45 protein-coding genes, 1 pseudogene and 1 CRISPR repeat array (1 of these 47 running past the window's edge) are annotated in these 57,671 nt (G+C 41.3%); of the genes and pseudogenes, 27 read left to right on the forward strand and 19 right to left on the reverse strand.

Annotation, left to right across the window (positions count from 1 at the left end):
- From ACM0OY_RS07035 to gntT, 4 genes are all read left to right on the forward strand, one after another.
- The coding region (locus tag ACM0OY_RS07035; protein ID WP_414568147.1) for a response regulator at nucleotides 1–2,843 on the forward strand (2,843 nt) is incomplete at its 5' end.
- A 939-nt stretch (nucleotides 2,844–3,782) separates the two neighbouring features.
- Nucleotides 3,783–4,931, forward strand: coding sequence for a scyllo-inosose 3-dehydrogenase (iolM, locus tag ACM0OY_RS07040; RefSeq protein ID WP_414568148.1), 1,149 nt, complete (start codon nucleotides 3,783–3,785; stop codon nucleotides 4,929–4,931).
- 165 nt (nucleotides 4,932–5,096) lie between these two features.
- A complete protein-coding gene (locus ACM0OY_RS07045) occupies nucleotides 5,097–5,525 on the forward strand; it encodes a VOC family protein (RefSeq protein ID WP_414568149.1) in 429 nt (142 codons plus the stop codon).
- Nucleotides 5,526–5,716: 191 nt separating this feature from the next.
- Nucleotides 5,717–7,081, forward strand: a complete 1,365-nt coding sequence (gene gntT, locus ACM0OY_RS07050; protein WP_414568150.1) for a guanitoxin biosynthesis MATE family efflux transporter GntT — start codon at nucleotides 5,717–5,719, stop codon at nucleotides 7,079–7,081.
- A gap of 197 nt (nucleotides 7,082–7,278) precedes the next feature.
- Here the strand turns inward: gntT and ACM0OY_RS07055 are convergent, their stop codons facing one another.
- Entirely contained in the window at nucleotides 7,279–7,857 is a 579-nt protein-coding gene (locus tag ACM0OY_RS07055; protein WP_414568151.1) for a Uma2 family endonuclease, read from the reverse strand.
- 184 nt (nucleotides 7,858–8,041) lie between these two features.
- Here ACM0OY_RS07055 and ACM0OY_RS07060 point away from each other — a divergent pair, with 184 nt between their 5' ends.
- Both ACM0OY_RS07060 and ACM0OY_RS07065 read left to right on the forward strand, forming a co-directional pair.
- The gene (locus tag ACM0OY_RS07060) at nucleotides 8,042–10,111 is read left to right on the forward strand and encodes a prolyl oligopeptidase family serine peptidase (RefSeq protein ID WP_414568152.1); all 2,070 of its coding nucleotides are present in this window, start codon (nucleotides 8,042–8,044) and stop codon (nucleotides 10,109–10,111) included.
- Between the two features lie 127 nt (nucleotides 10,112–10,238).
- Nucleotides 10,239–10,715 (forward strand): Uma2 family endonuclease, encoded by a 477-nt coding sequence (locus tag ACM0OY_RS07065; RefSeq protein ID WP_414568153.1) that lies wholly within the window; start codon nucleotides 10,239–10,241, stop codon nucleotides 10,713–10,715.
- Nucleotides 10,716–10,802: 87 nt separating this feature from the next.
- Here ACM0OY_RS07065 and ACM0OY_RS07070 read toward each other — a convergent pair whose 3' ends face one another.
- Nucleotides 10,803–10,949, reverse strand: a complete 147-nt coding sequence (locus ACM0OY_RS07070) for a GNAT family N-acetyltransferase (RefSeq protein WP_414568154.1) — start codon at nucleotides 10,947–10,949, stop codon at nucleotides 10,803–10,805.
- A gap of 38 nt (nucleotides 10,950–10,987) precedes the next feature.
- Nucleotides 10,988–11,236 (reverse strand): annotated as a pseudogene (locus ACM0OY_RS07075) (GNAT family N-acetyltransferase); the annotation flags it as partial.
- Nucleotides 11,237–11,489: 253 nt separating this feature from the next.
- Here ACM0OY_RS07075 and ACM0OY_RS07080 point away from each other — a divergent pair.
- Nucleotides 11,490–14,312, forward strand: coding sequence for a M16 family metallopeptidase (locus ACM0OY_RS07080; RefSeq protein ID WP_414568155.1), 2,823 nt, complete (start codon nucleotides 11,490–11,492; stop codon nucleotides 14,310–14,312).
- A 513-nt stretch (nucleotides 14,313–14,825) separates the two neighbouring features.
- Here ACM0OY_RS07080 and ACM0OY_RS07085 read toward each other — a convergent pair.
- Both ACM0OY_RS07085 and ACM0OY_RS07090 read right to left on the reverse strand, forming a co-directional pair.
- Nucleotides 14,826–15,452, reverse strand: coding sequence for a DUF4231 domain-containing protein (locus tag ACM0OY_RS07085; protein ID WP_414568156.1), 627 nt, complete (start codon nucleotides 15,450–15,452; stop codon nucleotides 14,826–14,828).
- 3 nt (nucleotides 15,453–15,455) lie between these two features.
- On the reverse strand, nucleotides 15,456–16,205 hold the full coding sequence (locus ACM0OY_RS07090) for a hypothetical protein (RefSeq protein ID WP_414568157.1): 750 nt from the start codon (nucleotides 16,203–16,205) through the stop codon (nucleotides 15,456–15,458).
- Between the two features lie 1,138 nt (nucleotides 16,206–17,343).
- Here ACM0OY_RS07090 and ACM0OY_RS07095 point away from each other — a divergent pair.
- Entirely contained in the window at nucleotides 17,344–18,246 is a 903-nt protein-coding gene (locus ACM0OY_RS07095) for an ABC transporter ATP-binding protein (protein WP_414568158.1), read from the forward strand.
- 2 nt (nucleotides 18,247–18,248) lie between these two features.
- On the opposite strand, the gene ACM0OY_RS07100 is transcribed toward ACM0OY_RS07095, so the two are convergent.
- Nucleotides 18,249–18,929, reverse strand: a complete 681-nt coding sequence (locus ACM0OY_RS07100; protein WP_414568159.1) for a tetratricopeptide repeat protein — start codon at nucleotides 18,927–18,929, stop codon at nucleotides 18,249–18,251.
- Between the two features lie 777 nt (nucleotides 18,930–19,706).
- Between ACM0OY_RS07100 and ACM0OY_RS07105 the strand changes: the two genes are divergently transcribed.
- Both ACM0OY_RS07105 and ACM0OY_RS07110 read left to right on the forward strand, forming a co-directional pair.
- On the forward strand, nucleotides 19,707–20,033 hold the full coding sequence (locus tag ACM0OY_RS07105) for a YbjQ family protein (protein ID WP_096534469.1): 327 nt from the start codon (nucleotides 19,707–19,709) through the stop codon (nucleotides 20,031–20,033).
- 337 nt (nucleotides 20,034–20,370) lie between these two features.
- Nucleotides 20,371–20,994 (forward strand): hypothetical protein, encoded by a 624-nt coding sequence (locus ACM0OY_RS07110; protein WP_414568160.1) that lies wholly within the window; start codon nucleotides 20,371–20,373, stop codon nucleotides 20,992–20,994.
- A gap of 74 nt (nucleotides 20,995–21,068) precedes the next feature.
- Here the strand turns inward: ACM0OY_RS07110 and ACM0OY_RS07115 are convergent, their stop codons facing one another.
- Nucleotides 21,069–21,527, reverse strand: a complete 459-nt coding sequence (locus ACM0OY_RS07115; protein ID WP_414568161.1) for a YbhB/YbcL family Raf kinase inhibitor-like protein — start codon at nucleotides 21,525–21,527, stop codon at nucleotides 21,069–21,071.
- Here ACM0OY_RS07115 and ACM0OY_RS07120 point away from each other — a divergent pair.
- Both ACM0OY_RS07120 and ACM0OY_RS07125 read left to right on the forward strand, forming a co-directional pair.
- Complete coding sequence (locus ACM0OY_RS07120; RefSeq protein ID WP_414568162.1) at nucleotides 21,526–21,720, forward strand: hypothetical protein; 195 nt, start codon at nucleotides 21,526–21,528, stop codon at nucleotides 21,718–21,720. The two genes, ACM0OY_RS07115 and ACM0OY_RS07120, sit on opposite strands and share 2 nt — an antisense overlap.
- Nucleotides 21,721–22,085: 365 nt before the next feature.
- Nucleotides 22,086–22,415 carry a KGG domain-containing protein gene (locus ACM0OY_RS07125; RefSeq protein ID WP_414568163.1) on the forward strand — a complete coding sequence of 110 codons (330 nt, stop codon included), beginning with the start codon at nucleotides 22,086–22,088 and terminating at the stop codon, nucleotides 22,413–22,415.
- 257 nt (nucleotides 22,416–22,672) lie between these two features.
- Here the strand turns inward: ACM0OY_RS07125 and ACM0OY_RS07130 are convergent, their stop codons facing one another.
- On the reverse strand, nucleotides 22,673–22,933 hold the full coding sequence (locus tag ACM0OY_RS07130; RefSeq protein ID WP_414568164.1) for a hypothetical protein: 261 nt from the start codon (nucleotides 22,931–22,933) through the stop codon (nucleotides 22,673–22,675).
- Between the two features lie 79 nt (nucleotides 22,934–23,012).
- On the reverse strand, nucleotides 23,013–23,693 hold the full coding sequence (sufR, locus tag ACM0OY_RS07135) for an iron-sulfur cluster biosynthesis transcriptional regulator SufR (protein WP_414568259.1): 681 nt from the start codon (nucleotides 23,691–23,693) through the stop codon (nucleotides 23,013–23,015).
- 243 nt (nucleotides 23,694–23,936) lie between these two features.
- On the opposite strand from sufR, the gene sufB reads away from it, so the two are divergent.
- The 4 genes from sufB (at nucleotide 23,937) to ACM0OY_RS07155 (ending at nucleotide 28,988) form a co-directional block, all read left to right on the forward strand.
- Nucleotides 23,937–25,376 (forward strand): Fe-S cluster assembly protein SufB, encoded by a 1,440-nt coding sequence (gene sufB / locus ACM0OY_RS07140; RefSeq protein ID WP_414568165.1) that lies wholly within the window; start codon nucleotides 23,937–23,939, stop codon nucleotides 25,374–25,376.
- Between the two features lie 130 nt (nucleotides 25,377–25,506).
- Nucleotides 25,507–26,295 carry a Fe-S cluster assembly ATPase SufC gene (gene sufC, locus ACM0OY_RS07145; RefSeq protein ID WP_414568166.1) on the forward strand — a complete coding sequence of 263 codons (789 nt, stop codon included), beginning with the start codon at nucleotides 25,507–25,509 and terminating at the stop codon, nucleotides 26,293–26,295.
- Entirely contained in the window at nucleotides 26,295–27,665 is a 1,371-nt protein-coding gene (gene sufD, locus ACM0OY_RS07150; protein WP_414568167.1) for a Fe-S cluster assembly protein SufD, read from the forward strand. The genes sufC and sufD overlap by 1 nt, the downstream gene beginning before the upstream one ends.
- Nucleotides 27,666–27,725: 60 nt before the next feature.
- Nucleotides 27,726–28,988, forward strand: coding sequence for a cysteine desulfurase (locus ACM0OY_RS07155; RefSeq protein ID WP_414568168.1), 1,263 nt, complete (start codon nucleotides 27,726–27,728; stop codon nucleotides 28,986–28,988).
- A 494-nt stretch (nucleotides 28,989–29,482) separates the two neighbouring features.
- Here ACM0OY_RS07155 and map read toward each other — a convergent pair whose 3' ends face one another.
- The 4 genes from map to ACM0OY_RS07175 form a co-directional block, all read right to left on the reverse strand.
- A complete protein-coding gene (map, locus tag ACM0OY_RS07160) occupies nucleotides 29,483–30,310 on the reverse strand; it encodes a type I methionyl aminopeptidase (RefSeq protein ID WP_414568169.1) in 828 nt (275 codons plus the stop codon).
- A gap of 94 nt (nucleotides 30,311–30,404) precedes the next feature.
- Complete coding sequence (locus tag ACM0OY_RS07165) at nucleotides 30,405–31,211, reverse strand: TIGR01548 family HAD-type hydrolase (protein WP_414568170.1); 807 nt, start codon at nucleotides 31,209–31,211, stop codon at nucleotides 30,405–30,407.
- A gap of 171 nt (nucleotides 31,212–31,382) precedes the next feature.
- Nucleotides 31,383–32,009, reverse strand: coding sequence for a hypothetical protein (locus ACM0OY_RS07170; protein WP_414568171.1), 627 nt, complete (start codon nucleotides 32,007–32,009; stop codon nucleotides 31,383–31,385).
- Between the two features lie 94 nt (nucleotides 32,010–32,103).
- Entirely contained in the window at nucleotides 32,104–32,574 is a 471-nt protein-coding gene (locus tag ACM0OY_RS07175; RefSeq protein WP_414568172.1) for a DUF29 domain-containing protein, read from the reverse strand.
- Between the two features lie 206 nt (nucleotides 32,575–32,780).
- Here ACM0OY_RS07175 and ACM0OY_RS07180 point away from each other — a divergent pair, with 206 nt between their 5' ends.
- Nucleotides 32,781–33,080: a 30S ribosomal protein PSRP-3 gene (locus tag ACM0OY_RS07180; protein ID WP_045870192.1), complete on the forward strand. Its 300-nt coding sequence runs from the start codon at nucleotides 32,781–32,783 to the stop codon at nucleotides 33,078–33,080.
- 22 nt (nucleotides 33,081–33,102) lie between these two features.
- Here ACM0OY_RS07180 and ACM0OY_RS07185 read toward each other — a convergent pair whose 3' ends face one another.
- A complete protein-coding gene (locus ACM0OY_RS07185; RefSeq protein WP_414568173.1) occupies nucleotides 33,103–34,911 on the reverse strand; it encodes a protein kinase domain-containing protein in 1,809 nt (602 codons plus the stop codon).
- 501 nt (nucleotides 34,912–35,412) lie between these two features.
- Between ACM0OY_RS07185 and infC the strand changes: the two genes are divergently transcribed.
- The 3 genes from infC to ACM0OY_RS07200 all read left to right on the forward strand — a co-directional run bounded on the left by infC (nucleotide 35,413) and on the right by ACM0OY_RS07200 (nucleotide 41,806).
- Nucleotides 35,413–35,946, forward strand: coding sequence for a translation initiation factor IF-3 (gene infC, locus ACM0OY_RS07190; RefSeq protein WP_099069477.1), 534 nt, complete (start codon nucleotides 35,413–35,415; stop codon nucleotides 35,944–35,946).
- Nucleotides 35,947–36,510: 564 nt separating this feature from the next.
- Nucleotides 36,511–39,519, forward strand: a complete 3,009-nt coding sequence (locus ACM0OY_RS07195; RefSeq protein WP_414568174.1) for an MFS transporter — start codon at nucleotides 36,511–36,513, stop codon at nucleotides 39,517–39,519.
- Nucleotides 39,520–39,786: 267 nt separating this feature from the next.
- Nucleotides 39,787–41,053: a CRISPR direct-repeat array (repeat unit 37 nt; unit sequence ATTGTAATTAACTAAAATCCCTATTAGGGATTGAAAC).
- A 69-nt stretch (nucleotides 41,054–41,122) separates the two neighbouring features.
- Complete coding sequence (locus tag ACM0OY_RS07200; RefSeq protein WP_414568175.1) at nucleotides 41,123–41,806, forward strand: potassium channel family protein; 684 nt, start codon at nucleotides 41,123–41,125, stop codon at nucleotides 41,804–41,806.
- A 21-nt stretch (nucleotides 41,807–41,827) separates the two neighbouring features.
- Here the strand turns inward: ACM0OY_RS07200 and ACM0OY_RS07205 are convergent, their stop codons facing one another.
- Nucleotides 41,828–43,174 carry an ABC transporter substrate-binding protein gene (locus tag ACM0OY_RS07205; protein ID WP_414568176.1) on the reverse strand — a complete coding sequence of 449 codons (1,347 nt, stop codon included), beginning with the start codon at nucleotides 43,172–43,174 and terminating at the stop codon, nucleotides 41,828–41,830.
- A 202-nt stretch (nucleotides 43,175–43,376) separates the two neighbouring features.
- Here ACM0OY_RS07205 and ACM0OY_RS07210 point away from each other — a divergent pair, with 202 nt between their 5' ends.
- Both ACM0OY_RS07210 and ACM0OY_RS07215 read left to right on the forward strand, forming a co-directional pair.
- Entirely contained in the window at nucleotides 43,377–44,135 is a 759-nt protein-coding gene (locus ACM0OY_RS07210) for a YebC/PmpR family DNA-binding transcriptional regulator (RefSeq protein WP_414568177.1), read from the forward strand.
- A 104-nt stretch (nucleotides 44,136–44,239) separates the two neighbouring features.
- A complete protein-coding gene (locus ACM0OY_RS07215; RefSeq protein ID WP_414568178.1) occupies nucleotides 44,240–44,416 on the forward strand; it encodes a hypothetical protein in 177 nt (58 codons plus the stop codon).
- 335 nt (nucleotides 44,417–44,751) lie between these two features.
- Here the strand turns inward: ACM0OY_RS07215 and ACM0OY_RS07220 are convergent, their stop codons facing one another.
- Nucleotides 44,752–44,931: a hypothetical protein gene (locus ACM0OY_RS07220; RefSeq protein ID WP_414568179.1), complete on the reverse strand. Its 180-nt coding sequence runs from the start codon at nucleotides 44,929–44,931 to the stop codon at nucleotides 44,752–44,754.
- 429 nt (nucleotides 44,932–45,360) lie between these two features.
- Here ACM0OY_RS07220 and ACM0OY_RS07225 point away from each other — a divergent pair, with 429 nt between their 5' ends.
- A complete protein-coding gene (locus tag ACM0OY_RS07225) occupies nucleotides 45,361–46,620 on the forward strand; it encodes an FAD-dependent hydroxylase (protein ID WP_414568180.1) in 1,260 nt (419 codons plus the stop codon).
- A gap of 3 nt (nucleotides 46,621–46,623) precedes the next feature.
- Here the strand turns inward: ACM0OY_RS07225 and ACM0OY_RS07230 are convergent, their stop codons facing one another.
- A complete protein-coding gene (locus ACM0OY_RS07230) occupies nucleotides 46,624–47,244 on the reverse strand; it encodes a Uma2 family endonuclease (RefSeq protein WP_414568181.1) in 621 nt (206 codons plus the stop codon).
- A 1,004-nt stretch (nucleotides 47,245–48,248) separates the two neighbouring features.
- Between ACM0OY_RS07230 and ACM0OY_RS07235 the strand changes: the two genes are divergently transcribed.
- Nucleotides 48,249–50,444 (forward strand): transglycosylase SLT domain-containing protein, encoded by a 2,196-nt coding sequence (locus ACM0OY_RS07235; protein ID WP_414568182.1) that lies wholly within the window; start codon nucleotides 48,249–48,251, stop codon nucleotides 50,442–50,444.
- A gap of 138 nt (nucleotides 50,445–50,582) precedes the next feature.
- On the opposite strand, the gene dapF is transcribed toward ACM0OY_RS07235, so the two are convergent.
- Entirely contained in the window at nucleotides 50,583–51,422 is an 840-nt protein-coding gene (dapF, locus tag ACM0OY_RS07240) for a diaminopimelate epimerase (protein WP_414568260.1), read from the reverse strand.
- Nucleotides 51,423–52,069: 647 nt separating this feature from the next.
- On the opposite strand from dapF, the gene ACM0OY_RS07245 reads away from it, so the two are divergent.
- From ACM0OY_RS07245 to ACM0OY_RS07255, 3 genes are all read left to right on the forward strand, one after another.
- Nucleotides 52,070–52,747, forward strand: a complete 678-nt coding sequence (locus ACM0OY_RS07245) for a DUF1449 domain-containing protein (protein ID WP_414568183.1) — start codon at nucleotides 52,070–52,072, stop codon at nucleotides 52,745–52,747.
- A 27-nt stretch (nucleotides 52,748–52,774) separates the two neighbouring features.
- Entirely contained in the window at nucleotides 52,775–54,733 is a 1,959-nt protein-coding gene (locus ACM0OY_RS07250) for a flotillin family protein (RefSeq protein ID WP_414568184.1), read from the forward strand.
- 585 nt (nucleotides 54,734–55,318) lie between these two features.
- Entirely contained in the window at nucleotides 55,319–56,071 is a 753-nt protein-coding gene (locus tag ACM0OY_RS07255) for a PEP-CTERM sorting domain-containing protein (protein ID WP_414568185.1), read from the forward strand.
- A gap of 191 nt (nucleotides 56,072–56,262) precedes the next feature.
- Here the strand turns inward: ACM0OY_RS07255 and ACM0OY_RS07260 are convergent, their stop codons facing one another.
- On the reverse strand, nucleotides 56,263–57,671 hold the 3' portion of the coding sequence (locus ACM0OY_RS07260) for an SdiA-regulated domain-containing protein (RefSeq protein ID WP_414568186.1). It continues 1,048 nt past the right edge of the window; 1,409 of the gene's 2,457 nt are visible here — the last part of the coding sequence; its start codon lies beyond the right edge, outside the window; it ends in the stop codon at nucleotides 56,263–56,265.

Raw genomic sequence — 57,671 nt, forward strand, 5'->3', positions numbered from 1 at the left:
TAGCCATTAACGATTCCACCTATATTCAGATGGAAATTCCAGATGATATGGTGGGTGAACTATCGACTTTAGAAACTTCAGAATTACCCCAAGCACAGACAGATGATTTGTTTGGCTCCTTTGATGAAAATCCACAACTGCTGTTTGAGGATGTAGCCATTAACGATTCCACCTATATTCAGATGGAAATTCCAGATGATATGGTGGGCGAACTATCCGCTCTAGAAACTTCCACTTTATTCCAGACAAACTCAGAAGTTTTATATCTTGAAAATAATAATTTAGACACTGCTTTTGAATTTGCAGAAAATAGAGGTCTAGAAAGTGCGGAACTAAGTTTTACGAATGATTTATTGTTTACCGAAACTCCTTTGTTAGAAGTAAAAGCGGCAATAATTGACTCGTCATCTGTAAAAGAATTAACACAAACGATTATTCCAGAAAGTGTAGAAACAGATGAAAATCTAGAAGCGAATTTATTCAATTTAGGAGAGATATCTAAAACCGCACCAGTGTTAGAGTCAGAAAATGCTGTTGCTTTGACTGAAGAATTGACGGAAACAGAAACAGTTGAAGAAGTTGCTCCAGAAGATGAATTTGCAAACTTGGAAGCATTATTAGGAGAGGAAGTAGCACCTGTTTCTAAAGCTAAGGAGATACCAGAAGTAGATTTTGCTGCTTTGGAAGAATTGCTGGGTACAGAGAAGAATGAGGCTGCTGCATCTAGCAATGTCTACGACGGGCTACGCCAACGCCAGCCCTTGATTCAACCAGTCTCAGCGAAAACCTCCGCTCCACCACGGGTAGATGAATTTAGCGATTTGGAGAAGTTGCTGGCAGAAGCAGATCAAACAATATCACACTCAGCGCTGGCAAAATCGAATACCACTAAAACTCCACGTCCCTCTACTCGTCGTACTGCGAGATTTGAAGAAACGATGAAGGTTCCAGTTAAGCAACTGGACGATATGAGTAATTTGGTTGGGGAATTGGTGGTAAATCGCAATACTTTAGAGCAGGATCACGAACGGCTGCGGCAATCACTAGATAACTTGCTGATTCAGGTACAACAACTCTCAGATGTGGGAGCGAGGATGCAAGAGTTGTACGAGCGATCGCTTTTGGAAGCTTCTCTGTTAGCGGGACGCAAAACTAAAGACTCTGGCTTTGATTCTCAGGACTCTAATTCTGACAGAGGCTTTAGCGAGCTAGAAATGGATCGCTTTACTCCCTTCCATACACTCTCTCAGCAGATGATTGAGCGCATTGTCCGAGTGCGTGAGTCAGCTAGTGACATTGATTTTGTCACCGAAGAAACCGAACGAGTAGCAAGGCAATTCCGCCAGGTAACCACCCAGCTACAAGAAGGACTTACAAGAGCGCGAATGGTACCTTTTGCCCAAACAATCGATCGCTGGCGGCGGGGTGTGCGCGACAATGCCATCAAGTGTGGCAAACAAGTGGAGTTGGTAATTGAAGGTGGCGATACCTTAATTGACAAGATGATTTTAGATCATCTCAGCGATCCGCTAACGCACATGCTCAATAATGCGATCGCTCACGGTATTGAAACCCCAGAACAAAGACAAGCTACTGGTAAGCCACCTGTGGGAATCATTACTATCCGTGCCTTCCACCAAGGCAACCAAACTGTGATTTCTGTAGGTGATGACGGTGCAGGTATCGATCCGGCACGGGTTAAGGCTAAGGCAATCAAAATTGGCATGATTACGGAAGCCCAGGCAAAAACCATGTCTCGCCTGGAAGTCTACGACTTACTATTCCAATCTGGTTTTAGCATCAAAGACCAGGCAGATGAAATTTCTGGTCGCGGTGTGGGTATGGATGTAGTACGTTCTGCCATTAGCGAAATTCGCGGCACAGTCAACACCGATTCTGCAATTGGCAAGGGAACCACTTTCACAATTCGTTTGCCACTGACTTTGAGTATTTGTAAAGCTCTGTGTTGTGTCTCCGATAGAGCGAGAGTTGCTTTCCCGATGGACGGTGTAGAAGATACCCTCGATATCCCAGTTAAAAATATTCAGCATAACGCCAATGGACAATCATTTATTTCTTGGCGCGATACCCTGTTGCCATTCCGACCTTTGAAGGAACTTTTAACCTTCAATCGCCAGATTAGTCGCGGTAATGTGTATGGCGGCACCAGAGATGATGATATGGTTTCTGTAGTTGTGGTGCGATCGGCAAATACCCTGATTGCCCTACAAATTGACTTGGTGTTGAGCGAACAAGAAATTGTAATTAAGCAATTTGAAGGCCCAGCACCTAAACCCATCGGCGTGGCTGGTGCTACAGTTCTCGGTGATGGTCGCATTATGCCCATCGCTGACGTGCTAGAAATCATCGACATCTTCCAAGGACGAATTTCTACACAAATTGGTGGTAGTTCTTGGCAACAGAAATCAACTCCCACAGACACTCCTGCTGCGAAGATCGATCCAACTGTGCTGATTGTTGATGACTCAATCACAGTCCGAGAATTGCTCTCTCTGACCTTCAACAAAGCAGGTTATCGTGTAGAACAAGCGCGTGACGGTCAGGAAGCTTGGGATAAACTCCGCTCTGGTCTGCCTTGCGACATCGTATTTTGCGACATTGAAATGCCCCGTTGCGACGGTCTGGAGTTACTATCTCGCATTCAGAAAGACTCTAACCTCAACCACCTACCCATCGCCATGCTTACCTCACGGGGTGCAGACAAGCACAGACAAATGGCAGTTCAACTCGGTGCAAGTGGCTACTTTACCAAGCCTTATCTTGAAGAAGCGCTACTAGAAGCTGCATCACGGATGCTCAAAGGAGAGAAGCTTGTTAGCTGAAGCAACCAAAAGGCTCGGATTTTACGCAGGCAAAACTCTACACCATCGGTCAGAATTTAAGATAAAGCGCATTTTGTCAATGAGTTAAAATACTCAAAATAAATTAATGAAAATGATAATCGTGTGCGAAAAAAGGAGGCGATCGTCGCTCGCCCCCTTACTCGGTATTTGATTATCATTATCGTTAGAGGTTTAACAGCTAAAATGTGAGACAAAAAAGTATTGTAACTAGGACTTACGCATTGACAGAAAAGCCAAAATGACAGGTATAGTTTTCAAGGGTTTTAGTGAGATTTTGAATGATATTTTAGCGATCGCCAGCAATCTAAAGTGACATCTAAACTCCTGAAACAACGTATTTACGTTAATTCACAAGATAGTTCTTTTGTACAGTGCGTAAGTTCTAGTAACGAGAGGATAACTTTGTCAAAAATGAGTTTCATTTGAATGAAAATTTTCTGTAACCGAGACTAAATATCTATTCCTTAATGTATTAATGTAGTATCTGTAAAAAAGTCATTTAAGTAAGAAAAGTAGGATGTTTCGGGATTTTCATTGATTATCGTACTGGATATTGATACATTCATAATGCAGTTAATAGTGCATTTTTATGTTTTTAAGTTAAGTAACAGCAAAATTAAATCAAAACCGTCCGACATCGAAAATCTGCAAGCTCCAGAAATCGAGGAACTTGATGACTCTCAAGTGTCGGCAGTAGTCGGAGGGGCGCTTGCGTTTTAGGCAAAGAATGTTTCTCTCGCTCAGAGCCTGACACAGCTAAAAAAAACTGTTCAAAACTAGTTGTAGCAGCCATTTCACAAAAAATGGCGGAATTTTTCACGAATCCTTGCAATACCCGCAATCCGCTTGCAGGCATCGCGGGGGGTTAGAAATCACTCTGTGAAAAATCATTGATTACAAGTAATTGGAAATTATTTAATGAAAGCATTACTGGCTGAAGCTACATGGACACCTAAGAAACAAAACCTTAACAAAAACTTAGGTGTTGTAGGGAGCCTTGCTTGGAAAGATCCACAATTTAAAATTGTTGATAAAAGCTTCCCTGTTCTTAGGCATGATGAAGTTTTAGTAAGGGTTAAATATTGCGGTGTCTGTGGGTCAGATATTCACGTTTATGAGACAGATAAAGAAGGGTATATTCTATTTTCTGGCCCTACCAAGTTACCCGTTGTTTTAGGACATGAGCTTTCAGGTGAAATCGTCGAAGTTGGTAAAGAAGTTAAAGGATTTTCCCAGGGTGATATCATAACTACAGAAAGCATTTTATGGTGTGGGCACTGTACACCTTGCCGCACAGGAATGCCTAATCAGTGTGAAAATGTAGAACTGTTGGGATTAACAGTAGATGGTGGCTTTGCTGAATATATAACTCTCAAAGCAAAATATTGTTGGAAACTTAATCACTTACAGGAAAGATATTCCTTTGAAAAGGTTTGTAAAATAGGTACTTTAATAGAACCTATCGGTTGTGCTTATAACGGTATCTTTATATCGGGAAACGGTTTCTTACCTGGTGCATTTGCCATAGTCTATGGTGTAGGAGCAATTGGACTAGGTGCTGTGATGTTACTTAAAGCAGCAGGCGCAGCAATAGTAATAGCAGTTGATTCTATTGAAGAAAGACTCAATCTTGCTAAATCAATGGGAGCTGATTACGCTTACAATATAGCCTCCACAAATGATTTTTCGGAGATGGTTCAAGAAATTACAGGAGGTTGGGGAGCCGATATCCAAGTTGAAGCCGCAGGAGCAGCTAAATATACCATCCCAATGATGGAAAGAAATATTGCCAAAAGAGGAAAAATTATTTATTTAGGTAGGGCAGAGTCAGAAGCATTTATAGATTTGAATAGTCTTGTAAGTGGGGCACATACAATAGTAGGTTCTCGCGGACATTCTGGGTATGGCATATTTAATAACGTAATCACCATGATTCACAAAGGAAAACTTTGTGGAATTGAAAAACTTGTAACTTCATCTTTACCTTTTAAAGACATCTTAAATGCTTTCAAGTCTTCGCGTTCCAGAAAAGATGGAAAAATACTAATTAATATGCACTCTGTATAAGATAATCAGAAAATTGTTACTTTTCTAGCTGAGTTATTACCTGTGGTATTAATATCATTGGTGCATTTCACCCTCTAATATTGTTGGCTACTCCAGCATACTATTAGGAGTTTAAAACAAGCGATTAATTACCTTACCTTGAATTTTTGAAAGTAGCCTTTAGCAATGAACAAAACTTTATTTCATCTTACCTTTCCTGTGACAGACCTTGCTCTGGCAAAAACGTACTATGTTGATGGTTTGGGTTGTATTCCTGGTCGAGAAAACCGTCAACTTTTAATTCTTAATCTCCACGGGCATCAATTTGTTGCTTTCTTGACAAAAGAAACTCTTGTACCTCAACCTATATACCCCAGGCATTGCGGAATTGTCTTTAGCTTAAAAAGTGATTGGGAAGAAGTACTTTCAAGGGCAGAGCAACAAAACCTCACTTTTAGACAAAAACCCGAACTCCGTTTTGCTGATTCTTTTATAGAGCATGACACGTTTTTTTTAGAAGATCCTTTCTATAACTTGATAGAGTTTAAACATTATCGTCATCCAGAAGCAATCTTTGGGTATTATGATTATACGCAAATAGAAGAACGGGTTTGACAGGGGTTAAAATAATTAGTAATTTGTAATCAAGTTCCTACGTCGCAAACGTAATTCGTGATGAAAGTAGTAGGAAATTTATTTACAACTAATTCAAAATCACCAATTTTACAATTTGGTGTGGTGTTGCGCTGAAAATAACGAATGACGAATTAGCTAAATATCCAATCGCATCAGCTAACTAATTCCAAATGTTAGGAAATAATGACTTGCAAAACCGATGGATTCATCGCTATTTCAGATTAGCGATCGCCAATATGCTCTCCAATTTAATGGTGCCGTTGTCTGGAATGGTTAGTGTTTCCTTTTTAGGACACTTGCAAGACATTCGTCATTTAGCTGGCGTTGCACTGGGGACAGTTCTGTTTAATTACTTCTATCGAACATTCAATTTTTTGCGTCTCTCTGTGACTGGCACAACTGCCCAGGCGACTGGAAGGAGCGATCGCGAGGAAGTACTACTGCTAGGCTTACGGAATGTTTTAATTGCCCTCAGCTTGGGATTTGCTGTTTTGCTCCTACAATACCCACTGCGAGAGTTGGGGTTTATTGTCTTGAACAATGCTCCAGAGGTGAAAGCGGCTGGAGTGGACTACTTCAACATGCGGATTTGGGGTGTACCTGCGGTTCTGGTGAATATGGTGCTGTTCGGCTGGTTGATGGGGCGCGAACAGAGTGGGAAAGTGTTGGCCTTGTCGGCTTTTGGTAACATCCTTAACATCGTCTTAAGTTACCAGATGATTCTGCGAGCGGGTTGGGACAGCATGGGAGCAGGCTTGGCACAAGCTTTGAGCCAATTTCTCATGATGGTGCTTGGACTAATTTGGGCCAAGAGTGAAATCCAGTGGCAAGAGATCCGTGCCGTCGCGCCTCAGCTTTGGAATCAATCTGCTTGGAATGAGACTTTTGCCTTGAGTCGGGAGCTTTTTGTGCGGACACTGGCAGTTGGGTTTACCTTTTGGGCTTTTACGAATCTGTTTGCTGGGATGGGAAGAATCGCCTTTGCGGAAAATGTCTTGCTGCTTGAGTTCATGACGCTAGGAATTCAAATACTCAATGGCTTGTCTTATGCAACAGAAACCTTGACAGGCAACTTTCATGGCACAAACGAGCAGAAGCAGATGGTACCACTGCTTGGCGTTTCTGTAGGCGTAACTCTGATGTTTGCAGTTACCATGTCCCTTACCTGCATCCTGTTTCCTCAGACGGTATTTGGGCTACTCACAAATCATACGGAAATAACCACCCAGATTGATCGCTATATTCCCTGGCTAATGAGTGTACTGGCGCTGTATGCCTTCGTCGTCTCAATTGAGGCTTATTTCTTTGGTTTGGCAGAAGCATTAATACTCCGGAATGCGGCTTTTATTGCAACTGGGTTAGGGTTTATTCCCACAGCAGCCCTGGCTTGGAAGTTACAGAGTGTCCATCTGTTGTGGTTGGCGATGTCTTTGTTCATGGTGACTAGGGTTGTAGTGCAGGGAATTCAGATCCCTAGAACCTTGAAACTAGCGAGAGAAGATATTGTTCCTGCTCAAAAGACTCAAGCTTCATGAAATTTCACGAAAGCAGCTAAGGCAAATTAATTGTGCTACCCGAACGACTGCCGCTGTCAGTGTTGGGACAACTCATGTCACCCTTTAGCAACGGTCTTAGGTTTTGCTTTTAAGATATTTTATAGTACAATTGTTCTATAAAGTGAAATAGCACGTATTCGCCCCGCCTTATGACGGGGTTTTTTCTTTGAGAACGATTATCCAAAAATTGGTTGTAGATTTAAAATAAAACCAGAGAGAACACCTTCACCAGATAAACTTGTGGGAGATTGTAAAACTTCAGGTACTTGATTAGGGCGATAAATTTCTACTTGTTTATCTTTGGGATTAATTAACCAACCCAGTTGTAAGCCATTTGCTAAGTATTCCTGCATCTTAGCTTGAGTATCTTCCAGATTGTCAGTTTCAGAAACCAGTTCCACAGCAAAATCTGGACACAAGGGGAGAAATTTTTTTCTTTGTTGTGGTGTGAGAGTATTCCATCTTTCTATCCTTATCCAAGAAGCATCGAGGGAACGAGTTGCACCATTGGGAAGTTTAAAACCAGTGGAAGAATCAAAAGCTTTACCTAAATTATTTTTGCTGTTCCAAAACCAGAGTTGTCCTAATAAATCAAAATTATGATTACCCGTTTCTCCTCCTGTAGGTGGCATGATTACTAGTTCTCCATGAGCCGTTAATTCTAAGCGTAAATCTTTATTGACAGCAATAATTTGTTCAAATTCTTCATCCGTAAATTGGAGATTAGCCGGTAACTGTAAAGTTAAAAAAGTCATAATTAATTCGTCTCCACTGAATCGCAAAATTACTTAATTGGTCATTAGCAAAGAACGAGGAACTAATGACTAATGACAGTCTTCAGCAAATAATCTGCAACTTGGGTGCACATTAGCTTAGTATATACTCCAAATCTTGAGTCTATCTTTGTAATATGTTAAATAGTACTTTTAACCTGATATTATGCCGTCGTCTGAAAAATCCCTCACTTACCCATCCAGCCACAAAAGCAATCAAGTCGATAACTACCACGGTAATGTAGTTACAGATGCTTACCGTTGGTTAGAAGATCCTGATTCCCCAGAAACAAGGACTTGGATTGAGTCACAAAATCAGGTTACTTTTGGCTACTTGGGTGAAATTCCTACTAGGGAAAAAATTAAACAACGTCTGACTAAACTTTGGGATTATGAAAAATATAGTATCCCCTTTAAAGAAGGCGAACAATATTTTTATTTCAAAAATGATGGGCTGCAAAATCAAAGTGTCTTCTACACCCTAAAATCTCTTGATACTGAACCCAGAGTTTTACTGGACCCTAATAAATTATCAGAAGATGGTACTGTTGCACTTTCGGGATTATCAATTAGCGAGGATGGTAAACTTTTAGCATACGGTATTTCTACATCTGGTTCTGATTGGCAAGAGTGGAAAGTCCGCGATATTGAAACTGGAGAAGACTTACAAGACTATTTGAAATGGATTAAATTTTCTGGTGCATCTTGGACACACGATCGCCAAGGTTTTTTCTACAGTCGCTACGATGAACCGAATGAAAAAACTCGATTAGAAGATGTTAATTATTATCAAAAACTTTACTATCATCAACTAGGTAAACCCCAATCAGAAGACGTATTAATTTACCATCGTCCTGACCAAAAAGAATGGGGTTTTAGTGGTGGTGTAACTGAAGATGGGCGCTATCTCATAATTTCTGTTTGGCTGGGAACTGATTCTAAAAATTTAGTTTTCTACAAAGACTTGACTAATCCCAATGCTGAAGTTGTAGAACTAATTAACGAGTTTGAGGCAGATTACAGCTTTATCGATAATGATGGTAGCGTCTTTTATTTTCGCACAGATTTAAATGCCCCACGGGGAAGATTAATAGCCATTGATACCAACAAACCTGCACCAGAAAATTGGCAAGAAATTATTCCCCAGTCAGCAGAAACTTTGGAAAGTGTTGGTATTCTCAATAACCAATTGGTTGCTGATTATTTGAAAGATGCTCACAGCCAAATTAAAATTTTTGACCTCAAGGGTGAATTTATACGCGAGGTAGAATTACCGGGACTTGGTTCCGCAGGTGGCTTTGGTGGTAAGCGTTACGATACTGAAACTTTTTATAATTTTACTAGCTTTACCATACCAGGGACTATTTATCGCTACGATATGGTAACTGGAAAAAGCGAGGTTTTCCGCGCACCCAAGGTAGATTTTAATCCTGATGATTATGAGACAAAACAAGTCTTTTATCACAGCAAAGATGGTACTAGAGTGCCAATGTTTATCACTCACAAAAAAGGCATTAAATTGGATGGCAATAACCCTACTTATCTCTATGCTTATGGTGGTTTTAATGCCTCAATGACACCTGGTTTTTCTGTGAGCCTGTTGGTGTGGATGGAAATGGGTGGTGTCTATGCAATGCCGAATCTACGTGGTGGTGGCGAGTATGGCGAAGAATGGCATCAAGCAGGAATGAAGGAGAAAAAACAGAATGTCTTCGATGATTTTATTGCCGCAGCTGAGTGGTTAATTGCTAACAAGTATACTAAAACTGATAAGCTGGCGATCGCAGGTGGAAGTAACGGCGGTTTATTAGTGGGTGCTTGTATGACGCAGCGTCCCGATTTGTTTGGTGCAGCGTTACCAGCAGTCGGCGTCATGGATATGTTGCGATTCGATAAATTTACCATCGGCTGGGCTTGGACTGCCGAATATGGTTCCCCAGATAATCCAGAAGAATTTCCTGCGCTGTATGCTTATTCACCATTGCACAATCTCAAACCAGACACAGCTTACCCCGCAACCTTGATTACCACAGCCGACCACGACGACCGCGTTGTTCCCGCTCATAGTTTCAAATTTGCCGCCGCTTTGCAAGCAAATCACACAGGTGATGCGCCAGTGTTAATTAGAATTGAGACTAAAGCTGGACATGGAGCAGGTAAACCTACGGCTAAAATTATCGAGGAAGCCGCCGATAAATGGGCTTTTTTAGTGCGTACTTTAAATCTTGAAGTTTAGAAGCATATAATCCCAAAGGCGCAAAGTTTTTTATTGATAACTTTGCGCCTTCGCGTAAGATTTTATTTGCAATCAGAATTAATAGTTCGGTTAAAATTAAATTAATCACTCTAGATAAATATTAACTATGAGATGGGAAGAAGTTTGCGAAAACAAACAATTACAAGATTTACCCTTCAAGATTGAATTAAATAAATGGGGTCAAATCGTAATGAGTCCAGTAAAAATTAAACATTCTTTTTATCAAGGAAGAATCCAACGTTTATTAGAATCTTTATTGCATACAGGAGAAGTAATGCCAGAATGTGCTATTAATACATCAGACAGCGTGAAAGTTGCTGATGTTGTCTGGTGTTCAGATGAACGTTTTACTCAAATTGAAAATGAAATATCAGCGTCTATTGCACCAGAAATTTGTGTAGAAGTTAAATCCAGTGGTAACACTTGGGAAGAAATGCAATTTAAGAGAAATTTGTATTTAGAAGCTCAAGCTGTGGAAGTATGGTTATGTAACGAACAAGGTGAAATGAAGTTTTATAATGAGCAAGGAGAATTAGAACAATCATTGTTAGTTCCTAAGTTTCCTAAACAAATTAAACGTTAATTAAGTTTATACAGCAGAATTCAAAATATTCATCGTTGCCATTTGTCGCGCAAAATTGCGAACCATAGTTCGTCTACCCAGTTGCCTTTAAACCACAAACTTTTGATAAAGTGTCCTGCGCTTCATACCAACTCGCTCTAAAAGTTTAGCGGATGCTATGTTTGCCCGATCGCAGTTTGCACCTACAGGATGTAAATTATGTTCTGTAAATAGATATTGGAGTAACCTGGTCACAGCTTCAGTTGCATAGCCGTTATCTTGGTGCGATCGCGTCAGCTTAAAGCCAATTTCCGCCTGCTGTCATCAGCTAAAATGCAAAAGGCACAGTCCCCAATTATTTCGCCTGTATTCTTCAGTTCAATCGTCAGCTGATACCACTCCCCCCACACGCCTGGTGTTGACTGCTTCATAGATTGTATAAATTCCAACGCTTCTATTTTGGGGTAAGGCGTATCCCAACTCTGATACTTCGCCACTTCCGAATCGCCGCGATAGGACAAGAATGCTCCTATGTCGCTATCCTGAAAACGGCGTCAGACCAACTGTGGTGTCTCCAGTCGGATGGGAACTTGAGACATGATTTAGCATGAAATAATTACCAGTTTATAAACGCGATCGCTCATTCAATCAATAGGTAAAAAAATCCGTGGTTAGAGGACGATGATTTACCGAAATCCAAAATTAAAAATTAGAGGTTTTTCAACTTTGTCAAAACTTGGTATTTCTTCCTAAATTCTGTTCGATGGACTTAAATTTTTTGATTTCCCACTGCTTATGAAGTCACGCGCATACATGCTTATCGGATTTTTCCTGAGTATTCTCCTCAGTTTAGTACCGTTTTCGGGCAATTTTACCATTGCTGCAACACCAACAGCCACCGCACCCGTACCTGCGCTCTCATTTACCCAAGGAGTGCAAAAAACGGTATTGGATAATGGTTTAACCGTCCTAACCAAAGAGGTTCACACCGCTCCAGTGGTGAGCGTGCAGGTTTGGTATAAAGTCGGTTCGCGCAACGAGGTTAAGGGAGAAAATGGTATTTCCCACCAGCTAGAACATTTGATGTTCAAAGGCACAACCAACCGTCCAGTCCAGTTTGGGCGGTTATTTAGTGCCTTGGGTAGCCAGTTCAATGCCTTTACCAGTTATGACGAAACAGCGTATTTTGGCACAGTGCAGCGAGACAGACTCGAAGCATTGCTGACACTAGAAGCCGATCGCATGAAAAATGCTTTAATTAACCCTGAGCAACTCACAAGTGAAAAGCGAGTAGTAATCTCTGAATTACAAGGCTACGAAAATTCACCTGAGTATCGTTTGAATCGGGAAGTTATGCGAAATGCTTTCCCCAATCGAGCCTATGGCTTACCAGTGGGAGGTACAAAAGCTGATGTCGAGAAATTTACAGTGGAGCAGGTGCGTAATTACTACCAAAAGTACTACAGCCCAGAAAATGCCACCTTGGTGATTACCGGGGATTTTGCTACAGAACCTGTACAAAAAATTGTGCAAGAAACTTTTGGTAAGTTATCGCCACAAGCAAAACAGGACAAGATGCCTGATGAGGCAAGCAAAGCACTTGATAATTTATTTTTATTGACATCTTCTTCCGTCGCCGATGCTTCCTCAGCTACTCCTGCTAACAAAAAAGCAACCATTGTCCTCAAGCAACCTGGAAGTGCAGCACTACTACAAGCGCTGTATCCTCTGCCAGATCTCAACCATCCCGATGTCCCAGCAATTGATGTGATGGATGCTGTGCTCACAGGTGGACGTAGTTCTAGACTTTACCAGGCTTTGGTAGAGTCTGGACTCGCTAGTTCAGTTGGTGGCAGTGCTGTGGAACTCATCGAACCGGGTTGGTATGAAATTAATGCTACGGCGGCTCCTGGTCAACAGTTAAGCAAAATTGCCCAGGTACTCCAAGAATCTTTGACAAAATTGCAAGAGCAGCCAATCAGCGCAGAAGAATTAAACCGAGCCAAGACGCAACTGCAAGCCTCTTACGTATTGAGTAACCAGGATATCACTAGTCAAGCCAACCTACTGGGATATAACCAAACTGTGGCGGGGGATTATCATTTTATTGAAAAGTATCTCGCGGCGATCGCCAAAGTCACCCCAGCCCAGATACAAAAAGCAGCGAAAACTTACCTGAATCCCGCTAAACAAACCATTGGCTACTTTGAACCGACCCAACCAGATGGTCAACCAGGGACTTCCAACGCTGGGTCTGGTCGCACGGTGGAAAATTTTAGCCCCGGTAAACCCGTAGATCCGGCAGAACTGGCTAAATATCTGCCACCTGCCACATCAACTACAGATTCCAAAAAACAATCGCTACCAGAAGAGTTTACTTTGAATAATGGTTTGCGAGTTTTGCTGTTAAGCGATCGCAATGTTCCTACTATTAATCTCAGCGGCCAAATTGACGCTGGTACCGAGTTTGACGGTAATCAAAAAGCTGGATTAGCGAATCTCACTGCAACCAACTTAATGAATGGAACGCAGACTAAAGACGCTCTGACCTTAGCCAAAACCTTAGAAGACAAAGGAGCCGGTTTAGGCTTCAGTGCTAGCCGGGAAGGCGTAAATATAACTGGTGAGGGCTTATCAGCAAACCTGCCAATATTGATTCAAACTCTGGCAGATGTCTTAAAAAATGCCACTTTTCCCGCCGAACAATTAGAACTCAGTCGTCAAAGAGCGCTAACAACTCTCAAAGTCCAGCTAGATGACCCCAGCGGTCTGGGAAGACGGATATTTCAACAGGCAATTTACCCAGAAAATCATCCGTTTCATAGCTTTCCCACGGAAGAAAGTTTAAAAACCATTACTCGTGATGATTTGCTTAGCTTCTACCAGACACATTACCGACCGGATACGACAACCATCGCTTTAGTGGGAGACTTCGATCCAGTTAAGGTAAAAGCATTGCTAAATCAGCAATTTGGTAAATGGGAAGCCACAGGTAAGCCACCTATTGTTCAAGTTCCACCCGTGCCATTACCGCAAACTTCGACACAATTAAACAAGGTAATTCCCGGTAAAGCGGAGGCAGTGACCTACATCGGTTACAACGGAATTTCTAGGAAAGACAAGCGTTTCTATGCAGCATTGGTGCTGAATCAAATTTTGGGTGGTGATACCTTAGCGAGTCGCTTGGGTACAGAAGTGCGCGATCGCCAGGGATTAACCTATGGTATTTACAGTGCTTTTGCCGCCGGAATTAATCCCGGTCCCTTCTTGATTCAAATGCAGACTGCTCCCGGAGATGCCCAAAAAGCGATCGCCAGTACTGTTGCTTTACTCAAACAATTACGCGAACAAGGAGTAACTGAAGCTGAATTAAACACAGCAAAACGCTCAATTACTAATAGCTACCCTGTAGATTTAGCTAATCCTAGTAATGTATCTAGCATCATTTTAGATAATGCTGTATTAGGGCTTTCACGAGCAGAAATTCGAGAATTTCCCCAGCAAATTCAGGCAGTTACTATGGCTCAGATGCAACAAGTAATTCAGGATTTAATTAAGCCGGAAAATTTGGTGATTGTTACCACTGGACCTGGGGAAACTGTGCCCAAGGGCGGCTAAGTAACTTCAACTCGTCTATTGAGGGAAATGGGGAGAGAATTTCACCCCACCCCTCTCACACTTCCAATGCTCAAAAGTATAAGAAATTAAAGCTTGAAATAAGAACGTTTTTCACCTATTTTTTTTCTGATATGTAATGCAAGGGATGTCCTTTGGCATTAAGGTACTGAAGAATACATCCATCAGTATATTGATTAGCTATTTATCTATCTAACGGAGGAATTGAGAAAGGCAGTATCAGGACAAAATAAACAGATATTCCGATCACCTGACGAACTTTAACTCCACATTCCCTCATTTCTCTTGAGAAATAGGGAATTTTTGTTTTAAAGCTACCAAAATAGAATTTCAATCAGATATTTATCTGTCTTCAGGAGGAATAAGATAAAGTTGATAAATAATAAAAACTTAAATAGCCCGATTACCCTACCGGACTTTAGTTTTAGCTCTCCCCTTGTTTTACCTAACAGGGGGGAGTTTCTTTCAAGAAGAACTCCGAAGTGAGAATTATTACTATTTTTCTTCTTCTTCTTCTTTCTTGTCTTCCAGATTAGTTATTTTTGTATTTTGCATGAGAATATAGTTTTGTTGATTCTGCTGTTCTTCTTTGTTCTCTTGTACAACTTTAGTGGCATATACTTCCACATCTCGCTGAATAATATCTTCTACCTGACCAGCAAAAAGATTAAATGCCTGTTCGTGGCTTGTATAATGACGATAAGGGCCTGTCAACTGCGAAAATTGCCATCCTTGGGTTTTCAAAGATTCCACTGTGCGGCGATAGTGTCGCCAGCGTTCTCCATAGTGAAAAAATTCTTCAATGGCAGCACTAATAGCAACTAATTGACTAATAACAAAAGTTGAACCGATAATAAGATTTCTTGTAGTCTTAGTTTCCGGAGAAATAGTATTAATATTTAGACTGACTAACGCAGGAAGAATTATGCCACCAATAATAGTTGTTAGCCGCAAAAAATAATAGCGATCGCGTGCAAAATTCGCCTTACCTTCCATCCAAAGTACTTGGTCTAACCAGCGCGATCGCAAAAAATGCCTTTGCACATCACCTAGCTTCATCCCTGCAAATAATTTGTTAAAATCTTCCTTTAAAAATTCTTGATAACTATCTTTTTTTGCCATTATTTACTCCTTGGTGGAAAGCAAACCCTTAATTATTTCGCCTAAGTTATCAACTCCCCTCTCTATATCGATTAAGTTGATACACTGCAATTTACCAGATTTCGCTAACTCTTTAGCGCGATCGTCAGTCGCATTTCCAAGCAAAGCACCAGCGAGTATATCTGCGGTTCTACCACTACCAGCGATCGCTACAACTAACCTACCAGTATTAACGCTAGAAAACGCATCCTTAAAGGTAACTTCGCCACCGTTCAAAAGTACAGTCACCGAAGGTGCGCCACCAGCTAACACCGTTGCAACATCAGATATCCAAGGAGATTCATCGCCCCAATTACTACCAGGAACTAGCAAAAAATGGGTATGATTTGGCTCTAACGGCGTTAAATCAGCAACTTTTAATTCATTGGGTAAAGCCACTTTCCCTTCAGGTGCCACACCAACCAAAGCAAACTTAGCACCTATTTGGGTACGAGCCACACCCATTAATCGCATAACTCCTGCATCCGTACCCCCATCGACGACATAAGCGCCCAAAGTTTGGGCGATGGGGGCTAAAATTTCTACAAACAACCGTTGAATGCGGAGAAAGTCGGCTTCACTGATATTACTTGCACCCCCCACCACTACTAAAACAGGGCGTGAATCGCTAAGTCCTATTTGCTTTAGAGTATTTGGCAATTCTGCTTGCTGATTAACTCGAATAGCTAATGCTGTTTGTCCGCTGTCAAAGGTAAGTTTTAAGCGATTTTTCATTTGTCCAAAATGCTGACTGCTTAAGTTTTCCAGAGTAGTGCTTTGCAGTCATCTTCGGCAAGCGTCGTATTACGCACAGTAGTCAATTAATCGTGTTTCTATAACGTTTTTATCCGGGCGTTGTTGAGTAGAAATATGAATTTGGATCGCGCAGAGACGCAGAGTCGCAGAGAGTAAGAGTTGAGAAGAGTTGATTTTTCAAATTTTATATTCAAATTCAGCAACGCCCGTTTTCATCCCTGTTGGGGAAAATCTGGGTTTGCTTTTGTGTTTCCATCCCCTTTCGGGGCGATGCGATCATAAAGAAGTTTCGCCTGAAATTGCTGCGAATTTTGTAAACAAGTTTCCATCCCCTTTCGGGGCGATGTGATCGGAAAGTTAACTGCCATTGACACGAAAGTCAGATCACTCGAGTTTCCATCCCCTTTCGGGGCGATGTGATCGGAAAGAGTTCACTTTTGGAAACCTTACTACGAGCGGGTTTCAGACCCCCTAATCGACGCATCTCTTGATGAAGACAAAAAATCTTCAAAAATTCGTCAATTTTGTAGCCTGAAAGCCTTACTGCACAAGGCATCGACGCATGTCAACGAAGTTATGCGCTTTTCAAGGTTCGGGCGAGATGCGTCGATTAGTTTCAACACATCGCTAAACAATAAAATTTGTTGTGTGTGCTTGTCAAGTTTTTGATACAAAACAGTACCTCTTTGAACGTGATGCATAAAATCTCTTGATTTCTCTCTGCGCTCTCTGTGCCTCTGTGGTTTATAAGTTATTTATTTGACTACTTCAGACCTAGAGGACACAGAGCTAAATTTCGGTGAGTAGATTTGCTACTTCGGCGACAGCATTTGTTATTTCGGCGACAGCATTTGTTATTTTTGCGGTCGCATTTTTATTTTTGCGGTCGCATTTTTATTTCGGCGACAGCATTTGTTATTTTTGCGGTCGCATTTTTATTTTTGCGGTCGCATTTTTATTTTAGCGACAGCATTTGTTATTTTAGCGACAGCATTTGTTATTTTAGCGATCGCATTTTTATTTCGGCGACAGCATTTGTTATTTTAGCGACAGCATTTGTTATTTTAGCGATCGCCATCACATCACTGATTAAATTTATAACTGGGGCAAAATTACCATGACTGCTGCTGTCTTCTTAGAAAACGTCTACAAGTTTTACAACAAAGTACCTGTAGTCAATGACCTGTCATTCCAAATTGAAGCGGGGGAAATATTTGCTCTACTTGGCCCCAACGGTGCGGGAAAATCTACGACAATTCGGATGCTGACTACACTAACCAAACCCTCCCAAGGACGGATAGAAGTAAATGGATATGATGTGGTCAGCCAACCAATGTTGGCAAAACAGAGTATTGGCGTAGTCTTGCAGCAAGTCAGTGTAGATAACGATTTAACTGTTTGGGAAAATATGGAACTGCATGGGAGACTACATCACATTAGCAACCCGCAGCGACAACAATTAATTAATCAATGGCTAGAATATGTTGAACTCACAGAAAAACGTAATGATTTGGTCAAAACTCTGTCTGGGGGTATGAAACGACGGTTGCAAATAGCGAGGGCTTTACTGCATGAACCGCAAATGTTGTTTTTGGATGAACCAACGGTAGGACTAGACCCTCAAACCAGGCGGCGCCTTTGGGAAATTATTCGGGATTTGAATAAGCAGGGAATGACGATGCTACTAACGACCCATTATATGGATGAGGTCGAATTTTTGTGTGATGCTTTCGGCTCCACAAAGCCAGGACGCATCGGTATTATGGATGGCGGTCAGCTGATTTCTTTGGGAACGCTAAAACAACTACGTTCTACTCACGGTGAAGGTTTGGTGATGAAGCAATTAGGTTTATCTGAAGTAGGAAGTGACAGCGCCCTAGCTTGGGAATATTTGTTTTTCCCTTCGTTGGAAGAAGCAAACATCTACTTGAATGAACAGCCCGATAAAACTGGAATGATGGTGCGTCCCTCTAACCTGGAAGATATTTTTGTGGAATTAACGGGACGCCAGTTAGATTAATCTCATCCTCCTAGCTGTCGTAGCATGGTTTCTACTCTGTCCACACCATCTAAGTCATTGCGCCGCTTATACAAATCGCGGGCTTTCTGAAGCGCACTGTTCGCTTGTTTGGCTTGCCGTCGCTGTTTATACATGGAACCCATTAATTCATAAGTCTGGGCATTATTTTTATCTAAGCTAAGTGCTTGTTCGTATGCCCAGCTAGCTGCACTATAATCTCCTAGACGAGATTGAGTTACAGCTAAGCCTAAATAGGCGTTAACATTGTTACGGTTCAGCTGTATGGCACGACGGTAACCTTCTTTTGCTCCGGCGGTATCTCCCAAATTGGCTTTGATGTAACCGACAGCATAATAAAAATCACTATTGTTAGGGTTGATAGCGATCGCCCGACGATAAGCCGTTAATGCCGCTTGATAATTCCCTTGTTGAGCGTATAAGTAACCAATACCAGAATAAATTTTAGCATTCTTGGGATCTATAGCCGCTGCTTGTTGATAAACAGCGATCGCACCACCATAATCGCCTGTATCAACCAACCTCCGCCCTTCTTCTAGTAATTGCTTTAATTCTGCGTTTTTAGTTTGCGCCACTAACACCTGAGCCTGAGTCGGCGCAGGCATGGTAAAGGCAAAACATCCTAGTAACACCACACTAAACACAAATGATGTTGGCTTGTACACAGTAAATTTCCTGAAATTTTAGAGAACTTTTTTCTTGTACATTAAAACAAAAATGTGGACTTTTGAAAACTGTATTTTTTCGTATTGATTAAGATGTTGATAGTTCATTTGCTCTTTCCTTTACAATCAGGACTAGATAACAGAGCTTTTACTGAATGGTGGAGTGTTAGATCTCAACTAGCAAAGCCAATTCTTCTACAGATAAATCATTAAAACAAAAAAATTACACTTTTTTATCAGTGCTTCTACGTATTAGTTAATATATCGACATATGTCTCAATTAATGAACAATAGGTGATGCACCAATATTTCCAAAGAGTTTAACATTCATAGCTGTTTATTATTTTATTTAATAACTTGCTAAGTCTGTATCCAATTTTTCTCAGATTTTAGCCCTTGATACTAACTTTGGTAAACCAATATCCAAGGGTTAACATCCGTTTTTAGTCATTAAACGGTAAGATCAATCCAACAAACAAAATGTTCCTAAAAGTCGTGTTTGTAGTTAGACAATACTCGCTTAGTAGAGTGGCGATCGCTTTTCTTAATTCTGTGAGAGTATATTTATCAAACTTGTCTACAACACAAGCAACTTGTCTAGGTATAAATGACTTATAATCGCTAGTTTAATAATATCCACCTATTTGGAAAAAGAAAGTAGGTAGAGACGCTATTAATTAATCGCGTCTTTAGCCACTACTTGAGTACGCAAATAAGTTTAAATATCAAAGCCGATTAGTATATATAATATTAATGCATATTCATGAGGGTAATTTTATGATTATAACTACCACTGATGTGATTCAAGGAGCCGTTATCGAATCATATTTAGGTATTGTGACAGCAGAAGTCGTGTATGGTAGTAATTTTTTGCGAGATTTTTTAGCCGGAATTCGGGATATTGTTGGGGGACGCACCGGCAGTTACGAGCGTTTATTTGAGCAGGGTCAACGCAAAGCCCTAGAAGAATTAGAACAACGAGCACAACGTTTAGGAGCAAATGCTGTAATCGGTATTGAAATTGATACTGGCACAATCAATGTTGACCAGTCGGGAGTTTTAATGCTGATTACCGCTACAGGTACTGCTGTGAGAATACGTTAATTTTTGATTATTTTTAGTTTTGACAATGGTTATAAAGTTTTGGATTAAGTCTAATTACATATACCATTAAGCTAGCCGATTGGACAATTTAATAATTGTATTTTAATTTAAAATTTTTTACATGGAAATTTTCTGAATAATTATTCAAAAACTGAATCCAGGTTAAATTGTATTACAGCCTTTAAATACAGTTTCTTCTTTATAACTAAAGATAGACATATTACTTATTTCTATTGATAGATATAAAAACAGATAATTTAGTTATTTAATTTATAAGCATGAACATAAATATACCTGAACAGAAACTTTGCTAAAACAGCACTGGAGAATATAAGCTATGTCATACGTAAATCGAACAGGCAATGATGTTATTTCTACTGATCCTGTGGTAGCAGGTAGAACATCTGAATATCACGATCTTGTTCGCTGGGGGCCAATTATTGGTGGTTTGTTAGTTGCTTTAGCTACTCAATTAATTTTGAGCGCTATAATTGGTGCTGTTGCAGCTGGTACAGTTGAAGGTTCAGGTGCACCCAGGTCAATTGCCCCTAACGCTGCGGGTAATGCGGGGCTTTGGTCAACTATCGCTTTGTTAATTTCCCTATTTACTGGTGGTTGGGTTACAGCCCGTGCTTGTGGACCAATGAACCGCAATACAGCTCTTCTTAACGGCGCAATTCTTTGGGCAACTACTTTGGCAGTTAGCTCGTGGTTATTGGCAAATGGAGTATCTGGTGCTTTTGGTGTTGCTGCTTCCAACGCTGGGGAAGTCATAAACCAGGTTGGTACCCCTAATCTACCCCGGACAAACGTAACTGCTCAAGAAGCTCGTGATATTGCAGCAAATGTGCGTTCAGGATTGTGGTGGTTTGTGTTTGGTTCGTTGTTAGGTTTAGTAGCCGCAATGATGGGAGCTGTATCGGGTGCTCGCAGTCCCCGGGCTAACAATTACAATCCTTAAAAATTGTCTGAAAAATCAAACATGATTTATTTCAAATAAAAGCACCTTGAAAAAAGGTGCTTTTTGTTTATTATTTAAGGCTGGCGTTTGTAGCGTCCAATTAATTCTGCTGTTGCCAAAACATGGCCTTCCATTGCTGCTAAAATTTGGTTTTTTGTAGCCCCTTCTGCCAAACCCAAACTTTTATCTAAAGCATAAACTTTAAAAAAGTAGCGATGGATACCACTAGGTGGACAGGGACCACCGTAACCAAACTTGCCAAAATCATTCTTGCCCTGTACCCCACCATTGGGTAGAGTTTTTACAGATGGAATATTCTCTGGTAATTGGCAAATTGTATTAGGAATATCGTAAATAACCCAATGAACAAATGTTCGTCCAGGTGCATCAGGATCATCGACAATCAACGCTATGCTTTGTGTTTCTGTTGGGAGTTCATCCCAAAGGAGAGGTGGAGAAATATCTTTGCCATCACAGGTGTATTTAGCAGGAATTAATTCATTAGCGTTAAAAGCACTGCTTTCCAATTTCATGGTTTTTACTTCCTTTTTTGATTGGCCGCTATTGCTGAAATTGATTGGAGTATTGCCGCGATCGCCAGAACTACAACTATCTAAAAATAATCCCGTTGACCCAAATGTCAGCATAAATTTATATATAAAAATTTCTATTTTCTCACCAATAATTATCCTCATTGTGGAAGATTTTTCTATTGGAAGTTACTAATACCAATTCTGTATGAAGCTGCACATAATCAAGACCCCCCTGTAGTCCCCCCTTGCCAAGGGGGGACGGCGTAGCGGGGGGTAAATATATGCAGCTTCACAAAGAAACGGTATAAGGATGCAGGCAGCGAAAATAAAGAGTAATTAGCTGTATTTTAGCTAGGATATTTGATAGGTAATAATAACTTTAGTACTATACCAAAAGTTGAGTCAAAATTTTTATTTTCTATTTCCTAAGGTTCATGAATCTACTTCATTTGAGTAGCTAAATTGAGAAAGTCAATAATTGATGTAATGGAAACCGATTTAAGGTTTTGATTGCCTGAAAAAAAGTAAAAGCTTTAATTAGTTGCAAGGAGTACTATCATGTCAGATACAAGCAAACGTGGCTTTGCTTCGATGGATGATGACAAGCAACGCGAAATAGCGAGTAAGGGCGGACAAGCTGCTCATGAGAAGGGTACTGCCCATGAGTTTACATCTGAAGAAGCTCGTGAAGCCGGACACAAAGGTGGTGAAGCTGTAAGTCAGGATAGAGAACATATGGCTGAAATTGGCCGTGAGGGCGGCAAGAGTTCCCACAAGGGCAGTCGTAATCAAGATAAAGAAGATACCGATACTGAAGAAAAGGGAACCCAAGGAGGCACACCAGAACAACATGCTAAGGCAGGACGGCAGAGTCACAAAAATAAATAGATAAGCTGTCGCCCATTTAATGCAGCACATCTCAATACTTTTTGGATAAGTGCCAAAAACTTCTGTGGTGGTTTAGGAAAAGGGTAAAGGCATCATCACTCACTTGAAATTTCTCGCTTCCATAACTAGCTTTTAGGCATAGTTTCCAAGATATTTTATCTGTTAATATCCCGCTTTTAATAACTATTTATATTTATTAGAAGTGGGATATTGTGTTTGGTTATTTTTTTACTGAAGCTAAACTTTATTACTAGAGTTCACCATTTGAGATATGAAGCTTCAATCCCTTGCTCACGTCGAATTTTGCTATCTTTTTCAAACCAGGCAATTACTTGTTGTGTTGTCAAATCTTCAATAGCAACACCGTACTCTTGAGCAATATATTTTAAAAGTTTAAGTGATGAAATTGTCAATCTTGTTAAAAACTTTTCTGGAGAAGACAACAAAGCCGCGTCTACTTTTGCTGATTCTTCCAAGGTTAAAAATTGTGTTGATGGTTGCTGTGGTGCTACATCCATAAATGGTATCTCAAATTTAGTTGATTATTGGGCATAGGGCATTGGAGATTAGTTTTGACTAATGACTAATGACTAATGACTAATGACGAGCTTGCACCAAATAACCACAACGGTGTTCGCCGTTGATAATCCAGTGGGTGCGTTCTACTGTACAATCTGGTAAAACACCAGCAAACATTTCTAATTCATGACCACAAATGGTGGGAAAAGATTCAGCAACGTTGGAAATGGCGCAGTTATGCTCTATGAATATGAAGCTTTCACCTTTAGAGCAGTCATTGACATCAACAGAGTGAAATTCGGCCATGAAGCCTTCAGCTTTTCTCAACTCTACTAGGTTGGCTACACGTTCTCTTAGCGAACCATTACCCACGCGATCGCGATATTCTTGAGCTTTACGCTCCCACTGTTTCTGTAAAATCGTTTTAAATTGGTCATGCCCCACGGTTTCTGCTAAGGTATCCAGCAGCGAAACAGCAAAATTGCCGCTGGCATCACCAAAGCGATCGCTGATTGTGCGATGCAAGCGATCGCGTCCCTGACGACTCAGTTGATAAACGTGCTGCGGACGCCCCATTCCGGCTTGCTCTGATATCGAAAATAAAACTAGCTCCTCCGTCTCCAAATCTTTGAGGTGACGGCGGATCGCTTGCTTGCTCACATCTAAAACTTCGGCTAGCTCAATAGCCGTTGCTTTTTGGTGCTTGTGCAGATATTCTAGGATTTCTTGCTTGGTTGAGGACTGGTTGATAGTCGCCATCTTCTGGTGTGAGACGCTGCGGGAACGTCCCAAAAATTTCTCTTAAAATTTGACTTTGACAACATTGTTGTTGTTAATTTAGCGTAAAATGGAGATACATAAAACAACATAGCCGTTGTTTTACTCTCCACCACCATTCTAGCAGCCGTGTAACCACTCCGTAACGTGAGATGGGAGTCGGCAAAAAGAGATCTTGTCTCCCATTCTTAAAGAGATTGAACTGAACACGAGAGATTACTACCGATGAGTGCCACTGTCAAAACCTTAGTCAACCAACCTTACAAGTACGGCTTTATCACCGACATTGAGACGGACACTATCCCTCGCGGACTAGACGAGGATGTTATCCGCTTGATTTCAGCGAAGAAGAACGAGCCACAATTCATGTTGGACTTTCGCCTCAAGGCTTATCGCCAGTGGCAAAAAATGACAGAACCAACTTGGCCTAACGTCAAGTATCCGCCAATTAACTATCAAGATATCATTTATTACTCAGCACCAAAACGCAAGAAAGAAAAACTCAACAGCTTGGATGAAGTCGATCCAACTCTACTAGAAACCTTTGAAAAGCTGGGTATTCCCCTGTCTGAACAAAAGCGACTGGCCAACGTTGCTGTAGATGCGATTTTCGATAGTGTTTCTGTTGCCACTACATTTAAAGAAAAGCTAGCTAAAGACGGCGTTATTTTCTGTTCGATTTCCGAAGCTTTGCAGGAACACCCAGAACTAATCCAAAAATACCTGGGTAGTGTAGTTCCCATAGCTGACAACTATTTTGCTGCTCTCAACGCCGCTGTATTTAGCGATGGTTCCTTTGTCTACATTCCCAAAGGCGTCAAATGTCCGATGGAACTGTCTACCTACTTCCGCATCAACTCTGGAGATACGGGACAATTTGAGCGGACTTTGATTGTCGCCGAAGAAGGTAGCTACGTTTCCTACCTGGAAGGTTGCACCGCACCAATGTATGACAGCAACCAGCTGCACGCGGCTGTGGTGGAACTCGTCGCCCTCGACAACGCCGAAATCAAATACTCTACCGTCCAAAACTGGTACGCTGGAGATGCTAACGGTAAAGGCGGTATTTACAACTTTGTCACCAAGCGCGGTTTGTGTCAGGGCGTAAATTCCAAGATTTCCTGGACTCAAGTAGAAACAGGTTCGGCAATTACTTGGAAGTATCCTAGCTGCGTGTTGGTGGGTGATAACTCTGTGGGTGAGTTCTACTCGGTGGCGCTGACAAATAACATGCAGCAAGCCGACACGGGTACGAAGATGATTCACGTTGGTAAAAATACCCGCAGTACAATTATTTCTAAGGGAATCTCCGCAGGTAATTCTAGTAACAGTTACCGGGGTTTGGTGAAAGTCAACCCGAATGCTAAAGGGGCTAGAAACTATTCTCAGTGCGACTCAATGCTGATTGGGGATAATGCCCACGCCAATACTTTCCCTTATATACAGGTGCAAAATAATACTGCAAAAGTGGAGCATGAAGCTTCTACTTCCAAGATTGGGGAAGACCAGCTATTTTACTTCGCTCAACGGGGTATTTCTTCAGAAGACGCGATTTCGATGATGATTAGCGGCTTCTGTAAGGATGTTTTCAATCAGCTACCGATGGAGTTTGCTGTGGAAGCTGATAAGTTGTTGAGTTTGAAGTTGGAAGGCAGTGTTGGATAAGGCTTGTAGCTAGCGCTTTAGTGCTGGAAAATCACTACGAACCAAAAAGATGAATCCTTGCAGTTAGGCACTTTAGGGCTAGAGAAAAGCGCTAAAGCGCCGACTACGAACTTAAGAGAAGAGAGAGAAGATGATTATTGAAAATAGTGAAGTTGTGCTGTCGGTAAGGAATCTGACGGCTAATGTTGATGGGACACCGATTTTAAAGGGTGTGAATCTGGAGGTGCGATCGGGTGAAATTCATGCGATCATGGGGCCGAATGGTTCTGGTAAGAGTACCTTTTCTAAGGTGTTGGCTGGACACCCGGCGTATGAGGTGACTGGCGGTGAAGTAATTTTCCAAGGACAAAATTTGCTGGAGTTGGAACCAGAGGAACGCGCCAGAAGTGGTGTGTTTTTGGCTTTTCAATATCCGCTGGAAATTCCTGGTGTGAGCAATTTGGATTTCTTGCGGGTGGCGTACAATTCCCGGCAGAAAGCACAGGGTTTAGAAGAAATAGACGCGTTTGATTTTGACGATTTAATTGAGGAAAAGCTGGATGTGGTAAAAATGAATGCCGCTTTCCTCAATCGGAGTTTAAATGAAGGGTTTTCTGGTGGAGAGAAAAAGCGGAATGAAATTCTGCAAATGGCGCTGCTAGAACCGAAGTTGGCAATTCTGGATGAAACAGATTCGGGTTTAGATATTGACGCGCTGAGAATTGTGGCGAATGGGGTAAATCAACTGGCAAGTCCAGAAAATTCCACGATTTTGATTACCCACTACCAACGGTTACTCGATTATATTGTCCCAGATTTTGTGCATGTGATGGCCAACGGGCGGATTCTCACCAGTGGCGGTAAGGAATTGGCATTAGAGTTGGAGTCTCGCGGTTATGACTGGGTGCTGGAAGAGTTTGCAGCTGAGGTGGGTGTCTAATGAGTATTCAAGTTTCTCCCAGTCCAATTCCTAACTCCGGTGCAGTGAGTTTGACAGCTACTCTGTTAGATAAAGATGCCTATTTAATTAACTTGTTAAATCAAGTCAGTGCATCAAAAACAGAGGGATGGTTGCAAGGTATACGTGAAAGCGCTGCTAATTTGGTACGTCACTCCTCTATCCCCAGCACTCGCGAGGAAGAATGGCGATTTACTGATTTGTCTTCTCTGCGACAAGTGCAGTTTAATGTAGAGACGTTAGATGTAGCGTCTCTACCGGAAATTTTGCCAGAAGCGGCTAATAGTCGTTTGGTTTTTGTGAATGGTGTTTATGCGCCGGGGTTATCCGCAGTCGCAGATTTACCGACTGGGGTGGTGGTGAGTAACTTGGCTGGGTTACCAGTGGGTGAGCAAGAGGCTGTACAACAGTATTTAGCTCAAGCTGAGGGAGCGCAGGAAGTTTTCACGGCTCTCAATACTGCTGGAATAAATGATGCAGCGGTGGTTTGGGTGAAGAAGAATGTGGTAGTTGAGACCCCAATTCATTTGGTGTTTGTTGCAGTTGCGGGTGAGAATGCGACGATTTCGCAGCCGCGTTGTTTGGTGGTGGCGGAAGGTGGTTCGCAGGTGACTTTGGTTGAGGAGTATACGAACCGCAGAGGCGCAGAGGGCGCAGAGAAAGAGAGATATTTTACGAATGCGGTGACGGAAGTTTGGGTTGGTGAGAATGCCGAGGTGAGTCACACTAGGGTTGAGCAAGAAGGTGGAGAGGCTTTTCATGTTGGGAAGACTGCGATCGCTCAGTCCCGTGATAGTCGATATACTTGTCATGCCATAACTTTCGGTGGCAAATTATCGCGGCATAATTTGGAGATTTTACAAACTGGCGAGCAAACCCAAACTACTCTCAATGGGTTGACGATGATTTCTGGCAAACAGCTGGCGGATACTCACAGTGCGATCGCTCTGAATTATCCTTATGGTACAAGTAAACAGTTGCATAAGTGTATCGTTGGCGATCGCGCTCATGCAGTATTCAATGGTAAAGTTTTTGTACCCAAGCCAGCGCAGCTGACAGATGCAGCTCAGTTAAATCGCAATTTGCTGCTATCATCAAAAGCCAGAGTAGATACTAAACCCCAATTAGAAATTACTGCGGATAATGTCAAATGCGCTCACGGCGCTACTGTCAGTCAATTGGAGGATGATGAAATCTTCTACCTCCAAAGTCGGGGAATTGATGAAAATGATGCTCGTAAGTTGTTAATTAACGCCTTTGCTGCTGAAATTATCAACCAAATACCTGTTGCCTCTCTCAGAGAAAGATTACTAAACACAGTCAATAGTCTAAAGTCTCTGACTAATGACTAATGGCTATTGTAGAGACGCGATTAATCGCGTCTCTACTAATGACTAATAACTAATCTACCAATGACTTTCACCACTACTAAAACCCTAGCCGATAAAGTTCGCGCTGACTTCCCAATTTTGCATCAGGAAGTCAATGAGAAAACCCTAGTTTATCTCGATAATGCTGCAACGTCTCAAAAGCCTTTACTCGTATTAAATACCCTGCGGGATTATTACGAGCAATATAATGCCAATGTACATCGGGGTGCCCATACCCTCAGTGCTAAGGCTACTGATGCTTATGAAGCTGCACGAGATAAAGTTGCCAAATTTATTAATGCTGCATCGCGTCAGGAAATTGTTTACACCCGCAATGCCAGTGAGGCGATTAATCTTGTCGCTTACAGTTGGGGAATGAATAATTTACAGCCGGGAGATGAGATTATTCTCTCGGTAATGGAACACCATAGTAATATTGTGCCGTGGCAATTAGTGGCACAAAAAACTGGTGCGGTGTTAAAATTTGTCGAACTTACACCAGAAGAAACTTTTGATTTGGAACAGTTTAAACAACTGATTTCTGATAAAACAAAACTGGTGTCAGTTGTGCATATTTCTAATACTTTGGGTTGTATTAATCCAGTAGCAGAAATTGGTGCGATCGCTCACAGATACGGTGCGAAATTCTTAGTCGATGCTTGTCAAAGTGTACCTCACTTCCCCACTGATGTCCAACAAATAGATTGTGATTGGTTGGTTGCTTCCGGCCATAAAATGTGCGCTCCAACTGGCATCGGATTTTTGTATGGCAAGTTGGAATTGTTAGAATCAATGCCTCCATTTTTTGGCGGTGGTGAAATGATTGCAGAGGTGTATTTAGACCATTCCACCTATGCAGAATTACCGCATAAATTTGAAGCTGGTACACCTGCGATCGGGGAAGCGATCGCTTTGGGTGCTGCAATAGATTATCTTAGTAGTATTGGTATGGATAAAATCCACGCCTACGAAGCCGAATTAACAGCTTATCTGTTCCAACAATTAGAGCAAATTCCCCAAATTCGGATTTACGGCCCCAAACCAAATGCTCAAGGAGAAGGTAGAGCCGCTTTAGCTACATTCACCGCCGGAGATGTCCACCCCAACGACTTATCTACATTATTAGATCAAGAAGGCGTTGCCATTCGTTCTGGACATCATTGCACTCAGCCATTACACCGCTACTTAGGACTTCCTGCAACCGCGCGAGCAAGTTTATCCTTCTACAATACCCGTGAGGAAATTGATGTTTTCATCAAAGCACTAAAGGAAACCCTAGACTTTTTTGCTGAATTCTCTAGTTAAAAATAGATAATGTTTAGATACTGAATTGTGCCAATTATTAATTAATAATATTTGGCACAATTTCACTTATTTAGGTAGAGTTACGTCGCTTTGCTCCGAATTCAAAATTCAAAATTAATAATCCTCATAAATAAATAATGGGGCTTGTATCATGAGTCTGTTTCGGTCAGTTGTTGTTAAAAAATATAAATAAATTTTATTTTTAAATCAATTTAAATTGATCAGCTAAAAATATTTTAATTTGCATCCTCAAAAAAATGAATCTGTTGTAGGGTGGGCATCTTGCCCGCCCTAGTTGTGCAAATTAAATACGCGACAGCTTAGTAACTCTTTAAGTTAGTTAATAATCCTATGTGACACTTTAGGGTGCGGAATGTGGGTTGAATTAACAAAAATATAGTAAGTCAAAATACTCATGTATAAAAAAATAAAGAGGCAAATCGCCTTATTTTAAAGCTTCGCCTCTCTCAATAACATCTAAGTTGAACTAGTAATTAAACCTTAGAACGGTCAGTTAAAATCTCATAACCAGTTTCCGTGACCAACACCGTATGCTCAAACTGAGCGGATAAAGCATTATCTACAGTCACAGCTGTCCAACGGTCAGATAATGTACGTGTATGTCTAGAACCCGCATTTACAATTGGTTCAATTGCCAGCGTCATACCCGCACGAAGTTTAACGTTTGGCAGTTCCCTAGTACGGAAATTGAATACTGAAGGTTCTTCATGCAAGTTACGACCAACACCGTGTCCGGTAAACTCTTCAACGATACTAAAGCCGTTAGCTTTCACATGGTCTTCAATCGGCCCAGCCAGATCAAGCAAGTATACACCAGCCTTAACTTGTTCAATGCCCTTAAATAAAGCCTCTTCTGCAACGCGAATTAGTTTAGCTGCTAGTGGGGTCACCTCTCCAACAGCAATTGTAATGCAAGAATCACCATGAAAGCCTTGGTAATAAGCGCCTGTATCAACCTTTAATACATCCCCAGGGCGAATTACTTTCTTGGGACTAGGAATACCATGTACTACTTCATTATTAATGCTGGAGCAAATAGAACCTGGAAACCCATGATATCCTTTAAAACTTGGTGTTGCGCCCATTTCGCGGATGCGTTTTTCCGCATAAGCATCCAAGTCAGCTGTCGTCATTCCTGGCTTTACTAGCTCAGAAATTTCTTTTAGCACAGTTGCTACAATTGCCGCTGATTGCCGCATGATTTCGATTTCACGCGGTGATTTAATTTCAATTCCTCGACGTTGTTTTTTTGCAGGTGCAGGCTGAGTTGGTTGAGAAAGTAAGTTACTGAAAATGTTCATGGGAAATTAATAATTACTGGGGCTTTGCAGCTTAAGTATCAATGCTTTTCTAAGTTAATTGAGAAATAATATCTATATCTAAATTAGCTTATTTTTAAGCACACACTCTGCTAATTAATTTGTGAATCTGCTTTGGAGTCAATTCTTGTACATTAGGTAAAACGATCGCAGCTCCAGCCCTTAGCAGTGTTTCACCATAAGCTTCACCCCGCGCTGCTGTTTCTTGCACATGTGGCGGTAGAACCCCCACACCAATCCAAATGCGAGTAGAATCTAAATTTCGTGCTTTCTCAATAGTATACATGTCCGCTACTGTATCCCCTACATACACGATCGCTGATTTTTGCTCAATTCCATTTTCTAATTCAGCAACTGTAGCAAAAAGTCCAGTGGGGTCAGGTTTACCTGGTGCATCCTCCATCGCAATCAATACCGGAGATTGCAAGCCCAGGCGTTTTTCTAAGACATAGTTAGCCGAAACACGAGTAGCGCCGCTGAAAAATCCCCAAGCAATCCCAGCTTGGGTAAGTTGCTCTAAGTAGTTAGGTTGTAATAATAAGGGTTCATGACAGATATAGCCTGTCAAATTGTTGGGGTCTGGGCCTCGATAACGCGATTGGAAGAAAGCAACGATCGCATTGTAATCTAGTTGCAATTCCTTGCGGATCTCTCCTTGAGCGGTAAAGTAGCGGTAAATTAATTCCTGGGATGCTTCCCAATCGTTATTCCATACACCTTCCGATTTTAGTTGGTCAATATCTACGGGTGTGGGACGATATGCAGCATTGGTAAAGTATTCTACGGTATCTGCGATCGCTCGACGATAAGAACCACTGACATCACGTACAACACCATCAATATCGAAAACAACAGCTGCTTTTGTGGAAGTTTCTTGAGTCATGGGGTAGGAAGCAGAATAGTTTTACATCATCATAGAGCTTCCGATTACGACTCAGGTAAAAAATCGGGGTCGAGGTAATTCTTCCGGAAACCTACCAATGGCAATGTCAGCAATTAGGACAACAACATGCTGGTTCAATTCGCTGGATTGACTTGTTAGCTCGCTGTTGCCTCAAGCAGCTCCAACCAATATCTCCTCATTTTTCTCAGATGCTGAAAGATACAAACCTCTCCACCGCTCTAAGTCGTTAAGACACCATCCTTCCCAACCTTCATCTCTTGCAAACAGTGTTTCAGGATCGATCTGTCGAAAAATGCTGGCTCCTTCACTGACTAGCTCACGGGATATAAGTCCCAATGACTCCTCTTTCGGCAACAGAGTTGGAGCAAGAGTTTGATCTCCGAACATGAGCTTTTCAACAATCTCATTGGCATTCGCAAACTTTCTTCTCGATAGCTCCTGCGACAAACGTTCCTCGATCTCAGCAGATGATTTTTCTAGTGATGCTGTTCTATCTTCAATCCCTGGATAGGCTTGACGAGTAAGCCTTAACTCAGACCGCAATTGGGCGATTACCCGATCTGCTTCTAGCTCAGATCCAAAAGTCTCTTGGTGTGTTTCGATAACATCTTCAAGGATTTCATTAATCTCTTCAGACTCCATCTCAAAAAAGCGGAAAATGCCGCAACCATGGGGGAAAAGAGAAACAACAAGGATGCTGAGTGCCTTTTCACGTTGAAGGCGTGCGTACAGCGTACTGCAAGGAGGAATTGCGCTGTAGAGTACAGAAACACCCATAAGTAAGCTCACCTCATTTTAACGCTTCAGACTGCATCCCGATCTTAATCGCACCCCCTTCGATAACTATGCTAATGGGTCTAAATCTGACGAATTATCTCAATTCAGGTAAAAAATCGGGGTTGAGGACTTGCTCTGGGGTGAAGGGAGATTGTTCCGGGAACGTTGCCACAGCTAATTCAGTTTCATCAGCAGCCAATAGTCTAGCGTGGTCATAACACTGCCCAAGAACCTCATCAAAATAGGGTTTGAGGCTAGGACTTTCTTCTAGAGCTTCTCTGAGGCGTTTGCGATGCTCTCGAATCGTTGCTTGCCAACTGCCAGAGCGCTTTTCGGGCTGATACTTATACTTCAATAGATGCATTAACAACACTTCCAAATTGCTTCTGAGTGCTTTCTTTTCACTCCTACCCATTGCTTCAATTTCTTCAATTAAATTCTCTAAGTCCAGTTGTGTAAAATTCTTTTGCTTGAGCAGTTCTGCTGTGGTTTGAATCCACAAGTAAAAGTCTTGCTCATACAAATCTGAACCAGATGTTTGAGATTGGGATAGTTGAGCAGTCATAAGCATCTGTAGTTAGCGCCGACTACACTTGATGTTAGCCCATTTTCAATCATTAATTTTGTCATTAGTCATTCTCCTTGTCCCCTCATCTCCACCATCTCCCCATGCCCCATACCCATCACTATTTGGTCATTGATGGGGTATTGCGTTAAAATAAGCGATCGCTATCCTAGTTAAGTAATGCCCGGAAATTCCCGGAGGTGTGATTGACCAAGTTTATTTTGAAAATTCTGTGGTTAGACGAAAACGTCGCTCTAGCAGTCGATCAAGTTGTCGGTAAAGGCACAAGTCCTTTGACCAAGTACTTTTTCTGGCCGAGAAATGATGCCTGGGAAGAATTAAAGAAGGAACTCGAATCCAAACACTGGATTAGTGACCTCGATCGCGTCGAGTTGCTTAACAAAGCAACTGAAGTGATTAACTACTGGCAAGAAGAGGGCAGAAACCGCCCAATGGCAGAAGCTCAGTTGAAATTTCCGGAAGTTGCCTTCACAGGTAGCGCTTGATATTCCAAAATCAACTCTCGTGCTATTCTACAAGCTGCCAGAGTTTAATAGTCTTGTCCTTGCTGCCACTTGCAATCAGTTGTGTAACTTGGCTCACAGCAATGGCAGATACTGAGTCTGTATGACCAGAAAGAGTCACAATCTCTTCTGTTGTACTCAATCTCCAGAGTTTAACTGTCTTGTCCCAACTTGCGCTAATCAGGGTTTTGCCATCGGCAGTGAAAGCTACACCTATTACAGACCAGGAATGGCCTGAAAGTGTGCTGATTTCCTGACCAGTGTACACTTCCCACAATTTAATAGTTTTATCATCGCTACCCGTCGCCAGAATTTTTCCATCGGGACTGAAAGCGACTGTCAAAACTGCCCATGCATGACCCGAAAGGATGCCTAACAAGGTATAGCATGGGCAGTTTTTAAATTCTGTTTGGGAATTTATCTGCCACAGGCGAATTGTTCTGTCATAACTAGCACTGGCTAGAATTTGCCCTTGGGAACTAAACGCTACTGAATTTACCTGTAATTGATGTCCAGTTAAGGTACAAATTTCAGCCCCACTATTTACATTCCAGAGTTTGACTGTTTTATCCCAGCTACCACTAGCAAGAATCTGTCCGTCTGGACTGAAAGCAACTGATTTCACCGCGTGAGAGTGTCCTGGGAGAGTGCAGATTTCTGTTAATGTGTTGATGTCCCACAATTTGATAGTTTTATCGTCGCTAGCACTTGCCAGAATTTTGCCATCAGGACTGAAAGCAACTGATTTTACCACTTGTGAATGTCCCAATAAGCTAGCTATCACTTTTTTAGTATTTAAATCCCACAATTTAATGTTTTTCTCGTCATTAGTACTGGCTAAAATGTTACCTTCAGGAGAGAAAACAAGAGCATTCACACTACTCGAAACAACAGAATATTCAGTTAAAGTAGATGAGCAGTGCCATAGAGGATTTGGTAATTTCAAATCTTGGGATTTAGATTTGATATCCATTGCTTGCATGACTTCATCAGCTGATTGAAAGCGTTGACTAACAACATTTTGGAGTAGCTTATCAAGGATTTTTGTCAAGCGTAAATTTTTTGTCTCTTGTTGCCATATATTGCCTTTAGTAGTTAAATAATCTCGCCAAACCCAGCAATTATTTACAACATCAAATAAATCAAATGGAGGAATTTGGGTAAGTAGATAAATGCAAGTGACACCGAGACTATAAAGGTCACTTGCAAAAACAGCTTTTCCTATAGTTTGCTCTGGTGCAGCATATTCTGGACTACCGATATTGTTATCAGCTATTAAGCAATCAATTTCTGTGACAATTTTCGCAGTGCTAAAATCAACTATTACTAGATTTGCTTCACCTTTGGGGTTAGGAGGGGTTCTACAGATAATATTTTCCGGTTTAATATCGCGATGGATGATGTGGCGATCGCTAATAAACTGCAAAACTGGTAACAAATCCTCTAAAATTTGCCAAATCTGAGTTCCATTAAAAACACCCTCCTCTGCAACCACCTGAGCTAAATTTCTACCTGCAATAAACTCCTGCACTAAATAAAAATGCTGCTGATACTGAAAATAATTCAATAAAGCCGGAATTTGTTCATGCTTTCCTAATTCCTCTAAACTTTGTGCCTTTTGCTCAAAAGTTTTAGATGTTTCGCACTCTGACAATAATTCTTGAACCACGCAAGGTATTGGAGGAAACTGACCTTCATCTACAGCGAGGAAGGTTTTGCAGAATCCCCCTTTACCAATTCGTTTAATTAAACGATAACGTCCTTGTAAAAGCAAAATTTTCCTACCAGTTACAGGCGGGCAATCTATACCCACCCTACAAAAACATCCCTAAGGCTAAAATTGACCCAGCTAAGCAATACTGTGCTCCTACTGCTGCATTTAGGGTTGTTGTACCTTCTCAAATATAGCTACTCTATTTATCTAAGTAAATTTAACAATGTTTTTTGATAATAAATATTACTAACATTACCAAATGTAATGCAATATGTTACATTAACATTTGCTTAGATGCTTTGTATCTGTAATCTTGCTATTGTGGAGATTATCTGCTCAGTCTGAGGTTATCAAGTATTGACAAATATTTTTCACAATACTTAACATTTAGCAAGGATGTGTAATTTCGGTTAACTGTTGCACAGAAATTCTCTCACAATGAGTAGAATGACAAATACAATGACGCAACTATTTCATGAATTAGTTACCCTAGAACTGTAGACTTATGTTTTCAGTCCTGACTTATTTCAGTATTTTGCCTCAAAGGCATACCAGTCAAAACCATACCAAATCCTTCATTAAGAGCTCCCAAAAATCATAATGCCTGTGATTGAGAAAAAAAGAACTCGCGATCTGCCTCAAATTAACGAACGAATTCGCTTCCCGAAAATTCGGGTCATTGACACTGATGGCGGACAATTGGGAATTATGCCCCCACAAGAAGCACTACAACTAGCAGAGGAAAAAGAACTAGATTTAGTGCTACTCAGTGACAAAGCTGACCCGCCAGTTTGTCGGATTATGGACTACGGGAAATACAAGTTTGAGCAGGAGAAAAAGGCGCGGGAAGCCCGTAAAAAACAGCACACGGCTGATGTCAAAGAAGTTAAGATGCGCTACAAAATAGAAGAACACGACTACAACGTGCGTGTCAAGCAAGCAGAGCGCTTTTTGAAAGATGGTGATAAAGTCAAAGCTACCGTGATGTTTCGGGGCCGAGAAATTCAACACAGTGACCTCGCAGAAGATTTGCTCAAACGCATGGCAACGGACTTAGAGCCGTTTGGTGAAGTTCAGCAAGCGCCCAAAAAAGAAGGGCGAAATATGATGATGCTCCTCTCACCCAAAAAATAATCCTTTAACTTTCAATAGATAAGTTTGAAAATCCCTTGGCTTTTAGCCAGGGGATTTTTTCATTTTAGCTGTCACAAGATTACACATTTTATAGACATACATAGGTAGGGGCGTACAGCAGTAAGCCCCTACAGGTGATTTATATATTGCAAATATTTTTGTCAATAGTATCAGGTCGTATAAATTTATCTCAAATCGATAGTCCTGAACGCTGAGTGGGAAAGATAATACTCAGTTGCTCAGGACTTTTGTGATGTCTGGGGGATGGGGGAATGAAGAGACACACAGAGGGGGAGACGCGGTGAGGAAGTCGGAGTCTTGGACGCCACTTCCTTCAAGCCGGGAAACCCGTCCAACGGAGTGGCTCCGCTTTCCGTCGAGTCCGAACTTTCTCACTCGTTCGCTGAAAGCGTTCCCGAAGGGTAGGGGAAGGTGGGGAAAAAATTCTCCGTGTCCCGATGTTCCCGCGTCCCCCGAAGTTCGGAGCGCCGGAAGCCGGCGCTCCGACTTCTCTCCGTGTTCTCTTCTCCATTACGCGGTGATACTACCAGAAACTAAAACTGCATGGAACTGAAAAATCACTGGTTGGCTGTAAATAAAGTTGCTTTACCACGATTGCTACAGTGGGTAAATCTCCGACCGGAGGAGAGCGAACGGACTCAGATGATGTTCATATTTTACACAACTGTATCTGTAGGATTACGGTGGGCAGAGGACAGTACAGTGGCGCTGTTTTTAGGTGAATATGATACTAATCTACTACCTTGGATGTATATTGCCAGTGCCGTAATGAGTACAGGACTGGTTTTTTTATATTCTTGGCTACAAAAAATTTATCCTTTACGCCAGGTGATTGTGGCGATCGCACCTTGCATGGTGACGCCATTAATTTTGTTAGTTTTATTACGTTGGGGAACCAATGTTTCCTACTTAGCAGTGATTTTGGTGTTTCTGCTGCGGCTGTGGGTAGATGCACTTTATGTGGTCAATGACCTCAACACCTCCATTGTTGCTAACCAACTATTTAACATTCGAGAGATTAAGCGTACTTATCCACTGGTCAGTAGTGGCCTTCTAGTAGCAGATGTCATCAGTGGTTTTAGTTTACCTTGGTTGGTGCAGTACGCCAGACTCAATAAGGTGATTCTCATCGCCTGTGGCGTGATTTTATTAGGATCGGTAATTTTATTCTATTTAACTCATCAGTATCGAGCAGCTTTTCCTGAAACTCCACAAATCACAATTCCTGGAGAACAAGCTTCACGACAGCGTTTTCTCAAAAGTCCTTTGAAGCGCTATGTTTGGCATTTATTTGCTTTTGTAGGTCTGTTGCAGGTGATTGGGTTATTAATAGATTTTCAGTATTTGCGCGAACTCCAATCGACTTTAAACGACCGAGAACTCGCTAGTTTCTTGGGTCTATTTGGTGGCATGTTGGGATTGTGTGAGTTGTTGATCCAGTGGTTTATTTCCAGCCGACTTATTGAACGGATGGGAGTCTTTTTTACTGCCACACTTTTACCAATCACCGTTGGCTTTTTACTACCGGGAGTGCTGGTATTTTTGCATTTAATTCCAGCGATGCAATCGCAAAGCTTTTTCTGGGGTCTAATAATTGTCAAATTCTGTGATGAACTTCTGCGCTACACCTTTGTGATGAGTAGCGGGCCCATACTGTATCAACCGATTCCAGAGGCAATTCGCAGCCAGATGCAGACCTTATCTGGCGGAACTGCCGAAGCCATCGCCACAGGGTTGACGGGATTATTAATTTTTCTCACTTTATTAGTTTGTGGGCAATTTGTACCTGAGCCACTGCAAAAATGGGTGTTAGTCGCAGAAACAATGCTGATAGCTAGCACTTGTTTAAAAGTAGTTTGCCAATTGCGATCGCGCTATGTTGACTTGTTAGTTTTAAGCGTGGCACGCGGTCAACTGAGTGCAACGAATGTCGGTCTAAAATTCTTTAAGCAGGGCGTAGTCAAAGCATTGGCTGAAAAAGGCAATGAGGCAGATAAACACTCTTGTATTGAACTTTTAGCCCAAATTGATTCCCAAGGTGCTGCGGAAGTTTTAGCACCTTTATTAGTCAAGTTAACCCCAGATTTACAGTGTCAAAGTTTGGAAGTGATGCTAATGGGAGGTGCAAATCCCGCTTATGTAACTGCTATCCGTCCTTTGTTAGAACAACCCCAAGAAACTAACCCCGAAGTTTTTGCTCTAGCGTTGCGCTACATTTGGCTAGCTGAACCAAATCCCAATTTAAGCCTCCTTGAAGAATACCTAAACCCCCGGCAAAACTCACTCATCCGCGCCACCGCCGCTGCTTTAGTCTTACGCCAAGGAACCCCGATGCAAAAAGTAGCAGCTACCAAAACCATGCGCCGGATGCTGACTCATAAGCAAGAACGAGAACGGATAAATGGAGTCAAGGCGCTCAGAGAAGCAGTTTATTTGCAGGCATTACGAATTCACATTCCGAATTTATTACAAGATGAATCGTTAAGGGTGCGCTGTGCGGTATTGGAAATGATTGCAGCAACCCATTTAGAGGAGTATTATTCAGCGCTGATTGCCGCACTTTACTATAAGTCAACCCGTAGCACAGCAATGTTAGCCCTAGTAAGATTGGAAAATGAAGCCCTAGAAATGCTATTGCAGTTGGCTACGAATATTTACAAACCAGAAGTAGTGCGGATGTATGCTTGGCGAACCATTGCTCAAGTTAATACCCAGGAAGCAATGGAAGCTTTATGGGAAAACCTAGAAACTTATTGGGGTACTACCAGGGATCATATTCTTCACAGCTTACTCAAAATACACAAACAACCGGCAATTACAGGCTTACGAGATCGGTTTTATGAAAGTAGGGTGGAAAAATTAATCGACCAAGAACTACGATTTTTAGGTGAAATTTACGCTGCTTATATAGACTTTCAAGCTCTAGAAAAACAAGAAGATTATCAATCAAATGAGAGGATTTTGATTGTCTGTGAGTTGCTGCAACGATCGCTCAGAGAATTAGAATTGGATGTCAAAGAACGGTTGTTACTGCTACTGAGACTGCTTTACTCGCCAGAAAAGATGCAAGCAGCAGCCTTTAATTTGCGATCGCTCTCATTGGTCAACTTAGCACGGGGGTTAGAAATCTTAGAACACACCATAACCTTGTCTTCCAAATCTCTATTGCTGAATATTTTAGATCAGCGAACAGAGCCAGAAAAATTACAACATTTAGTAGAAGCAAAAATTGTCGAATATGAAAGTATGTTAGTTAGCGATCGCCTCCACAGATTACTGCTATTGGGTAATTTGCTTTCTGACTGGTGCCTAGCTTGCTGTTTTCATTTTGCTCAGGTTGCACGTATCCGACTGACAAGTTCTGAGATTGTAGCCAGTTTACGCCATCCAACTGGCTTTGTTCGGGAAGCGGCGATCGCATACTTGAATATGGTTTCACAGCGCGTCCTTTTCCAAATCCTACCCCAATTACAAAACGACCCACACCCTCTAGTAGCCGCCCAAGTTAAAGAGTTGCTGGAAAAATATCAATTCAAAAATTACAAGAAGTAGTGGGAAGTTTACGTCTAATTAGACTAATCTCTTTGCTGAGTGCGCGGATGGGTAGGTGTTTATGAGCAGGTGACTACAAAAATGGCTCAATTGCCTTCTATGTAAGAATTTGGCGCCAATAGCATCTCTCAAACATCCGCGCACCTTATTTGGCCTAGCTTTCAGCGATTTAGATCTAGTAAAATTACAAATTTTTGTGTTATGATTACCCCATCCGCGCAACAGTACCTTGAAAACCAAATATCGCAGCACTTTTAGACTCCCGCCATTGTAATTAACTAAAATCCCTATTAGGGATTGAAACACCTATATGTACCCCTCCAGCGAGAACGACTAAAGATCATTGTAATTAACTAAAATCCCTATTAGGGATTGAAACCTGAAATATCCTCATAATCATTTAGGATATACTTAGTATATTGTAATTAACTAAAATCCCTATTAGGGATTGAAACAATAGCTCCACCACCAGTTGTCTGAGTAGCGGTAGTATTGTAATTAACTAAAATCCCTATTAGGGATTGAAACTCAAGGAATCTTCTGATGCATTACGCCAAAAAGTAATTGTAATTAACTAAAATCCCTATTAGGGATTGAAACGAGAGCTATTTATTATCAAAGGACTGACAATGGCTGATTGTAATTAACTAAAATCCCTATTAGGGATTGAAACCTAACTCAAACTCTTTTATTTATCCAAGAATAGATTGTAATTAACTAAAATCCCTATTAGGGATTGAAACAGGTGGAGTGGATTTGGAACTCGCGCGATGGCGATTGTAATTAACTAAAATCCCTATTAGGGATTGAAACAGAATTTCCGCATGTCTATCATAATCATGGGAAGATTGTAATTAACTAAAATCCCTATTAGGGATTGAAACTTTTAGTATTTTCAGGGATAAATTAACTGAAAAATTGTAATTAACTAAAATCCCTATTAGGGATTGAAACGAGGTTTCCTCAGACGTATTAGAATCACACCTTATTGTAATTAACTAAAATCCCTATTAGGGATTGAAACACATACGTAACGCCGTGTATCTTATGGAGCAACATTGTAATTAACTAAAATCCCTATTAGGGATTGAAACCTGGTGTTTGAATTTTTTGGAATCTATTAGATACCGATTGTAATTAACTAAAATCCCTATTAGGGATTGAAACTTTTTAATGCACTCCTCAATGAATTCGTGAAGAGCAATAATTGTAATTAACTAAAATCCCTATTAGGGATTGAAACACATAACTGGCATAGATGAACAAGGTATTTACCAAATTGTAATTAACTAAAATCCCTATTAGGGATTGAAACTGTAGGGTGGCTTAATTCCCTACACTGACGAGGAAATATGAGATTGTAATTAACTAAAATCCCTATTAGGGATTGAAACTGGTGGAAAGTAAGGACTAAGGCTAAAGAGGCTGATTGTAATTAACTAAAATCCCTATTAGGGATTGAAACTGCAAAGAACGCCCTAGAAATGAACTTATCAAATTGCAATTAACTAAAATCCCTATTAGGGATTGAAAACTTCTCACACGTTCATTCCCTGTTAGCCTAGAGAGTAAAGTAAAAACTCAAAGAGCATTAGGAATATTAATGTACGTATTAATTGGTGGAGCAGGCTTAGTGGGGCTGAGTTTAGCGCAGAAACTAGTAGAACTGGGGCATACTGTTGCGGTTATTGATATTGACCCTACCGCTTGTCGCTATGCTCGCGAACAAGTGGGGGCAATGGCTTTTGAAGGAAGTGCTGTAAGTACAGAAGTATTGTTAGAAGCTGGGATTCGCAAAGCTAGCTCTTTGGCTGCTGTCCTCCGCAGTGATGCCTTAAACTTGGCAATGGTGACTCTTGCTAAACATTATGGCGTTCCTCATATTTTAAGTCGGATGCGCCACCCTGATTTTGCTGAACCGCTGCGTCTGGCTGGAGCTAACCATATTATCAGTACTGTTGAACTATCGGTTTCAACAATGGTAAATGCCATTGAGTATCCGCAAGTAGAATCGATGATGCATTTTGAGCAGGGACAGATTGAGGTGCTAAAACTTTCCATCCCAAATAATTGCTATGTTGTTGGTCGTAGCGTTGCTGAAATTGCTCAGGATTCCCGGTTTCCCACTGGTTCGTTAATTATTGGCTATCAACCTCATCCCCACGAAAATTTGATGATTCCCAATGGCAGTACAGTACTGGAACCTGATTCAACTGTGCTGATTGTGACTAAACCAGGATGTTTACACCAAGTCATTGATTTTATAGAAGGCTGTAATAATTCGTAATTAGCACAATTTTAGACTTGGTTATTCAAAAATTAAATCTAAACGCTGCTGGGTTTGTTGGAGTGCTTTGGTTGGTGAATATTGACCCAACAACACAGATTCAATTGCCCGTCCTAAGCTGTCGGAAATTCTATTGTAACCAAGAAAAATCGGACGCGATCGCCCATATTTTGCTTGCTCTAAAAATACTTTTGCTTGGGGAATTTGATTGACAAAATCCTGATATTTGGGATTTTCACGAGACTTCAGATTCACTGGTAAATAGCCAGTTTCCAATGCTAATTCTGTTTGAAATTCTTCACTCAAAGTATATTCAACAAACTTAAAAGCTGCTTTTTCACGTTCTGGTGTGGTTTTGAAAAAGAAGAGATTTTCACCACCGATAACAGTAGCAGCTTTTTCAGCAACAGGAATAGGAAAAACATCAAAATCAACACCACTGGTTTGAAATTGCCCCAGATTCCAAGGCCCATTTAATTGCATTGCAACTTTACCACTGAGCAAGTCATCTGTCTCATAACCGCGTTCTGGACTAGATAAAATAGCAGAACCCTCCGTAATTAAATCACGCCAAAATTGTAAAGCTGCGATCGCTCCTTGATTATCTTTCAAATCCACTGCTGCCGCATTTTGTGAATCACCACTCATCAACTCGCCACCGCTACTCCACAAAAACGGTAGCCAAGTGAAGACTGTAAATTCTCCTTTCCCCAAAGGTAGAAACATGCCATATTGATCTGTTCGCCCATCGCCATTAGTATCACGAGTTAATTGCTTGGCAACTTGGCCAAACTCCTCCCAAGTCCGGGGTAATTCAGTAATTCCCGCAGCCTTAAACAAACTTGGGCGATAAAAAATACCAACATTATTGCTAGCAAACGGCACAGACCAAATCTTACCGTTATATTTCATTGATGTATATAAAGTGGGGTCAATTTCGGCTTTAATTGGGGATTTTTCTAGCATTTCATCCAAAGGTAAAAGCGCCCCAAGTTCTACCAATTGACCGGCGATCGTCGAATTGTACCACAACAAATCAGGAGGTGCATTTCCTACCACTGCTGCCAAAATCTTGGGCGTTTGCTGATCCTGTTGTCCGACATAAAGCGACTCTACTTGAATATCTGGGTGAGATTGATTGAATTTGTCCACCAGCTTTTGCAGCACATCCCGATTTGGTGGCGGATTTACCCCTTGCCAAAGGGTTAAATGAATTACATTATCTTGTTTAACACCAGGTAGAATAGCTTGACATCCAATGAAGGCTACTATGCCCGCCAACAATATCAGCAGCAAATTCCTCAAGTAGTCTGACAAGTTCTTTCTTGTTCGCTTGGTATGCCAAAGAGATGAAAAATAATCTTGCATGATGTTTATTAAATTCGGTACTGGGTACTGGGTATAGAGAAAGTATTCCTAAATATTTATTTCCTAGTCCTTAGTCCCCTGTTACTAGTTCCCACTCCCTTTTACCAAATTCATCTTTGCATTTGCGCCAAAGCTAGGTATTCTAAAACTTCACTCATTTTATAATCATTATGTTTGAGTAGAATTTTGATAATTTCAGATTATGGCAGGACATAGTAAATGGGCAAATATTAAACGCCAGAAGGCGGTAGTAGATGCAAAAAAGGGAAAAACCTTCACTCAGTTATCGAGAGCAATTATTGTTGCCGCCAGAAGTGGTGTGCCAGACCCAGCGCTGAATTTTCAACTTCGTACAGCAATCGACAAGGCAAAAGCAGCAAGTATTCCCAATGATAATATTGAACGGGCGATCGCTAAGGGTGCAGGCACTTTTGGTGCAGACAGCGCCAATTTTGAAGCTATTCGCTACGAAGGTTACGGCCCCGGTGGTGTGGCAATTTTGATTGAAGCCCTGACAGATAATCGCAATCGCACAGCCGCTGATTTGCGTGCAGCTTTTAGTAAAAATGGCGGTAATTTGGGTGAAACAGGTTGTGTTAGCTGGATGTTTGACCAAAAAGGCGTTTGTCTCGTCCAGGGTGTGGTTAACGAGGAACAGCTTTTAGAAGCATCCTTGGAAGGTGGCGCCGAGTCTTATGAAATGACTGAAGATGAGATGTCTGAGGTATTTACTGAAATCGGAAATTTAGAAACCCTCAGCCAGACACTTAAGGATAAAGGCTTTAAAGTCACTGATGCTGAATTGCGCTGGGTTCCCAGTAATAGTGTAGAAGTTACCGATCCCGAACAGGCGCGATCGCTTTTTAAATTAATTGACACTTTAGAAAGCTTAGATGATGTTCAAAATGTCACAGCTAACTTTGAAGTAGCAGAAGAATTGATGACTCTCAGTATTTCTTAAGCAAAATCCGTCCAAACAGACATGAAAGATTCACATCAATTACAACCTCGTGACATACAGCTGTTGGATAGTTTAACTGTTGATTAATTGATGAGGAATTTCACGTGCATAACTTCGCGAAAGCTTTAGTTTTGGCTTTAATATTTGCTGCCCCTGTAGCCATTTCTGTACCTGCTGTTCAAGCTGGAACTATCCACCATACTAAAATAAAAACTGCCAAAGTTCATCAGAAATATTACAAACACCACAAGCATCATCTAGTTCACAAAGCTCATAAATAGTTACTATTAGCTGGAAAAAGTTCTAGTAACTATGTAATCAACTTTAGCCTTAGTTTACTCCAAAAGTATTGCATTATTTAAGCCCGCTGCAATCTATAGTAATCAGCGGGTATTTTCAATTACAGCAGATTGCAACTTTGTGAGGTACAGATAATTGTAAGGGCGAACGGCTGTTCGCCCCTCCTGTGTACTTCATTTACCTCAAAAACGTGTCCCATTCAATACTTACAGCAAATTTCATGTTAATAAAATATACAACCTAGCTTGCAAAGCTAGGTATAAAGCTTGTTTGAGTTAGAATTTATCGATTTTTAATCGTGAATTATGTTTAAATTTCATGATTTATTAGTATCGGCATTGCCACTAATAATTGTTTGGAAAATATTCCCTACTAAAAACAAAAATGCTCCGACTAACAAGACGAGCATTAAGCTAGCAAGGGCAGCAAAAGGAGAGGTGATAAATAAAACTAAGAATGTAAACATTAAAATCGTTACTACTGTTCTATTCATCATTTTTGACCTTTAAGAGTTACCTATATTAACCTAACTAATTCAGTCATGAATTCGTATATATCTAACTGAAGGAATTAGTCTAAGTCTCTAGTAGCATTTTGAAGTTAATTCTGAAGAAAGACAGAAACTACACCAAAGCTATCAGGACTTACGCACTCAAGCTTGAAACCCCGATCCCCCCTTATTCAAGGGGGTTGGGGGATCTGAGTGCGTAAGTCGTAGCTATGATGCACTAGTAGCGATCGCACCCTAATAAATAGTAATTTATTTTACTAATACCATCCAAGTTATTACGTGTTTTTACATGATTAAATGTTGGTAAGGTGATTCAAATCGTCAATCCCGATCCTTTTACTGTTCGTCTGAGCTTGCTCAAAAAGCCGCGATCGCGTCAAAATAAGAGTTAAGATGCTGTAATTTATCTTCACAATGGCGCTAGCAGAGCTTAATCAAACTCTTTACTCTCCCCAAACACCATCAGACAAGCGGGGATACGAATATGATTTGGTAATTGTAGGCGGTGGAATTGCTGGGTTAACTCTAGCCTCTGCCTTAAAGGATTCTGGCTTGAGTGTGCTGCTGATTGAAGCGAAAGTGGCATCAGCAGCAGTAGCCAAGGGTCAAGCCTATGCAATTCACATGCTTTCGTCCCTGATTTACCAAGGAATTGGAGTTTGGGACAAAATGCTGCCTCAAATAGCCAAATATTGCCGGGTTCGTCTTTCTGATGCCGATTATCCCGGTGTGGTGGAATTTGTCACAGACGATATAGGTACGCCAGAGTTGGGTTATGTGGCGGAACACCAAGCAATATTGGAACCTTTACAGGAGTTTGTTCGAGATTGTGCAAATGTGACTTATCTGTGTCCGGCTGAGGTGGTAAATACGCAGTACCAACAGGACGCTGTAGCCATAGATATTAAAGTTGCTGGCGAACTACGAACTATCAAGAGTAAATTACTTGTAGCCGCAGATGGATCGCGATCGCCGATTCGTCAAGCTGCTGGTATCAAAACCTCTGGCTGGAAATATTGGCAGTCTTGCATCGTTGCATTTGTCAAACCCGAAAAACCCCACAATAATACCGCTTATGAAAGATTTTGGTCTAGCGGGCCGTTTGCAATTTTACCTTTACCAGGGAACCGCTGCCGAATTGTGTGGACAGCCCCTCATGAAGAAGCAAAAGCTTTATGTGCTTTGGATGATGAGCAATTTTTGGCAGAATTAACCCGCCGCTATGGCAATCAGATGGGTAAATTGGAACTACTAGGCGATCGCTTTGTTTTTCAAGTACAACTCATGCAAAGCGATCGCTATGTTCTTCCCCGACTAGCATTAATTGGTGACGCTGCACACAACTGTCATCCCGTCGGCGGACAAGGTTTAAATTTGGGTATTCGGGATGCAGCAGCTTTGGCACAAGTAATACAAGCAGCCCACAAGTCTGGTAAAGATATTGGCGAGATTCAAATTCTCAAACGTTATGAACGCTGGCGCAAGTTGGAAAACCTGACAATTTTGGGTTTCACCGATTTGTTAGATCGGATTTTTTCTAATAATTTCTTACCTGTGGTGTTGGTTCGTCGCTTGGGTTTATGGTTATTGCAGCGAGTACCTGTGTTAAAAGTATTTATGCTGAAATTGATGATCGGTTTGAAGGGACGGACTCCAGAATTGGCAAAACGATAAACCCTAAACCAGGCCAGCTTGAAAAATCTGGTTTGGGGTGAGATTTAATTCAGGAAAAGTTTGGGAGACGATGCGATCGCTATCTCGAAACTTACTTACCTGATATTCCCCATCAACCAAGTTACAAACCGAGATTGTCGGTTGCTTGGGGTTACCGATAAAATTACGTCCACCCAAGGCAGCATAATCGATAATCCAGTATTCGGAGATACCCATCTCTTCGTAATCAGCGTATTTTAAATAGTAATCGTCCCGCCAATTGGTTGATACAACCTCAATCACCAAAGGTATCGATGCACCCAGGCTAACAATAGATTGTTTTTTCCACAATGGTTCGTTTACCAGATTTGCACGGTTTAGCACCAATATATCTGGTAAGTAACCAGAATCTTTTTCAGGAGGTCTAACGATAACTTGATTGGGGATACCATAAGGAAGGTTTAATCGGTCAATTGAAGCACCAAGCTTTATCGTCAAAAATGCTTTAAGGTCTTCGTGTTCCCCTACTGGTTGTGCCATCTCAACAATGTCTCCGTTATGTAGTTCGTAGCGTACCTCTGAATTTTCGGGTAGCCAATCGACAAATTCCTCAAAGGTTACTTGCTTGGGTATGGCTTGAGTCATAAATGATAAAGGATTACTGATAATAGAAATATTATCTCTAATTTAAAGGACTGCGAACAGCTTTTAGAGTTCAGTTAAGTTTGATGTCCGCGGAGTAGATTAGACTTGAAATAAGAAGTAATAAAAGGAACTTACCGCATGGGTGTTGAGGTATTTTTCTCCTATTCCCATAAAGATGAAACCTTGAGAGATGAGTTAGCAAAGCATCTCACTATGATGAAAGTGCAATTATTTTAGATGCAAATCAGTCTACGACTATTCGTGAGCGGCTTGGTCTTTCGCTGAGGATAACGCTCAGGTTAAACACTCGTTCTGAAATAACCCGTATTTGGATAGGAAATCAAAAATGGATTGACAAAATTATTGTGGCATTTATTGGTATAGTACTTTGGCTTCTGGCAATAACCTATTATACAAAGCCTTCTTGTGCCTCTTAATATTATAAATAATGGTAATAATATACCTTTGCTTATAATCATCGTTGTTGGTTTATTAATAATACTTCCTACTATCGGTGCATATTTACAACTCAAAATTACACAAGATGTATGGAATATGATTGAGAATCATGCGGCACTTGAACATGGATCAAACTCTTAACCCGATCTACTACACTCAGCATCAATATTGATTGAAAACATGATTATTCATGTATTTATTTAAAATTAAACGGGTTTAATAAAGTAAAATCCAAGCCATAATTCAGAAGCCAAAAAATTTTAATGCCTATCCTATTTGAGTGCTGATAATGAGTGGTGGAAGCAGGCAAGAGACGCCAAGTGTATTAAATTGTTGTTGGAATAATATAAAAATTGTTACATTTATCCTAAAGATAGATGTAACACCGTTAAATCTATGCTAAACACTCAGTACTGTCAACCCTAAGATTGAAAATTAGTATTTTTGTACATAAAATTAAAAATCTCAAATTAAAAATTGGTAACACTGATGGTTAGGAGTGCTAGAGTTTCAAGAAATTCATCGGAACTTTTCAGCGGGTATTCATGCTGAAGAAACTACAGAAAAAGCAAATTTCGGTAATTGTGGCTGCGGCGCTGTTCGCCTTTTCAGCTGGGGCAATGGTATCGGCGCCTGAGATTGGCAAATCTCTGGGACAATGGCTCAAATTGGGTAAAAATCAGGTAGAGCAAACATCTGAGGCTAGCGTTGCCCAATCAGCGGTCTTTCCACTGATATCACAATCTCTGCCAGAACGGGCGGCAAAACTAGCTGCGATCGCAGGGCAGTCGGCTTCGCCAGACCGCAATCGCGCTCGTTATCTTTTGGCGAGTGATTACATTGAAAGAACCCAAGGGAAAAAAGCCCTGGCTTTATTGGAAGGATTAGAGAAAGATTATCCCATTCTCGCGCCTTACATTTTGCTCAAACAAGCCCAAGCAGAGGATCTGTTGGGTGAGGACGGCAAAGCCTCGGATCTGCGGCGAAAAGTTCTCAAAGCGTATTCCAAAGAAGCAGCCGCAGTCAAAGCCCTATATCTAATTGCCCAACCAAAGGAACAGGAAACCGCCATCGCTCAATTTCCTTCTAATCCTTTGACTTGGGAAATTATCCGCAAACGTTTACAAGAAAATGCCAATCAACCAAAATTACAGTTGATTTTGGCAAAATACGCTTATGACCAACCAGGCATAGTGGGGGTTTTGGATCAGTTAGTCAAAGAGCCGAACCTCAAAGCTGAAGATTGGGAACTCATTGGTACAGCCTATTGGGAAAATAATCAATTTCTCAAGGCCGGGAATGCTTATGCCAAAGCACCTAAAACAGCCCGCAACCTCTATCGCACTGGACGGGGGTTACAGGTAGGAGGCAAAGATAAAGAAAAAGCGATCGCCACCTATAAACAAGTGGTGCAGCAATTTCCCCAAGCCAAAGAAACTGGAACTGCACTACTGCGATTAGCAGAAACAGGAAAAACTCCCAAAGATGGCTTACCATATCTTGACCAGGTAATTACTAAGTTTCCCGATCAAGCTGGTACTGCACTGGTACAAAAAGCCAAAACTTTCCAAGCACTCAAAGATCAAAAGTCAGCTAGTTCGGCGTGGCAATTACTTTTAGGCAAGTACGGCAATTCTGACGAAGCAGCAGAGTATCGCTGGAAAATCGCCCAAGAGAAAGCCAACGCTAAGGATTACATCGGTGCATGGCAATGGGCAGAACCGATTGTTAGCAACAACCCTAACAGTATTTTGGCTCCGAGAGCAGGCTTTTGGGTAGGTAAATGGGCAGCTTCGCTAGGAAAACAGCAGGAGTCCCAAACTGCTTATGAGTATGTGATTAGCCAGTTTCCCTACTCTTACTATGCATGGCGATCGGCGACAATGTTAGGGCTAAATGTCGGCAACTTTGACAACGTGCGCCTGATGAACCCGGAAGTTGTCGCACCCCAGCGTTCATTACCTCCTGCGGGTTCTGAGACTTTCAAAGAGTTGTATCTGTTGGGTCAAGACCGCGATGCTTGGTTACAATGGCAAACGGAATTTCAGAACAAAATTCAGCCAACGGTAGCAGAGCAATTTACTGAAGGGTTGATGCAGCAGGCAAGGGGAGAAAACCTCATCGGAATTGACAAAATTTCTAAATTGGAAGACCGGGAAATACCAGCTGAACTTGCCGAATATCAAACTCTGAGCAAACAAATCTCTTACTGGCAAGCCCGTTATCCATTTCCCTATTTGCGAGAAATTGAAAAGTGGTCTACTGAGCGTCAACTCAATCCTCTGTTAGTCACTGCCTTAATTCGTCAAGAGTCCAGATTTCAACCAAAAATTAAATCTGTGGCAAATGCTACTGGCTTAATGCAGGTGTTACCGAGTACAGCTCAATGGATCGCCCCACAAATCAAGTTGAATAGCAAAACAATAAACTTAGAAAATCCCAATGAGAATATCATGCTGGGTACATGGTATTTGGATCATACCCATCAGCAATATAACAATAATTCCTTGCTGGCGATCGCCAGTTACAACGCTGGGCCTGGCAATGTCTCCAAATGGCTGCAAACTCTCACTACACAAGACCCAGATGAGTTTGTGGAAGACATTCCCTTTGATGAAACTAAAAATTATGTGCGTCAAGTATTTGGCAATTACTGGAATTATCTCAGACTTTACAACCCTGAGATTTCTAGCATAGTGGCAAAGTACTCGACTACACATCCAAAACTGCCGACGCAGTGAGGGGCAGGGGAGGCAGGGGAGGCAGGGGAGGCAGGGGGAGAATAACTCTTACTCTCAATTTCTAACTCAGCAATACCCATGCCTAATGCCCAATGCCCAATCCCCAATGCCCAATCCCCAATGCCCAATGCCCAATATTCAATACTCGAAGACTTCCATTGACATTAAGCCGTCAGCTACTTTGGTGACGGCGCCGGTCATGGTGACTGTAAAATCGTCAGTGATGGCGATCGCAATTTGTCCTCCTGGCATGTGAACTGTGATTGATGAATCACACAAGTTCAATTTGTGGGCAACAGCGGCCGCTGCACTGCTACTACTGCCAGATGCTAAGGTGTAACCTGCTCCTCTTTCCCAAATCTCAATTTGAAGATTTGTGCGATCGAGAACTTTCATAAACTGAACATTGGTACGGTTGGGAAAGTAAGGATGAACTTCTAGCAAACAACCATACCGCTTCGCAATTTCGGGTGTAAGTTCGGGTAACTGGATAACACAGTGTGGATTTCCAACGGTGGCTGCACTAAAGGTAAAGGTTTGGTCAGCAACGATAATACTTTCTTTGAGAACTTCTCTGGAGTCTCCTGTCACCGGAACCTTTTCGCTTTGGAAGCTCACACGACCCATTTCTACTTGAACAGTTTTACCTGAGTGGGCAACCCGCGCTTTGACTCGTCCGCCAAGGGTATCAATATCAAATTCTTCTTCTTGAACAAGCTGGTTATCCCACAAGTAGCGAGAAAATATTCTCAATCCGTTACCACTTTTCTCTGCCTCACTGCCATCTGGGTTAAAAATTCGCAATCCAAATTTGGCATTGTTGGATGATAAAGGGCCAAACAGAATGCCGTCTGAGCCAATTCCAAAGTTGCGATGACAAATTCGCTCAATTTTTTCTGGGGTTAATTCAAATGCTAAGTCTTGAGGAGAAATAACTAGATAATCGTTTCCGAGAGCGTGATACTTGGAGTATTTCACTTGAGCAAACATAGCAGATATATTAAAAAATAGATGTCTTTAGGGAATTACAGCAGAATTTAGAAGTCAGAATTAGAATAGGCTCAGAGCCTAGCTTTAAAATATTGCCGCAAATTATCTTTATATTTAGTGAATTTAGATTGCTAATTTTTGAAAACTTTTAAGATTTATATTATTTTACCGTAGAAATAATTCTACCTCTTTTTTATAGGCAACTATTCATAAAATGGATATGGAGCTTTGTGTATTATTTATGTATTACAATAAATTAGGAAGTCAGAATTTAGGGGTCTTAGAGCCACCTATTCATAGGTATTTATCCGCTTTTTTTGAAGTTGCCGCTTTTGCTATCAACTATAACAAGAAAGATTAACAATTCAAAATTCAAAATTCACGCATTAAAGACAATTTAAGAAGGGGACTCTTCGCCCGACTGAAACTGGGGCTACCTGTAGAGGTAGGGGTCTTAAACCCTTTTATTTACGATAAAGGGCTTAGTCGTCAGAATTGTCCAATTTAATTCTGTAGGAATGATCAATGAATAAATAGGTTTAATTCCCCCACTTGGAGCATTGGTGAATCCTGAATTTTCTTTAAAAAGTATTATATTTTACCAAATTCCCAACATATATCATTAACGAAATATTATGCTGTTTAGTCTAAACAACTTGCCCTATTGGATTTTTCTGGTGATGGGAGTCTTGCTGTTCTTTTTTATGATCATTTCCGGCGGTGGAGGGCAGGACATTGATGCAGATGTGGATGTGGATGTAGATGCAGATGTAGACGCAGATAGCAATAACGAATTCGGTTTTGGGCAATTTCTGGGATGGGCTGGTATTGGGAAAGCCCCATTGATATTGTTACTGGCTATAGATTTGAGTTTGTGGGGCGTTTTGGGCTGGATGTTGAATGTTTGGTTTGGTGGAGTTTCCAATAGTAATATTGGTGGTTTGATTGGAAGCATTATATTATTTGGTTCATTAATTATTAGTTTATTATTGGGAGGATTGATAGCGCGACCAATTGGCAAAATATTTGCTGAATTTAGCGAGGATGTAAGTAGCGATCGCTTAATAGGTTGCATTGGAATTGTCACATCTGCTTATATTCCAACTGAGAATCAGGGCAGAATTGGACAAGTAGATGTGCTAGATGCAAAACGCAATCTTTTAACTATTAGTGCTGTTCTCCCAGACTGGGTAACTATTGCACCACAACGTGGAGAAAGAGCTTTAATTATTGAACATAAGGCACAAATTTATGTAGTTATTGCTAAAGATAGTCCCGATGAAGAACAATGGTTAACTAATTCATCTCGTTGAGATTAAAATTCTTAAGAGGAAAATAATATGCTTTTTTGGTTGACTTTTATCCAGTCTTTACCGAGCGTCAAAATAGCTGAAGTTCCACAGGTTAAGTTACAACAACAAAAACAAATAACATTAATTGACCAAACACTCCCAGTAAAAGTTATGCCTAATTTTGCTCAAGTCAATGGTGGATTAGTATTTCCAGTGGTGATTGCTGGCCTAGTTTTATTACTGTTACTCAGCTTGTTTGCTTATACGCGGGTTTATGTAGTGACACCCAACAACGAAGCTTTCGTGAGGACTGGGGGTCTTTTTATTAAAAAGAAAGCGGTGATTCTCTATGGAGGTTGCATTGTTTTACCCGGATTCCATCAGCTGACACGAGTACCTCTGCGAGAAATTTCTATTGATGTAGAACGCACTGGTAAACTTGCAGTCCGGACTAAAGATTACTTACGAGCAGATATCCGCGTGACTTTTTATGTATGTATTAATGCCTCTGAAGAAGATGTTTTGACAGCAGCGGCTAGATTATCCCAAAATGGTACTAAAATTACTCCAGAAGATATCAAAAATGCTTTAGAAAAAAGAGCAGATGACGCAATTAGGGCGGCAGCTAAAACCAAAGATTTAGCAGAAATTGATTCTGATAAATTGGGGTTTGCTCAGGAAGTGCTGAACTTAGTTGGAACAGATTTGAAAAAAGTAGGCTTAACTTTAAATAACATTGCAATCTCCGAAATATTAGAAAGTGTTACCTACGATCCAGATAACTTTTTTGATGCTCAAGGTGTGCGCTTACGAACCGAAATTATTCAACGTTCGATTCAACAAAAACGGGAAGTTGAGTTAGCAGCACAAGTGACAATTGAGCAAAAAGAACTGGATGCTCAAAAGCGATCGCTACAAATTGCCCAAGAACAAGAAAGTGCTAAATTAGAGCAAAAATTGCAAGTAGAAGCACTAAAAGCCCAGCGAGAACGGGAAATTCAAGAATCCAAAGACAGGGAAGCTGCAACAGTACGCCGAACTAAAATTTTGCAAGAAAAATCAGTTGAAGAAGAAGAAATTCGCAAAAAATTATCGGTGCAACAAAGCCAAATTGAAGCTGATATTTCTCTAGAGGAACGCAATAAACAGCTAAAGGTAGCACAAGCACTGCAAAAACAAGAATCTGAACTAGCAGAAATTGCCCGTCAACAAAGTGTAGAATCCGGAAAGTTACAAGCACAAGTGCAGATAGTTGAGTCAGAACGACTGGCAAAACTAGCTCAAGAAGATGTGGCGATCGCCATTGCTAATAAAAAACGCGAAAGCTTTGTGGCACAAGCAGAACAAGCCAAAGCCGAAGAATCGGTGAAGACAGCCAGTGAAGTGGAAAAAGCCGAACGCAACAAACGCCTATCAACGATTGCTGCGGAACGAGAAGCCCAAGAAAAGAGTATTGGCGATCGTAACGTTGTGGAAATTGATGCTTTCCGCCGCCGTCGTCAAGCTGAAATTGCCCAAGAAGCAGCAGAATTAGAAGCAGAAGCAATTCGCACTCTAGCAGCAGCTAACCGCGATCAAGTTTTAGCAGAAGCCGAAGGTATTCAAGCAAAAATCGCCGCTGAAAATTCTATTAGTAATGCCAATCTCACCGCCAAGATTATTACAATTATTTGGCCAGAATTAGCGGACAAACTACCAGAAATTGTTACTGCCTTAGCACCCCAACCGGGAGTTTTAGGAGATACTCGCATTTATTCGTTCCCTGGTGCAAATGGCAGCAACGGCAGTCAAGATATCAACAAATTGCTACTATCTACCAGTGGACTTTCGTTAATAAATACCTTGCTTGATGAAGGTAAATTAGGTGAAATAATCGGTCAAATCAATCAGCTAGTGCGTGGTAATAATCAAGTAATAACTGGCACGTCAAGCCAGGTTTCTTTAGAAACTCCTTTAACACCAACTGTTATCGAAAACAACACACAAACTGATGGAAATAATTTGTAATTCAGTTTTGTAATGGCGATTTAGAAAGAGTACACGAAGCAAATTACGTTTCTCAACCCAACCTAAAAATTTTTTTCCAACAAGTTGTCTTGCCACGCCAATAGGATGCGTTAACCAGAGGCATCGCCCACCATCAGGAGGTTTGGTAAGTTACGGATCGCACAAGTTAGTTCTACCAATTCATGCTTTTAGCCGCCGTCAGTCAAGCAGAAATGGCTCAACAAGTAGCATCATTAGAAGCAGAAGCTGAAGATATTGCTGTTGTGAACGATTTATTTTTGCAGTTCATTACAGAGAGATAATGTCTGTAGCCTTCATTTGTACTTAAAAAGAGCAAGAGTTAAAATACAGTTTCTTTATATAGAGGATGTTCTTTCACTCAAATTTTATAATCCTTTTAAAATATAAATATTAACTTCATTTTGCTGGCAGTATAAATAGCATTTTTAAGGTGATACCTGTTGAAAAAATTACTCAAATATTAATTTGAGTATGAGAGATAAATCTAGTAATTATGCCCTGTTATTTCGTAGTGACTAAATCACATAATTGGTGCAGAGCCAAGAAAAACAGGAACTAAAAATAATGTCTATTAAAAAAATTGCTTATATTGCTGCTCTCTCTACAATCGCTTCTATTAGTTATGCTGGTTCAGCACATGCTTTAGGATTTACATATGAAGCTGGGGCTTACCGCCAACCTACAGCAACAAATGAAGGTGTTTTTTCTGACAATGTTAATAGCGCAGGTTATACAACCTTTGATTTTAATAATGGCCAAGTACCAGGCAATGACCTAGTGAAATATTCTTTTTCTAAAGGTACTTATTCTACTACAGCTTATTCTGGTCAAACTGGTATTTACTCAGACGTTTGGGCACCTTCTGGCGCTCACGCAGAAGTCAACCAAACGAATTATTTAGCAGTTTTCTCTGATAGCGATACTATCATTGAAGCTCAGGGTAATAATACTTTTAGTTATTTCGGTTTTGATGCAGGCGCTCTAAGTGTAGGCAATACTTTGAAATTCTTCAACGGAACCACTCTAATAAAAGAGTTAACATATGACATATTAAATGGAGCGGCTACTGTTGGAGCTTCCCAACATGGCGGTCAAAAGAATGGCTTCTTTGAGTTTTTCTCAGAAGGTGGGAATGACAAGTTTAATAAAATTGTAATTTCTCAGACAGAAGGTGGCGGCTTTGAAAGTGACAACCATACATTTCGTGTTGAAAGTGTGCCTGAACCCAGTGTTACTTTAGGTATGCTAACTGTCGGTGGGTTGTTTCTACGCAAACGTAAAAGCCAAAAATTGCAAGCCGCAAAGGAATCTGCTTAAACAAAAGTTTAGTTTGGGTAACTTAATAAAATTTTTCTGTAAGAGCGTTCGCTACATAGCGAAGGATTTCCAAAATCCTTCGCTTTGCTTTATTTAATGGAAGTATTTTTTCGCTGACTAGCTCAAGGAGATGTAGCGATCGCCATTGCTAACAGAAAATTACGAATATCTCAGCTCAACACCGTAAATGATTAAACCAGGATAAAGTTGGATTCCACCAGTTGATTAGCTTTAACTCCAACCAACAGCCCTAACGTATCATTACCAAAGAGAATCGCAGCACTGCCATTCACATCGGTAAAGGTTAGTTGACCAAAACTCAGTCCCCCGGATAAGCCGATGGAGTCTTGTCCAGGGGTAAAGTCTTGGATTGTGTCGGTGTCGTTGCTATTACCACGAAGGACGAAGGTGTCTCGACCATTACCACCATTAAGTACGTCATTGCCCTCCCCACCCCACAGGATATCGGCTCCATTACCACCGGACAACGTATCATTGCCAGCGTTACCAAACAAAGTATCTTTGCCATTCCCCCCGCTTAAGCTATCGTCGCCACCAGTGCCAGTGAGGATACCTTTGCCATTGCTGCCATCGATGGTTGTGCCGACTTCTAAGGTAACGATCGCCTGACTGGTGAGGCTACCATCGCTTACTGTGTACTTGAAGCTGGCCGTACCGCTAAAGCTAGAGTTCGGGGTAAATATGACGTTAGTACTGCTGAGGGCAACGCTACCACCCACAACATTGCTAAATCCATTGGGCAAAATAGACAGCGTTGTGTTGGCATCGGGGTCAGTGTCGTTTGCTAGCAGAGTGGCGATCGGGATTAGCTTCGCAACACTCTGGTTAGCCGTGAAGCCACTATCATTATTCGCAGTGGGAGCTTGATTCACAGTTACAGTCGTTCCTGGAGAGCCAGTCTCTGGAACATTGGATGCAACGAACGCACCATTGACTCCGGCGACACTCAAGGTCGAGACAGTCGGCAGCGGAAGCGTGGTACTGCCCACACCAGTCTTGTTGTCAAATGTGAAGCCTGTGGTGGATGTACCAAAGCTAATGCCAGTAATCCGGTTTCCGCTCGAATCAAAGAGATTTACTGCATCGCCCCCGGTACTTAGACCTATGCCAGAACCACTGTAAGTACCGATAGTGAAGTTACTGGGGACATTACTGCCGAACCATGCCGTCTTGAATGCGCTTGCAGTGGTGGCATTACCTTCGATAAAGATAACCGATTGCCCAGGGGCGATGCTGGTAACGCCGTTGAGCGCCACCGAGTTAGCGAAGCTGTTCGAGTCGTCGTCTATTCTCCAGCCAGTAATGCTCACAGCGCTGGTGCTTGTATTTGTTACCTCGAACCAGTCAGCACCATAGGGGCTGTTGCCGCTACTCCACGGTGACACCTCGGAGATGATGAGGGTGGGAAGTGAGGGTGTTTCATTCACCACATTGGTGACAGCTAAGGTAAAGTTCGCGATCGCATCCGGAGTGTTGCCAACTGTTGGGTCATCTACATTGACGATGACGCTATAGCTGGTTTTGGTTTCGTAATCTAGAACGGTTCCGGCTTTGATGTACAGCCCAGTGCTGTCAACTT

The sequence above is a fragment of the Nostoc sp. CCY 9925 genome, assembly GCF_963920935.1.
Classification (GTDB): Bacteria; Cyanobacteriota; Cyanobacteriia; order Cyanobacteriales; family Nostocaceae; genus Nostoc.

Excerpts from the sequence above, each read along its gene's own strand:
- ACM0OY_RS07225 (WP_414568180.1), top strand. The coding sequence starts at position 45,361 with ATGGCGCTAGCAGAGCTTAATCAAACTCTTTACTCTCCCCAAACACCA.
- ACM0OY_RS07175 (WP_414568172.1), bottom strand. The coding sequence starts at position 32,574 with ATGACTGCTCAACTATCCCAATCTCAAACATCTGGTTCAGATTTGTAT.
- ACM0OY_RS07065 (WP_414568153.1), top strand. The coding sequence starts at position 10,239 with ATGAGATGGGAAGAAGTTTGCGAAAACAAACAATTACAAGATTTACCC.
- map (WP_414568169.1), bottom strand. The coding sequence starts at position 30,310 with ATGAACATTTTCAGTAACTTACTTTCTCAACCAACTCAGCCTGCACCT.
- ACM0OY_RS07220 (WP_414568179.1), bottom strand. The coding sequence starts at position 44,931 with ATGATGAATAGAACAGTAGTAACGATTTTAATGTTTACATTCTTAGTT.
- ACM0OY_RS07210 (WP_414568177.1), top strand. The coding sequence starts at position 43,377 with ATGGCAGGACATAGTAAATGGGCAAATATTAAACGCCAGAAGGCGGTA.
- ACM0OY_RS07130 (WP_414568164.1), bottom strand. The coding sequence starts at position 22,933 with ATGGATGTAGCACCACAGCAACCATCAACACAATTTTTAACCTTGGAA.
- sufB (WP_414568165.1), top strand. The coding sequence starts at position 23,937 with ATGAGTGCCACTGTCAAAACCTTAGTCAACCAACCTTACAAGTACGGC.
- infC (WP_099069477.1), top strand. The coding sequence starts at position 35,413 with ATGCCTGTGATTGAGAAAAAAAGAACTCGCGATCTGCCTCAAATTAAC.
- ACM0OY_RS07045 (WP_414568149.1), top strand. The coding sequence starts at position 5,097 with ATGAACAAAACTTTATTTCATCTTACCTTTCCTGTGACAGACCTTGCT.
- ACM0OY_RS07115 (WP_414568161.1), bottom strand. The coding sequence starts at position 21,527 with ATGAAATTGGAAAGCAGTGCTTTTAACGCTAATGAATTAATTCCTGCT.
- ACM0OY_RS07090 (WP_414568157.1), bottom strand. The coding sequence starts at position 16,205 with ATGAAAAATCGCTTAAAACTTACCTTTGACAGCGGACAAACAGCATTA.
- ACM0OY_RS07230 (WP_414568181.1), bottom strand. The coding sequence starts at position 47,244 with ATGACTCAAGCCATACCCAAGCAAGTAACCTTTGAGGAATTTGTCGAT.
- iolM (WP_414568148.1), top strand. The coding sequence starts at position 3,783 with ATGAAAGCATTACTGGCTGAAGCTACATGGACACCTAAGAAACAAAAC.
- ACM0OY_RS07120 (WP_414568162.1), top strand. The coding sequence starts at position 21,526 with ATGGTTTTTACTTCCTTTTTTGATTGGCCGCTATTGCTGAAATTGATT.
- ACM0OY_RS07250 (WP_414568184.1), top strand. The coding sequence starts at position 52,775 with ATGCTTTTTTGGTTGACTTTTATCCAGTCTTTACCGAGCGTCAAAATA.
- ACM0OY_RS07125 (WP_414568163.1), top strand. The coding sequence starts at position 22,086 with ATGTCAGATACAAGCAAACGTGGCTTTGCTTCGATGGATGATGACAAG.
- ACM0OY_RS07170 (WP_414568171.1), bottom strand. The coding sequence starts at position 32,009 with ATGGGTGTTTCTGTACTCTACAGCGCAATTCCTCCTTGCAGTACGCTG.
- ACM0OY_RS07165 (WP_414568170.1), bottom strand. The coding sequence starts at position 31,211 with ATGACTCAAGAAACTTCCACAAAAGCAGCTGTTGTTTTCGATATTGAT.
- ACM0OY_RS07155 (WP_414568168.1), top strand. The coding sequence starts at position 27,726 with ATGACTTTCACCACTACTAAAACCCTAGCCGATAAAGTTCGCGCTGAC.
- ACM0OY_RS07205 (WP_414568176.1), bottom strand. The coding sequence starts at position 43,174 with ATGCAAGATTATTTTTCATCTCTTTGGCATACCAAGCGAACAAGAAAG.
- gntT (WP_414568150.1), top strand. The coding sequence starts at position 5,717 with ATGTTAGGAAATAATGACTTGCAAAACCGATGGATTCATCGCTATTTC.
- ACM0OY_RS07055 (WP_414568151.1), bottom strand. The coding sequence starts at position 7,857 with ATGACTTTTTTAACTTTACAGTTACCGGCTAATCTCCAATTTACGGAT.
- ACM0OY_RS07095 (WP_414568158.1), top strand. The coding sequence starts at position 17,344 with ATGACTGCTGCTGTCTTCTTAGAAAACGTCTACAAGTTTTACAACAAA.
- ACM0OY_RS07245 (WP_414568183.1), top strand. The coding sequence starts at position 52,070 with ATGCTGTTTAGTCTAAACAACTTGCCCTATTGGATTTTTCTGGTGATG.
- sufD (WP_414568167.1), top strand. The coding sequence starts at position 26,295 with ATGAGTATTCAAGTTTCTCCCAGTCCAATTCCTAACTCCGGTGCAGTG.
- ACM0OY_RS07085 (WP_414568156.1), bottom strand. The coding sequence starts at position 15,452 with ATGGCAAAAAAAGATAGTTATCAAGAATTTTTAAAGGAAGATTTTAAC.
- ACM0OY_RS07235 (WP_414568182.1), top strand. The coding sequence starts at position 48,249 with ATGCTGAAGAAACTACAGAAAAAGCAAATTTCGGTAATTGTGGCTGCG.
- ACM0OY_RS07255 (WP_414568185.1), top strand. The coding sequence starts at position 55,319 with ATGTCTATTAAAAAAATTGCTTATATTGCTGCTCTCTCTACAATCGCT.
- ACM0OY_RS07200 (WP_414568175.1), top strand. The coding sequence starts at position 41,123 with ATGTACGTATTAATTGGTGGAGCAGGCTTAGTGGGGCTGAGTTTAGCG.
- ACM0OY_RS07195 (WP_414568174.1), top strand. The coding sequence starts at position 36,511 with ATGGAACTGAAAAATCACTGGTTGGCTGTAAATAAAGTTGCTTTACCA.
- ACM0OY_RS07105 (WP_096534469.1), top strand. The coding sequence starts at position 19,707 with ATGATTATAACTACCACTGATGTGATTCAAGGAGCCGTTATCGAATCA.
- sufR (WP_414568259.1), bottom strand. The coding sequence starts at position 23,693 with ATGGCGACTATCAACCAGTCCTCAACCAAGCAAGAAATCCTAGAATAT.
- ACM0OY_RS07080 (WP_414568155.1), top strand. The coding sequence starts at position 11,490 with ATGAAGTCACGCGCATACATGCTTATCGGATTTTTCCTGAGTATTCTC.
- ACM0OY_RS07060 (WP_414568152.1), top strand. The coding sequence starts at position 8,042 with ATGCCGTCGTCTGAAAAATCCCTCACTTACCCATCCAGCCACAAAAGC.
- ACM0OY_RS07110 (WP_414568160.1), top strand. The coding sequence starts at position 20,371 with ATGTCATACGTAAATCGAACAGGCAATGATGTTATTTCTACTGATCCT.
- sufC (WP_414568166.1), top strand. The coding sequence starts at position 25,507 with ATGATTATTGAAAATAGTGAAGTTGTGCTGTCGGTAAGGAATCTGACG.